Genomic DNA, 57,671 nt, shown 5'->3' on the forward strand with positions numbered 1-57,671 from the left:
ACGATTACCGGCGTTGTCGCAGGTGATGCCTTCGAAGTCCAGGTCGCCGCCGCGCACGAACGATGCCGCCCAACTGCGCGAGCTCAAGCTCCAGGGCAAACCGCTGGCCGGTGCCACGGGCACATCGATGTGCACGGCTTCGGCCTGCCAGGGATCCTGCCGGGTATCGAGACGGTAGATCTGGTCATCGTCGCGATCGGACACCGTCCACAGCTCGTCGCCGCACTGTGCCAGCCCTGACAGGTTGCCGCCCTGCATGCCGGCCACGGCATGCCCGGACACCAGGCGCAACTCCGGGACCGGGTCGGCCAACGCCGCCGTGCTCAGAAGTAACGCACATGCCAGGGCCAAGCCAACCCGCATCAGCCAAGAACCTCGGCCAGGTTGCCTTTGGACTCCAGCCAGGACTTGCGATCGCCAGCGCGTTTTTTCGCCAGCAGCATGTCCATCATTTCAGCGGTGGCTTCGTAATCTTCCAGCGTCAGCTGCACCAGGCGCCGGGTGTTCGGGTCCATGGTGGTTTCGCGCAGTTGCGGCGGGTTCATTTCACCCAGGCCTTTGAATCGGGTGACCTGTGGCTTGCCGCGCTTCTTCTCGGCCACCAGGCGATCGAGAATGCCATCACGCTCGGCCTCGTCCAGGGCGTAGAAGATCTCCTTGCCGAGGTCGATACGGTACAGCGGCGGCATCGCGACATAGACGTGACCGGCATCCACCAACGGGCGGAAATGCTGCACGAACAACGCGCACAGCAGGGTCGCGATGTGCAGCCCGTCGGAGTCGGCGTCGGCGAGGATGCAGATCTTGCCGTAACGCAGCTGGCTCATGTCCGCAGCACCGGGATCGACGCCAATCGCCACGGCGATGTTGTGCACTTCCTGGCTCGCCAGGACTTCACTGCCGTCGACTTCCCAGGTGTTGAGGATCTTCCCGCGCAGCGGCAGGATGGCCTGAAACTCCTTGTCCCGCGCCTGCTTGGCCGAACCGCCCGCGGAATCACCTTCCACGAGGAACAGCTCGGAACGCATCGGGTCCTGCCCGGCGCAGTCGGCGAGTTTGCCCGGCAATGCCGGGCCTTGGGTGATGCGCTTGCGCTCGACCTTCTTGCTGGCCTTCAGGCGACGCCCGGCGTTGTTGATCGCCAGCTCAGCCAGGAGCATGCCGGTTTCCGGATTGGCGTTGAGCCACAGGCTGAACGCATCCTTGACCACCCCGGAGACAAACGCCGCCGCCTCACGGGACGACAGGCGCTCCTTGGTCTGGCCGGAGAATTGCGGCTCCTGCATCTTCATCGACAGCACGAAGGCAATGCGTTCCCAGACGTCTTCCGGCGCCAGCTTCACACCGCGCGGCAGCAGGCTGCGGAATTCGCAGAATTCGCGCATGGCGTCGAGCAAGCCCTGACGCAAACCGTTGACGTGGGTGCCGCCCTGCGCCGTCGGGATCAGGTTGACGTAGCTTTCCTGCACGCTGTCGCCGCCTTCCGGCAACCACAGCAGCGCCCAATCGACCGCTTCCTTGTTACCGGCCAGGCTGCCGCAGAACGGCTCGTCCGGCAGGCGTTCGAACTCGGTGACCGCATCGACCAGGTAGGAACGCAGGCCGTCTTCGTAATGCCATTCGACTTTCTCGCCGGAGGCCTTGTCTTCAAAACTGACCAGCAAGCCGGGGCACAGCACGGCCTTGGCTTTGAGTACGTGCTTGAGGCGGCTGACGGAAAATTTCGGCGAATCAAAGTATTTCGGATCCGGGGCGAAGAAAACACTGGTGCCTGTGTTGCGCTTGCCGACGGTACCCACGACTTCCAGCTCGGTTTTCTTGTAGCCATCGGCGAAAGTCATCTGGTATTCGTTGCCGTCACGCTTGACGCGCACCCGGACTTCGGTCGACAGGGCGTTGACCACGGAGATACCCACGCCGTGCAGACCGCCGGAAAACTGGTAGTTCTTGTTGGAGAACTTGCCACCCGCATGGAGCTTGGTGAGGATCAGCTCGACGCCTGAAACGCCCTCTTCCGGATGGATGTCCACCGGCATGCCACGGCCGTCATCGCTGACTTCCAGGGAGTGATCGGCGTGCAGGATGACCTGCACCGAGGTCGCGTGACCGGCCAGGGCTTCGTCGACGCTGTTGTCGATGACTTCCTGGGCGAGGTGGTTCGGCCGACTGGTGTCAGTGTACATGCCAGGGCGTTTGCGCACCGGGTCGAGGCCCGAGAGGACTTCGATGGCGTCTGCGTTATAAGAGCTAGCGCCGGGAGTGGCCATGGGGTCTCGTCGTCCTTTGAAAAAAGTGTTCTGTAGAAAAGGGACCGGTCACAGTGCTTTGAAATCAATCGCTTGATACAAATCTGCGCCAATGCCGGCAAAACTCAACATGGCCGGCAGGTGCGCGGCAAAGCCCTGAAAGCTGTGATCGCCGCCGGCCTGGATGCGCAAGGCACAGGCCCGGTAGTAGTGCTGGGCGTGGCGATAGTCCAGGGTTTCATCACCGGTCTGCAACCACACCTGATAACGCTGGGGGTCCTGCGGTGCCGGCACTTCCAGCTCGGCCAGGGCCGTTACATGGTCGTGGGTCAGTTCCCAGGCCTCATCGGTGTACAGGTTTTTCTGCGTCCCCAGGTGCCCGTCGAACATCCGGTGCGGGCTTACGGCCGGGTTGACCAGCAGGGCCTTCAGGCCATGGCGCTCGGCCAGGTGAGTCGCATAGTAGCCGCCGAGTGAGCTGCCGACCAGCAGTGGCCGCCCCAGCTCGGCAATCGCCTGTTCAAGCTGACCGATGGCTTCGCGCGGATGATGATGAAGGGCGGGTACCCGCAGCTGATCGCTCAAACCCAGGCGGCCCATCACCGTCATCAGCTGCGTGGCCTTTTTCGAGGAGGGCGCGCTGTTGAAACCGTGGATATAGAGGATCGAGCCGGACATTTGAGCTCCCTGTTCGTCGGGTAAAGAAGGCGGAGTTTACAGGGTGTCGGGGGAAGCGGGGATATCCGTGGAATTTGGAGCGTCTGTGCCCACGAAGGCCATCACGCGGTCCTCAGGAATGACTAATAACCGTCAGCGTCGTAATCGACCTTGAATTCGAACCCCTTAACCCGCTCCACGCCCGTCTCAATCCGCCCATCCGGCAGCAACCGCAACCATCGATACCCCGGCGCTTGATCCCCCACCTTGAAATCATCGCTCCCCGGTTCAAACTGGATGCAGGTCGAAGGCGAAGCGATCAACCGAACACCGTTGCGCTCACGGTCAATTTCCTGATGCACATGCCCCCAGAGCACCGCCCGCACTTGGGGAAAGCGATCCAGCACGGCAAACAGCGCCTCTGGATTGCGCAAGCCGATCGGCTCCATCCAGGCACACCCGATAGATACCGGATGATGATGGAAACACACCAGGTGATGGCGCTCCGGCGCTTCGCTCAGCGAACACGCAAGCAATTGCAGCTGTTCATCCTGCAAATAACCGGGCACCGAGCCCGGCACCGCCGAATCCAGCAGCGTCACTCGCCAGTTGCCGATATCCACCACCGGCTCCAGCAAAGCGCTTTGCACCGCCGCCTCGGCCATGATCTGCGGCTCATCGTGGTTACCGGGAATCCAGCGCGCCGGGGCATCGAGCTGGCGGGTCAGGTCGCGAAACAGCTGGTAAGACTCCAGTGTTCCGTCCTGGGACAGATCTCCAGTGGCAATCACCAGGTCAATCCGGGGCTGCTGCAGGCGCACCAGCTCGAGGACTTTCACGAGGCTGTCCCGGGTATTCATGCCCAGCAACGTGCCATCCGCGGCAGCGAACAAGTGGCTGTCAGACAGCTGCACCAGCAACGCCGAATCGGCGGTGGTCAATGTGGATACGCTCGGCAAGGCGTTCTCCCAGGGCGAAAGCACGGGTATTGATGAGTGCCGCAATTATGCTGGGGGACAAGCGAAAGAGGAAAGTGGTGAACGCACAACGCAGTTCACAACTAACGAACGACTTCGTATTCATGCCCCAACGCCAGGCAATGGCTCAACCACTCTCCCAGGAACATGTTCAGCTGGGCTTTTTCATCCGGTTGATGCATCGAGGCATTCGGATAAGGATAAATGCCGCGAAAGCGTCGTGCATGTTCGGCACTGACGACTTCAGCCATGCAGGCGTCGTGATACACCTGGACTTCCAATTGCGGCACCGGCAGCCATGGCAGGCTGTGCTCCTGGCGCACTTGCAGGGTAGTGGTGTACGGGCAGACCTGCAGCACCTCGAGCGCCAGTACGCCGAGCATCTGGTCGCCATGAGTCACGGCAATGCGTCGCGCCGCCGGCTCGCTGCGCATGTCCGGCAACAGTCGCATAAGGCGCGCATAGTTGGCCTCACAGGAAGCTTGCAGCCCCGCAAGGTCGACTCGATAGCGATCGCGCAACTTGTTTACGACCATAACCCCCTCACTTCAGCGCGGTTTAAAGCTAGCCATTGCAAGGCAATGATGCTGGCCGCGTTGGCAATTCGTCCGTCGCGCACGGCTTGCAGGGCATCTTCGAACGCCCAGACCGTAACGCGGATATCTTCTGCTTCTTCTTCCAGCCCATGCAGGCCACCGGCCCCGGTGGTCTCGCAACGTCCCAGGTACAAATGCACAAACTCATTGCTGCCGCCCGGCGATGGAAAATACTTGGTCATCGGCCAGAGCGCCCCAAACACAAGCCCAGCTTCCTCCTGCGCTTCGCGGTGAGCAACTTCTTCCGGCACTTCATCCTTGTCGATCAGACCGGCGACCAGTTCAATCAGCCACGGGTTGTCGGTCTTGCCCATGGCGCCGACGCGAAACTGCTCGATCAGTACCACTTCGTCACGCTGCGGGTCGTACGGCAGGACGCAGACGGCATCATGGCGAACGAACAGTTCTCGATTGATTTCGCGACTCATGCCGCCGGCGAACAATTCGTGGCGCAGGTGCACACGATCAAGCTTGTAAAAGCCCTCGTAGCACTTTTCGCGCCGAACGATCTCAACGGCGGTCGGAATGGCGTTGGCAAAATCAGTCATGACAATCCTCGTAGTTGCTCCGAGGCTCCAGCCTCGACTTCGCGCCATCCTAACGCGCCCGCGACCTTTGATGCAGCCCCTTTCCAGACAGCGGGATAGACGGTGAGGGCGAAACCAACTCTAATTAGCTTAGTGGCGAACTGATTACCGCGCTGGCAGTCGAAGCGGGTAATTTTCGCCTTTCCCTGTTTCATGAAGGACGCCCATGTCGCTTTTCAAAATCGCCTCCGTGGCCGCAATCGCGTTGACCCTGGCCGCTTGCCAGAGTCTGTTCCAGCCCAACTACCGGACGCCGCTGGAAACCACCCGTGACGCCTCCGAACAGCTGAAGCCGGGCTGCACGACGCCTGATTGCCCGCTGGTCAATATCGACACCCTGCACTTCCCTGCCGAGCCTGCGCTCGACGGCATCATCGAAAAGCGCTTGCTGCAAATGACCCGCACCTCGCCCGACGCCCCGGTGGCGCCGACGCTGGCGGCCTATCGCGATGAGTTTTTGCGCACCGCCGGCCCGCGCTACAGCAGCTACTTGCAGGCCAAGGTACGGGAGCAGCATGACGGCTTGGTGATCATCGAGTTTTCCAGTTACCTGGACACTGGCGGCGCCCATGGCACGCCGGGCCGCAGCTTCATCAACTATTCCCGCCAGCAACACAAGGTACTGACGTTGTCTGACATGTTGCTGCCAGGCCAGGAAGACGCATTCTGGAAAGCCGCGCAGGTGGCCCACAACAGCTGGCTGATCAGCACCAAGCTCGATCAGGAGGCGGAGTTCGTGAAGAGCTGGCCCTTCCAGAAGACCCAGAACGTGGCGCTGACCTATGGCGGGGTGATCCTCAAGTACGAAACCAGCACCATCGCCCCCTACGCGCTGGGCCATGTCGAACTGAAGATCCCCTACCCACGCCTGAACGGCATTCTCAGACCCGAGCTGTTTCCTGGCCGTAACTGAAGGCTCGGCCCAGCACCAACTGCAGCAACCCTGCCAGAATCAGTGACGGCAGGGTTGCGCCGATGTCCGGGTACAGATTGGCCAGCAAATGATAAGTGCTCACCCCGCCCAACCAGGCGAGCAACGCCGGCCAGCGCAATGCGGCTGATGCGACTCGGGCACTGCGCTTGCGCAGGATGAAGTGATCCACCAGCACCACGCCGAACAGCGGCGCAAACACCGAGCCGATCAACAGCAGGAAGTTCTGGTACTGCGCCAAAGGCGCCAGCAAGGCGATCAGCGTGCAGACCAGGCCGATGGCCAACGCCAGGTACTCGACTTTGAAGCGCACCAGCACCGCGCTGGACACTGCCGCCGAGTGAATGTCGGCAAAGGCGTTCTCTGACTCGTCCAGCAGGATCAGCAGCAGCGGAATCCCCAGGCCGGCGCCAGCCAGTGCCAACAGCAGGGCATTGACTTCACCACTCGGGGCGAACGCCAGGGTGTAGGCCACGCCAAGGCTCATCAGCCAGAAGTTACCGATAAAAAAGCCCAGCGCGGTTCCGCCGAAGACGTTTTTCGCACGCTTGCCGAATCGCGAGTAGTCGGCGATCAGCGGCAGCCAGGACAATGGCATCGCAATGGCGATGTCGAAGCCCACGGCGAACGGCATCGAACCGTCGCCCGCCTGCGCCCACAGTGCGGCCAGGTCGGCTTTGGCGAACAGGTTCCAGGTCAGCCAGATGCACGCGGCCAGCAATAGCCAGATACCCCACTTGCGCAGGATCTGGCGCACGAACGTCAGTGGGCCGCTGACCGCCAGCAAAGTGGCCAGGCCACCGAAGAACAGGGTCCATAGCAGTGGGCTCGACAGCAGACTGCCTTCGCTGAAGGCGCGTGCGCCCAGCAGACTGGCGGCGTCGCGCATGACGATGATTTCGAACGAGCCCCAACCGATCAGTTGCAGCAGGTTCAGCACCGCCGGCAGGCTTGCGCCCTTGATGCCCAGGCTCAACTTGAGTGCAGCCATCGACGACAGGCCGGTGTCGCTGCCGATCACCCCGACGGCTGCCAGCAGCAGGACGCCGACCAAGGTGCCGAGGAAGATTGCCAGCAGTGAACCGGACAGGCCGAGGCCAGGCGCGAGCAAAGCGCCGGTCTGCAGCACCATCAGGCCGATGCCGAGGGAGAACCATAGGGAAAACAGATCGCGACCACCGAAGACACGCTTTTCAGCGGGCACCGCAATGTCGGGGGAGTAAGTGCTGGGTTGAATGCTCACGGGTGTTATCTCAGAGGGACATTTGTTGTTGTATTGATCGCTATCGCCAGCAGGCTGGCTCCCACAGGGGACTTGTGAACGCTACAGATCCAATGTGGGAGCCAGCCTGCTGGCGATGGGGCCTGTGCAGGCCCCACCTTTTCAGGTCAGATCAAACCTTCTTGTACAGCTGACTGCCTTCCTGCTTGAACCGCTCAGCCTGCTCCGCCAGTCCCTGGGCCACTTCGGCATCAATGGTTTCGATCCTCTGGTTGGCCGCATATTCACGGACTTCCTGAGTGATCTTCATCGAGCAGAATTTCGGTCCGCACATGGAGCAGAAATGCGCGACCTTGGCCGAATCCTTCGGCAACGTCTCATCGTGATACGAACGGGCGGTGTCCGGGTCAAGGCCCAGGTTAAACTGGTCTTCCCAACGGAATTCAAAACGCGCCTTGCTCAGGGCATTGTCGCGAATCTGTGCACCCGGATGGCCTTTCGCGAGATCGGCAGCATGCGCGGCGATCTTGTAAGTGATGATCCCGGTTTTCACGTCATCCTTGTTCGGCAGGCCCAGGTGCTCCTTGGGCGTCACGTAGCAGAGCATGGCGCAACCGAACCAGCCGATCATCGCCGCACCGATACCGGAAGTGATGTGATCGTAGCCCGGCGCAATGTCGGTGGTCAGCGGGCCGAGGGTGTAGAACGGCGCCTCGTCGCAGCACTCGAGCTGCTTGTCCATGTTCTCCTTGATCAGCTGCATCGGCACATGGCCCGGGCCTTCGATCATGCACTGCACGTCGTGCTTCCAGGCAATTTTGGTCAGCTCGCCAAGGGTTTCCAGTTCGCCGAACTGCGCGGCGTCGTTGGCGTCGGCAATCGAACCTGGGCGCAGGCCGTCACCCAGCGAGAAGCTGACGTCGTAGGCCTTCATGATTTCGCAGATGTCTTCGAAATGCGTGTAGAGGAAGTTTTCCTTGTGATGCGCCAGGCACCACTTGGCCATGATCGAACCGCCACGGGAAACGATGCCCGTCACGCGCTTGGCGGTCAGCGGCACGTAGCGCAGCAGCACACCGGCGTGGATGGTGAAGTAGTCCACGCCCTGCTCGGCCTGTTCGATCAGGGTGTCGCGGAACAGCTCCCAGGTCAGGTCCTCGGCCGCACCGCCGACTTTTTCCAGGGCCTGATAAATCGGCACTGTACCGATCGGCACTGGCGAGTTGCGGATGATCCACTCACGGGTTTCGTGAATGTGCTTGCCGGTGGACAGGTCCATGACCGTGTCCGAACCCCAGCGAATGCCCCAGGTCAGTTTCGCCACTTCTTCTTCGATGGACGAACCCAGGGCGCTGTTGCCGATGTTGCCGTTGATCTTCACCAGGAAGTTACGGCCGATGATCATCGGTTCCAGTTCGGTGTGGTTGATGTTGGCCGGAATGATCGCGCGGCCACGGGCGATCTCGTCACGGACGAATTCAGGGGTGATGATCTTCGGCACGCTGGCGCCGAAGCTGTGGCCGGCGTGTTGCTGGTCCAGCAGGCCGGCGGCACGGGCCACTTCGAGCTTCATGTTCTCGCGGATGGCAACGTATTCCATCTCGGCGGTGATGATGCCTTTGCGCGCGTAGTGCATCTGGCTGACGTTGGCCCCGGCCTTGGCGCGGCGCGGGTTGTTCACGTGGGCGAAGCGCAGCTTGGTCAGTTCGGCATCGGCCAGGCGTTCCTGGCCGAAATTGGAGCTCAGGCCGCTCAGGCGCTCGGTGTCGCCACGGGCTTCGATCCACGGCGAACGCACATCGCCCAGGCCTTTGCGCACGTCGATGATGACGTTGGGGTCGGTGTACGGGCCCGAGGTGTCGTATACAACGACAGGCGCGTTGATCTCACCGCCGAAATCGGTCGGGGTCACGTCTAGGCTGATTTCACGCATCGGCACGAGGATGTCCGGGCGAGAACCCTGGACGTAGACTTTTTGCGAGCGGGTAAAGGGCTGAACCGACTGTTGATCGACTTGGGCCGAATCACTCAGGTTCGTCGTATTTTTTAGTTTTATCGTCATCACGGGCTCTCCAGACAGCATCCAGGCAGTGGATTTTTGTCGGAGCGAACCTGTAACGAATGGACGCGACCAATCAGCGATGACACTGCTGCTGGTGCTGTGCTCAGTGCTCGAGGGGTGTTCGATTGTCGAACAACATCCCGGACGAAGCACAAGAGGACTCGCCGGGTGACGAGAAATCTTGTTCCCTACGCAGGCGCTAACCTGATCAGGTTCAACGGGATCCGAAATTATTCGATCTCAGCCTCATAGCAAGGCACCCCGACAAGAACCCGGCCAGTCTAGACACAACTGACACGGAACGCCAACCCCGCAGTAAACACCTTGATGAATGGCGTAATTACAGGATTGTTGCCGAACGTGTGCGCAACTACACTCGCTACGCCGCATCGCGTCATGACGTTGTGCGTTGACGATCTACAACATCGCGCCGTACCTTGGCGCAAATTATCAGCGTAATTTTTAGGGATGGCCGCATGCTGCGCAAACTTTCACTGGCCCTTGCCGTGTCTTGTGCTTCGAATGGAATGGCCTGGGCAGCGGAAGCGCCCTTATCGACCAGGACTGACCTGGTGAGCGTCTATCAGGAAGCCGTGGATAACAACGCCGACCTGGCTGCTGCTCGCGCCCAATATGGCGCGCAGAAAGAGGTAGTGCCCCAGGCACGGGCCGGGTTGTTGCCGAATCTGTCCGGCGGAGCCCAGGTCGCCAATGTGCGCACCGACATCAATCAGCCGTCCGCCGTGGCCTCCCGCAGCGCCAACTCCTACCAGGCGACACTGGCCCAGCCACTGTTCCGCGCCGATCGCTGGTTCCAGTACCAGGCGGCCAAGGACGTCAACGAACAGGCGGCGCTGCAACTGTCCGCGACAGAGCAGAACCTGATCCTGCAGACCGCCGAAAACTATTTCAATGTGCTGCGCAGCCAGGACAACCTGGCCTCGACCAAGGCTGAGGAAGCGGCATTCAAACGCCAGCTGGACCAGTCCAACGAACGCTTCGATGTCGGCCTCTCGGACAAGACCGACGTGCTGCAATCGCAAGCCAGCTACGACACTGCACGGGCCAACCGCATCGTTGCGCAGCGCCAGGTGGATGATGCGTTCGAAGCGCTGATCACCCTGACCAACCGTCAGTACAACTCGATCCAGGGCATCGTCCATACCCTGCCCATCCTCCCGCCGGCACCGAATGACGCGAAGTCCTGGGTCGACACGGCCGCCCGGCAGAACCTCAATCTGCTGGCCAGCAACTACGCGGTCAGCGCGGCTGAAGAAACGCTCAAACAGCGCAAGGCCGGCCACGCTCCGACGGTGGATGCGGTGGCGAAGTATGAAAAAGGTGACAACGACGCTTTTGGCTTCAGTAATCCGAATGCTTTCAACCAGGCCTATGGCGGGCCGGTCGAACAACGCACCCTGGCCCTGCAGTTGAACATCCCGATCTACAGCGGCGGGCTGACCAGTTCCCAGGTCAGGGAGTCCTACTCGCGCCTGGACCAGACCGAACAACAGCGTGAAGGCCTGCGCCGGCAAGTCGTGGAGAACACGCGCAATCTGCACCGTGCGGTGAATACCGACGTCGAGCAGGTGCAGGCGCGCAAGCAGTCGATCATTTCCAACCAGAGCGCGGTGGAAGCGACTGAAATCGGCTATCAGGTTGGAACGCGCAACATCGTCGACGTGCTCGATGCCCAGCGCCAGCTGTACACCTCGGTGCGCAACTACAACAACACCCGGTACGACTACATCCTCGACAACCTGCGCCTGAAACAGGCAGCGGGCACGTTGAACCCGGGCGACCTGGAAGACCTCAAGCGCTACCTCAAGCCCGACTACAACCCCGACAAGGACTTCCTGCCGCCGGATTTGGCCAAGGCTGCGGCTGAGCAATTGAAAGCCCGGCCGTAAAAGCAAAAGATCGTCCGAAGGCTCGGGCCGCGTTCGGGCGATCTTTTATTTCAGGCGACGCAGTCTAACGGTCGATCAACCGCCCCAACCCATCCAGCAATCGTTGCAACGCGCCCTGATTGGCGCGCATCACGTTCAATCCGGCCTGGGCCATGCGCTGTGCGTCCCGGGGCAATTCGAACAATCGTCGCACCTCTACCGCCAACCCTTCGGCATCTTCCACTTCCTGCAGCGCGCCGGCATTGCGCAGTTGCGCGGCTATCTCGAGGAAGTTGAACAAGTGCGGGCCGCTCAGTACCGGCTTGGCCAGTGCTGCCGGCTCCAGCAGGTTGTGCCCGCCGTTCGGTACAAGGCTGCCACCGACGAATGCGGTATCCGCCAGGGCGTAAAGGAACAGCAATTCGCCCATGGTGTCGCCCAGCAGTACTGAAGTACCGGCGCTGACCGTTTCGCCGGTGGAGCGTCGAACCGTGGCGAAGTCCTGCCGGGCGCACAGTTCGAACACCGAATTGAACCGTTCCGGATGGCGCGGTACCAGGATCAGCAGCGCATCGGGATGATTGGCGAGCAACTGACGGTGAGCCGCCAGCACCACCTCGTCTTCGCCTTCATGGGTACTGGCGGCAATCCACACCGGACGCTCCTGTGCTTGCCATTGGCCGCGTAACTCGGTGGCACGCTGCAGCAGCTGCGGGTCGATGGTCAGATCGAATTTGATCGAACCGGTGACTTCGACGGTTTCCGGGCGCGCACCCAGGTCGCGAAAGCGCGAGGCCTCGGCCTCGGTCTGCACTGCAAACAGGCTCATTTCGGCGAGCATCGGCTGGGTCAGTTTGGGCAAACGGCCGTAACCCCTGGCCGAGCGCTCGGACAGTCGGGCATTGGCCAGCGCCACGGGAATACCCCGTTTTGCACACTGGTGGATATGGTTGGGCCAAAGCTCGGTTTCCATGATCACTGCCAGTTTCGGCCGCACGCGATCCAGGAATCGCTTTGCCGCACAGGGCAGGTCATAGGGCAGGTAGCAGTGTTGAATTCGCGGTTCATTGGCGAACAGGGCCCGAATGCGCTCGGATCCGGTCGGGGTCATGCAGGTCACGGTGATCGGCAACTGTGGATAACGTTGCAACAGAGCGCGGATCATTGGCGCCGCCGCGATGCTCTCGCCAACTGACACCGCGTGTACCCAGATTCCGCCGGGCTGCAACACCGGCAGGCCATAGGAAAATCGCTCGCCGATGCGTTTGGCATACGCCGGCGCCTTGCGCGCCCGCAGCCAAAGCCGAATCGCTACCAATGGCAGCCCCAGGTAAAACAGCGCGGTGTAGAGAGTTCTATTCATGGCGGCGGAGTTTATCGGCTTTTGTCGCCGATCGCCCGCAAGTGCACGGCAAAACGTTCCGCCAGCCAGCGCGCGGCCGGGCCCAGTGGCTCGTCGCGACGCCACACCAGCTCCACGACAAGGGCCGGAGGCGTCCATTCGCTGACCAGTTCGACCATCTGCCCCTGATAAGCAGGGTACTGCACCACGTGCCGGGGCAACCAGGCCCAGCCGAGGCCACGTACCAGCCATTCGGCCATTACGTAGAAACTGTCGGCCCGCCAGACCTGCGGACTGGCGGGTTCGCTACCGGGGTAGACACTGGATTGAGTGGACATGAGTAACTGGCGATGCTGCGCCAACTGCTGGCAATCAACTTCGTTTTTGCCGGCCAAGGGGTGGCCGGTGCCACACACTGTCACCATTTCGACGCTGCCCAATACCCGGCGCTCAAGGGATTCGGGAATCTGGTCGTGATAAAACAGCAGGCCGAGGTCGGCCCGGCGCTCCACCAATTTACGCGCCACATCGCCCTGGGCAGCACTGGTCAGTTGCACCTCAAGGCTGGGAAATTGTTGCGCCAGGGCTTCAAAGCTATCCACAACTGCCTGGTAGGGCATGGCCTCGTCCTGGGCCACCCGCAGACGGGCTTCCTGCCCGCGCATCATCGCCAATGCCCGGCCGTTCAAACGCTCGCACTGACGCAGGACTTCCCTTGCTTCTTCGAGCAAGGCATCGCCGGCTTCAGTCAATTTCGGCTGGCGCCCGCTACTGCGATCAAACAGGCTGACGCCGAGGTCTTCTTCCAACAGCGCAATCGAACTGCTCACGGCCGACTGGGCCCTGCGCTGAGCGCGCGCCACCGCCGAGAACGAGCGTTGTTCCGCTACGCTGACAAACAGACGAAGCTGTTCCAGACTCCATTGCATGCTCATGTGCAACCCATCTCCGTAACAGATAGGTGATGACTTTACCGCATCTGGCGAATCTCTAAAATGCAGGCTTGATAAAGCAACACATCACTTGAGGATGCACCCATGACCGCTTACTACTACCTGGCCATTGCCATCTGCGCCGAAGTGATCGCGACCGTTTCAATGAAAGCCGTCAAAGGTTTCAGCACGCCCCTGCCGTTGGTGCTGGTGATCGTTGGCTACGGCATCGCCTTCTGGATGCTGACACTGGTGGTGCGCAGCGTACCGGTAGGCGTGGCTTATGCGGTATGGGCCGGCCTGGGCATCGTGCTGGTCAGTGTAGCCGCGCTGTTTATCTATGGGCAGAAGCTGGATGTGCCGGCGATGCTGGGCATGGCGCTGATTGTGCTGGGGGTGGTGGTTATCCAGTTGTTCTCCAAAACTGCAGGCCACTAACGCCTGCAATGCTGTCTAGTGTGGGAGTGAGCCTGCTCGCGATAGCGGTGCGCCAATCGACGCGTCGGTTGCCAGGTAAACCGCTATCGCGAGCAGGCTCACTCTCTCGGGTCTGTCGGCCGCTGCAATGTTTGAGTCTGTATACTGCGCCCTCGTCTTGAACACTGAGGTCGCTGCATGCCATCCGTTATTTCCACCGACGTTTTGATTGTCGGCGCTGGTGTCGCCGGCCTCTGGCTGAACGCGCGCCTGCGCCGCCAGGGTTTTTCGACCGTGCTGGTGGAAAGCGCCACCCTCGGTGGCGGGCAGAGCCTGAAGTCCCAAGGCATCATCCACGGCGGCGCCAAGTATGCGCTGCACGGTGCACTGACCGGCGCCTCGGAAGCCATCGCCGATATGCCACGACGCTGGCGTGAAGCGCTGGCCGGCGACGGCGAACTGGATCTGAGCGGCGTACGCCTGCTGTCCGAAGCCCACTATCTCTGGTCCCCCGGCACCATCGCTGGCAACCTCACCAGTTTCTTCGCCAGCAAAGCCGTGCGGGGCCGGGTCGACCAGGTCAAGGGCGAGCAACTGCCACCTGCCCTGCAAGACAAGCGTTTCAAGGGCAAGGTCTATCGCCTGGCCGAGCTGGTGATCGATGTACCGAGCCTGATCCAGCGCCTGGCCGACCTCGCGGGCGACGGCCTGCTGGCCGGGCATGAGATCGAACCGTTTCTGGAGGCTGGCCTGCTGGTCGGCCTTAGAGTCGACGGGCGCGATATTCGGGCGCAACGCATCGTTCTCAGCGCCGGGGCGGGTACCGCAGCGCTGCTCGAAGCACTGGGGTTGAGCCAGCCGGCCATGCAACGTCGACCGCTGCACATGATCATCGCCAAGGGCCCCGGCCTGAAGCCGTTGTACGCCCACTGCCTGGGTGGCGGGACCAAGCCGCGCATCACTGTCACCACGCACCCGGCGGCCGATGGCCAGTGGGTCTGGTACCTGGGTGGCGATATTGCCGAAGCCGAAGGCGTCGCCCGCGAGCCGGCCGAGCAGATTGCCACCGCACAGAAAGAACTCGGCCAGCTCCTGCCCTGGATCGACCTCAGTACCGCCCGGTGGGCCACTTTGCGAGTGGATCGTGCAGAGCCTTTGCAGTCCGGCCTGACACGCCCGGACAATGCCTTCCTGGCTGAACAGGGCCGGCTGCTGGTCGGTTGGCCGACCAAGCTGGCACTGGCGCCGGACTTCGCTGACCGGGTCATCGCCTCTCTACAACGCGATGGCATCCAGCCCAGCCACAACGCTACGTTGCCTGAACTACCGAAACCACCCATGGGCATTCCTGCCTGGGAGCAACTGCTACCATGAGCCAACCAACCCTGCACGAACTGCACCGCCCGCTGGGCAGCACAGGCCTGATGGTTTCGCCACTTGGCCTGGGCACCGTGAAATTGGGCCGCGACCAGGGCGTCAAGTACCCGAACGGTTTCCAGATTCCGGGCGATGATGAAGCGCGCATGTTGCTCAAGCTCGCACGGGACATGGGGATCAACCTGATCGACACCGCCCCGGCGTATGGCCACAGCGAAGAGCGCCTCGGCCCGTTGCTGCGTGACCAGCGCCGGGAGTGGGTGATCGTCAGCAAGGTGGGCGAAGAGTTTGCCAATGGCCAGTCCAGTCACGACTTCAGCGCCGCCCACACCCGGTTGTCAGTGGAACGCAGCCTGAAACGTCTGGAAACTGATTTTATCGACCTGGTGCTGGTGCACTCCGACGGCAATGACCTGGCCATTCTCAACGACAGCGAGGTCTACGCAACCCTCGCCGAACTCAAGCAAGAGGGCAAGATCCGCGGATTCGGCTTCTCCGGAAAAACCGTCGAAGGTGGCTTGAAGGCTCTGGAACAGGGTGATTGCGCGATGGTCACCTACAATCTGAACGAATTGAATGAAAAAGCCGTCATTGACTATGCTGCTGCTCACGGCAAAGCCATTCTCGTCAAGAAAGCCCTGGCCAGCGGCCATGTGTGCCTGAGCCCTGGCGTCGATCCGGTGCGCGCCAGCTTCGAGTTGTTGTTTGAACATCCGGGCGTTGCCAGTGCTATTGTCGGGACCATCAATCCGCTGCACCTCGCCCACAATGTCGCGACCGTTGCCAAGGTCCTTCGTAGAAACTGACGCCGCCGACGCGGCCTTAAGCAGGAGCCGACATGCCGCGTACGCTCATAAGAAAGAACCCCAGCAACTTCAAGACCCTGCCGTTATTCGTCGAAGCGACTCCCGAAGGCCTGAGTTACCAGAGCGTCGGAATGCCGCTCAATTTCTCGCAAACCCTGCAGCGTCGCCGCCCCGTGGCCGTGGCCGATGCAGAGCGCTTCGCCGTGGAGCTGGCCAATCTCGGGGTTTCGGTGCGCCTTACATTGCACTGGCAGAACCGCGATTACTGGGTCTTGGTGCGCCAGCGCCGACAGGATCGCGGCGACGTGGTGCTCAAGCTGATCTCCGGTTATGTGCCGGCCCACGAGCTCAACCTGCCGCTGCACACGGCCATTCAGGAAATCGCCGAAGAATGCCTGCTGGAAACGCCCGAAGGCTGGCTTGGCGGACGCTTCAATGACACCTGGCTGCCTGCGCCCTACTCGTCCGCCCTGCATTATCGGGAAGCCTTGCCGTTTCGATTGACGCCCCTGTCGGGGTCGGCTCGACCGGTGCGCTGCGCGAACATGCAACTGATCGAACGTCCACGCGCTTACGTGCACCTGCCCACCGCCTCGTTGCAGCTGATCTACGACTTGCGCCTCGAGGTCCCCAAGGAAGCCAAGTCGCTCAGCCTGTTTCATGTCGACGAACGCCTGGAAGGCGACCAACTGGTGGCCAGGCTCGATCGCAAGCGGCCCGATCTGTACCTGATGCCTTTGCAGGACGGCCAGCCGATGGCTGAGCTCTACACCTTGAAGAAAGACCACCTGTATCCGGCGAGCACTCGCGGGTTGTACCTGGCAGAGAGTTTTGCCCAGCAGGAAGGCTGGCTGGTGCGCGATGAGCGGATCAAGTGGAAGGATTGGGTGAAGCAGCAGGGACTGAGCCTCCCGGGGAAGGACTCGGGTTTAGCGCGGTTGCGGGGCAAGGCCAAGCAATTGCTGAAGAGAATCGTGCCACGCAAGAAGCTCAGTTCCTGAACCAAAAGATCGCAGCGCCTACAGGGCAGGAGCTGCCGCTGGCTGCGATCTTTTCACGTTGCGATCAAAGAAATCTTCAACGATCGCAGGCCAGCTCTTACGACTTGCGGATCTTCTCCACAATCGCCGTAGTCGAGCTGTTTTCCACCAGCCCCAGGACCTTCACCGTGCCGCCGTAGGCTGCCACGATGTCAGCACCCACCACCTGCTCAATGCCGTAATCGCCACCCTTGACCAGAACGTCGGGCTTGACTTCGCGCAGCAGGTTTTCCGGGGTCCCCTCCGAGAAGCTGATAACCCAGTCCACAGCGCCCAGGCCGGCCAGGACGGCCATGCGCCGGTCAACACTGTTGATCGGACGCCCAGGACCTTTCAGTCGGCTCACTGACGCATCGTCGTTGACTGCAACGATCAGACGATCGCCTTGGGCCCGCGCCTGCTCGAGGTAAGTCACGTGACCGGCATGCAATATGTCGAAGCAGCCGTTGGTGAACACGATCTTCTCTTTGTGCGCACGGGCATCGTCAACCGCCAGCAGCAGTTGCTCGAGCCCCAGCACACCGCGCTCGGAGCCTTCTTCGCGCTGAATGGCGCGCCGCAGTTCCGGTGCACTGATGGCAGCAGTACCCAGCTTGCCGACCACGATACCCGCAGCCAGGTTGGCCAGGGCCACTGCATGGGGCAATTCTTCACCGGCAGCAATCGCTGCTGCCAGGGTCGAAATCACCGTATCACCGGCACCCGTGACGTCGAACACTTCACGCGCCCGCGCGGGAAGGTGCAGCGCGGGATGACCGGGGCGCAACAAGGTCATGCCGTGCTCACCGCGAGTCACCAGCAAGGCGCCGAGGTCGAGCTCCTGCATCAGGGTCGCGCCCTTGGTCACCAGCTCGTGCTCATCGCTGCATTTACCGACGATGGTTTCGAACTCGCTGAGGTTCGGCGTGATCAGGCTTGCACCACGATAGATGGAGAAATCCTTGCCCTTGGGATCGGCCAATACCGGAATACCACGGGCGCGGGCAGCCTGGATCAGCACCTGATGGTTCTTCAGCGCGCCTTTGCCGTAGTCGGACAACACCAGCACCTTGATGCCTTCGAGCAATTCGTCGACTTGCTCGCCCAAGGCGAGGGCATCGGTAGCGAAAGGTTCTTCGAAGTCGATACGCAGCAATTGCTGGTGACGACTCATGACCCGCAACTTGACGATGGTCGGCTGGTGCGCGATGCGCTGGAACAATGCCCGCACGCCGGCGCCCTTGAGGCTGTTGGCGAGGCTGTCGGCGGCTTCATCGTCGCCGGTGACGCCAACCAGGGAAGCCGGCGCACCCAGAGCGGCAATGTTCAACGCAACGTTGGCGGCACCGCCTGGGCGGTCCTCGATTTGCTCGACCTTGACGACTGGTACCGGCGCCTCCGGGGAGATCCGTGAGGTACCACCATGCCAATAACGGTCGAGCATGACATCGCCGACCACCAAGACAGGGGCTTGATCGAATCGCGGCATGGACAACTTCATGGAGCAACCCACATACAAAATGAACAGGGGCGCGATATTAACACAGGGTTGCCGTGGGCTTGCGCCACGGCTGCAACCGAATGAAACATCGTTCTTCGCCCCCGGGCCTGGATCAGGCGATATTTTCCGTCGGTGCGTCGAGCCCCATGGCGTGCAGGCGCGAGTAGTAGCCATTTTGCGCCAGCAACTGCGCGTGGGTGCCGCGCTCGACAATTTCACCATGGTCCATGACCAGAATGAGGTCGGCCTTTTCGATGGTCGACAAGCGGTGAGCGATCACCAGCGTGGTGCGGCCCTTCATGACCTGGTCCAGTGCCGCCTGGATATGGCGCTCGGATTCGGTGTCGAGTGCCGAAGTCGCCTCATCCAGGATCAGCAACGGAGCGTTCTTCAACAGGGCCCGGGCAATCGCCAGGCGCTGGCGTTGACCACCGGACAACAGCACGCCGTTTTCACCGACCTGGGTATCCAGGCCATCGGGCATCTGGGAAATGAAGTCCATCGCATAAGCATCGGTGGCGGCCTTCTCGATGTCGGCCCGCGGGGCGCCAGCCAGGTCGCCGTAGGCGATATTGTTGGCGATGGTGTCATTGAACAGCGTCACATGCTGGGTGACCTGTGCCACGTGCCGACGCAGGTTACGCAGGCGATAGTCTTCGATTTCGACATCATCGAGCAGGATCTCGCCGGTCTCGTGATGGTAGAAACGAGGGATCAGGCTGGCCAGGGTCGACTTGCCACTGCCGGAGCGACCCACCAGCGCGATCATCTGGCCGGGTGCCGCGGTGAAGCTGATGTTTTTCAACACTTCACGATCGGTGTCCGGGTAGGTGAAGCTCAGGTTGCGCACTTCCAGGTAACCGCTGACGCGATCACGCTCGACCGTGCCGCTATCAACCTCAGGCTCAACGTCCAGCTGTTCGAAAATGCTTTCGGCACCGGCCACGCCTTTCTGGATGGTCGAGCTGACTTCCGACAATTGACGGATTGGCTTGGGCAGCAGGCCCGCCGCCGTGATGTAGGCCACCAGGTCGCCCGCCGTAGCGTCGCCCCGCAGGAACAGTACCAGGAACATCAGCACGGCCATGGCGGTATAGATGACCAGCTGCAACATCGGCGTATACACCGCGCCGGTCTTGGTCATGCGCAGCTGCTTGTCCGTGTTGCCCTGGCTGGCTTCGGCAAAGCGGCGCTCTTCATAGCTCTCGCCGCCGAAGCTGCGCACCACGCGATAACCCTGGATGGTTTCGGAGGCGACGTGGGTCACATCCCCCATCGCCACCTGGATTTTCTTGCTCTGCTTGCGGAATTTCTTGCTGGTGTTACCCACCATGAAGGCAATCACCGGCAGAATCGCCAGCATCACGATCGTCAACTGCCAGTTCATCCACAACAGATAGGCAAACAGGAACACCACGGTCAGGCCTTCACGAATCACGACCTTGATCGCGTCCGTGGCGGCGCCGGTGACCATTGTCACGTTGAAGGTGATGCGCGAAATCAGATGCCCCGAGTTATGGGTATCGAAGTAGCGGTTGGGCAATACCAGCAGCTTGTTGAACAGCTCGACGCGCAGGTCATGCACCAGCCCCAGCGAAACCTTCGCCAGGTAGTAGTTACCCAGGAACGAGCCCAAGCCCTGCCACGCCGCGATCAGGATGATCAGCAGTGGCACCGCCATCAGCAACTGCAGGTCCTTGAGATAGGGAACATTGGGAAAGAGCACGGCTTCAGGGTTGCTCAGGCCGTCGACGAAATATTTGAGGATCCCCGCCAGCATTGGCTGGGTGGAAGCAAAGATCACGAAGCCCACGATACTCAGCAGGAAAAGGCCAACATAGGGTTTTACATACCCCAACAGCCGAAGATAGATTTTCAGGCTGGAGTCCTGTCCCGCTTTGGGCGGTGCGTCACTCATCGTAGAGCTCACTTGTTAGGAAGAACGCGAAATTTTATCACAGGCACCGGGGTTGGCCCGCGCCCATACCAAAACACTGGCCAATCCGATCGGTAGCCAGCTGATGAACCACTCAGCCCTGGGCGTGCCGGTCAGGCTGGCCGCATCAAATTGCATGGCCAGGGTGGAAAACAGCCAGATGCCGATAATGCCCCGGCCGTACAGCGACGTCCTGGCTTTCCAGGCCTCAAGCAGCACGCCAAACCAGACTGCACACCACAGCAGCAGGCCTGGCAGACCCAACTCGATTGCCACATGGCTGAACAGATTATGGGCATGGTCGAAATACATGTCTGCGGCGAACACCTTGTAGTCGCCGCCCAGCCCGAGGCCGCGCCATGGATGCTCGGCGATCATGTTGAGGCTGGCAACCAGGATCTCCGGGCGATAGGAGGCACCGCGGGCCAGCACCAGTGGTTCGAGCAACCAGAACGCCAGCAGCGCCACCGCCAGGGCACCGATTGCGACAACGCAGCTGCGCCGGTCCCGGCACCAGATGGGCATTGCGAGCAACGTGAAGAACAACGCCAGGGCCGCGCCCCGGCTTTGGCTCATCACCACGAACGCGCCAAGCAAGCCCAAGGCCACAGCCCAGAGGGCCTGCATCCAGCGCTCGCTGGGCACCCAAAGCACGAGCCACACGGCCGCGAGCCCGATGACGTAGCCGCCAAGGATCGGGTGAGACAGCTCCCCCAGGCCTTCAAGACGTGCAACCCAGGCATTGCCATTAACACCATAGAATTTTATGACAGCGGCCAGGGCTGTCAGCGCCAGGCCGAAACCTCCCCACTGCATGAGGCGAATCACGCGCTCCGGCCGACCGTTGGCCAATATCGGAAAAAACAGCAGGAACACGACTATGTACAACAGGCGCTTGGCCTCGCGAGCGGGTTCCTCGACGTTGGTCCACGACAGGCTGATCAAAGACCAGACCAGCAAACCAAGCAGCGGCAGGTAGATCCAGCGCTGTTCGTACAACAGCTCTTTGAGTCGAACCCGCGCAGGCCAGGCGAACACCAGGGCCGGGAGCCAGAGCAAAGCGACCAGGCCCTGTTGATAGGCTTTGTTGGTAGGCGCTACGGCAATGGCCAGTAAAAACCAGATCAGCCCTGCGGCCATCCATAGTTGCGCCCAGCGTGTTTCCTGCATCGATTTGCTCCTTGGATAGTTCACCCTGCCTCACCCGGCATGGTTAAAACTGAAACTTTTCGGCATCATTGCCCGCCACGGTGCTCCGCAATTCCGACAAGGCTTTCTACGATGCAATGTTCCCGACTTCCGCAAGACGCTTTAAATCAAATGATTGAAGGCGCCAGAGTATTGGAGGCTGATAGCTACGGTCCGAAAGTCTACCTGTTGCAGGATGGGAATATCCTCAAACTGTTCAGGCGCAAGCGACTATTTTCTTCCGCAATATTTCGCCCGTACTCGAAACGGTTCATCGATAACACCCTGGAGCTGCAAAAGCGCGGCGTGCCCACCCTTCAGGTGCTGCAGTTCTACTGCCTGCAAGGTCCAGGCATGACCGCCGTACTGTATGAGCCATTGCCGGGTGAAACCCTGCGCCAGGTTGCGGCAAAAGACGGCTTTGACTGGCAGCAGAACCTGCCGGCGCTCGCAGAATTGATCCGCAGCCTGCACAAATCGGGAATTTATTTTCGCTCGTTGCACCTGGGCAACATCGTGGTGACGCCAGATAACCGCATGGGTTTGATTGATGTCGCAGACATGCGCTTTGTGCGTGCCCCACTGCCGAAGCACCTGATCAAGCGCAACCTGCAACACTTCGCGCGCTATATTGCACGCGAGAACCTGAACGGCAGCTTTCCAATGCAAGCATTGGAGCAGGCCGTCATGGCGTCATGACAACAGTTCGCGGACCGCTTGGCTGAAGTCGAGCCAGGCCTGGTCAGGTGCCAGCTTGCGGTACTGGCCCGCTGCAATCGTTGATGCGCAGTCATTGAATGCACTCAGAATGGCCGCGCTCCAGGCGTTGACGTCGGCAGCGGCGACATACACACCCTTGTCATCCAGCTGTTCGCGAAACACCGGAAGTTCGCTGGACATCACCGGCACGTCCGCCATCACGGCCTCCTGCATGATCAGCCCCAGGCCCTCGCTCAACGAGGGGATCGCAACCCAGTCGAAAGCGCGGTAGAGCTGCGCGGCGTCGTTCAAATGCCCCGGCAACGAGACATTGCCGCCGAGCCCCAGGCTATCAATACGCGCCTGCAGCGCGGCACGATTCGAGCCCTCGCCGATAATGACCAGACGCAGATCTGCGCGCTGTTTCAGTGCTACCGCGAAGGCGTCGAGCAGGCACGCAAATCCTTTCTTGTCTTCCAGTCGACCGACCGCACCCAGCACCGGCGTCTCGTCGAGCGGCAGCCCCAGGCGAGCACGGGCATCCTCTCGCGAGAGCACCTCGGCGCGAAAGGCAACAGGGTCATATGCACTGCGCAGCGCCTGGATCGGGAGTTGAAGGTCCTGGCCCAGCTTGGTCGCCAGCGTGCCTGACACTGCGACCAGCGTCAGTTGGGTTGGCTTGAAGTGCTGGAACAGCACCCGGTCTTCGGGACGAAGTCGAGTGGACCCGTGGAAAATCACAATGGCACGCACGTGAGGCAGTTTCTTCAGCAGGGGCAACAAGGTGCGGGCAACGCCCAGGCCGTCGAGCAGCAAAAGATCTGCCTGGCTTTCCAGGAGCGCTTTCTTGAAACCGGCCTGCATCCAGGGCTTGGTCAGCCGCCAGAAATGCCGCCCTTTCAACTGCGCGGAGGACAGGTTCCACTCCCTGGCGCCAGCCACGTTCACGCCACAATCAGTTGCGCAGCCCTGTAACAGCCAGGTCTTGACCGGTGATGTCGAGGCCGCCTGGGACAGAATCTGTTGGTGAACCTTGTGTATCGACGCAAAAGGCGCACCGCCGGACCACATCACATTGAGAATGCTCATGGCGCCACGTGCCGCTTCAGGCATCTGCCGGGTTCTCTCCTGGTGCACTTAATTGATGAACCAGCCAATGCATACTCCCACCAGTAGAGACAATGCGAACTTGATCTGTTCGCGCCGACTGCGCCGCGCCTTGCGCTCACGCTCGACAGAAGTCTGGACGTGCAAACCAAACCCCGTATGCCGCACCGCATCACCCTCAAGCGTCACTGCAGTGAGGTTCAGCTGCGCGTAACGCTTGGACAGCGCCTTCTCCCCGTCGTGCGAGGCATAAGGGGCACACAGCCGATATTCCTTGATCCTGCGCAGCCCGGGGTTCAGCGAGAAACTCTGCCACTCGGGCTTGTCCGAGATCAGTGGATAGCAGGCCACACCACCAATGAACTCCCGAGCACCCAGGCGAATGTAAGGGCTGTGCACACTCAGATCGTAAATATAGCTGCGCATCCAGACCTGAAGGATTTCCGGACGCAATTCGAGGATTTTCAGCGAGTCTTCCACGAATCCTGGGCGATAGAATTCCCAGTCGTCTTCGCAATGAAAAATGTACGGAGTGCTGACATGTTCGTAAGCCAGGTCGATGGATGCCAACTGACCGAGCTTCGGGCGATTGACGAACACTGTGCAATGATCTTTCCAGCCCGCAGGGATGGCCGAATGCACAGCCTCGTCCCCGGCATCTTCAGTAATGAAGACTTCGCGGATGGGCGCTGTGTTGAACCGGTCAAAACTCTCGAGAGTGGTTTTGAGCAGGTCCAGGCGGCCACAGCTGGTGACCACCAAGGTGATGTTACTTTCGGTTGAAAACTGCACTTGATTCTCGTTTAAAGTCAAAGTGCCAGCAATATCAATGGCTGACCGGCCCTTGTCAAACGCCCAGTTTCAGGCGCACTTTTTCCAGCAGACTCAGTGGTGCACGGGTGCGCAGCGCCGGCTTGAGCGCCTCGACGATGCGTTCGCCGATACGCGCAAAGCTCAATTGCGCCACTACCAGTTCCCGGCCGTTATCGGCAATGCGCCGTGCCAGCTCAGGGTCGGCCCGCAGTTGCGCGAGTTTTTCCTGCAACTGGGCGATGGTCTGGTAGAACACGATGTTATGCATGTCCTGCAGACCCAACGCGCGGCTCTCGGCCTCGCCCTGGTCATACGCCAGCAACACGCAACCGCAGGCCATGGCTTCGAAGTTCTTGATCATGAACTCGCCCATGCCGACATCGGCACTGACGAAAAAACGGATACGGTTGAGGGTATCGCAGTATTCCTCGCCGGACTTGGTCCGGGTCACGACCAGCGGCTCAACGCGCCCCAGCTCATCGAGCAAGGCTTTGCGACCGCTGTAGGCAACGCTGTTGGTGCTGCCGACAAATGCCAACTCGATATCACGTTCGCGACCCTGGTCCTGCAGCAGGGTCTGGTCGTAGCCCTTGGGCACGAACACCGTATCAAACCCTTCCTCGCGCAGACGCTCGGCCACCACATATCCCGAGCTGATCACCCGCACCCACGGCAGCTTGCGGTAATGGGCGCTGAACTTGCCGGTGTACTTGCACGGGATGTAATTCTGGTAGGCATCGTGCTCCAGAAACACCAGGTTGGGCACGGTCTGGATAAAGCGAACCTGCCTGATTTCCTTCTTGAAGCGCAGGAAGAACACAATGCGGTCGTAGCGAGTTACATCGACGTGCTTGCGGAAATAGCCGCGCAGGTCGTCCTGCTCCTCGCTGGTCAACTCGCGCTTGTCGCAATCGCAATGGGCGGCGATTCCGTCGTAGAGGCGATCAAGGATCGCTCGCTGCTCTTTCTGCACCAGGAACAGAACTTTCAATTGGTTTCTCTCTTTCCAGACAGATCTTGCACCCAGAACAATTCATGGCGCCGGACGGTTTTGCGGAAAAACTCGTTTTCCCCGTAAGCCGGCCAGCGTCGAGCCGCCAGGCACCTCTGTATTGCCCGCCGCAGCAGGCGCTTCAATGGCAGCCTCGGTTGGAGGTCATGCATCATGCCCAGGGCCATTGCCTTGTGGCATTGTTGTTTGTCGGACAGGCCGAGCGCCCAGGGACGCATGGGCTCGTCGGCCGTCAGTTGCGGCGGCAACGCCACGCCAGTGCCTGCCTCACCCATGGGCCAGCGATCGTTATCGTGGAGGTGATTGGCGTAATACAACAAGGTTTCAGGCTGCCAGGCAGTGGCGCCCAGCGCCTGCATGACGGCTTGCTGCGAACACTGGTGGTCCGGATGGGGATCGAAGCGCGGATGCGGCAACACGATGACCTGGGGCTGAATGCGCTCGATCAGCTCATGCAGATCCCCCAGCAAGTTGTTCCAGGTAGGGGCACCGTCAGCATCACTGCGTAGGGCAAACGGGTTGAAGCGGCGGAAGTAGCGAGTATCGCCAAGCTGCGCTTCGCGGGAGGCCGCCGGACAGTCCGGTGCATCCTGCATCGCCGGCAATTGCAGACAGAAATACCCCAGCTGGATGCAGCGTTCCTGCGCGACACCGCCCCACAACGGCACGCCAATGCTGTCCCACGCACGCAGCGAGCCTTTGAGGCGCGCCGCCTCGACGCTATCAAGGCCCATTTGCTGGTAGTGCTCGGCTTCTATTTCACCGGCTGTCACGGTCACGATCCAGCTTTGCTCGGCGCTGCTGTACAAGCCGAACGCCGCCAGCTCGGCGTCGTCGGCGTGGGGGGCGATGACCAGCACCCGCTTGTCACGGTAGTCGGGGTATTCGAAGGCCCACAGCACGGGTTCGCCGAGCAACCGGCAGAACCGTCCGCGCAAGCGCAGTTGCCCCTGGGACAGCACCGACGCCTGCCCGGTCAGGTTGAGGTAGCGCAACCCGTCGACACCCCGCTCGAAAGCCTGACGGTCGGGATTACTGCCCCCCGTTAACTCGACCACGGGATCGAAAAAGCGCCCCAGCCAGGTGCTTTGTATGCGCAGCGCCAACACCAGCGTGGCGTCGTCGACCAGCATGACGCCCTCGTCCAGGCGCAACCGCTCGCCGTCCAGATGGACTTTGGGTTGCTGAGTGTAGGGTGGAAAGCTGTATTGGTAATCATCGCCAGGGGAATAGAACAGATGGTCAGCGAACCAGGCTTCATGGGCTACCCAGCCCAGCACCGCAATGACCAGCGGCAACCACCAGGTCACCAGCCAACCAACGACCACTAACACCAGCAACACGATAAGCAGGCTCAAACGCTTGTTGCGTCGATGGCGCTTTAGCAGCAACTGTTTACGGCTGATGGGCTGATTCATACAGTGAATACCGGGACAGGGTTACACCAGCGATCCTTGTATTCCCGATCGGCTCGCCCGAAAGAGAATCGCAAGGGCTTGTCCAGCGCCCGGGCATGCTCCCAGGCACTTTGCGTATTGAGGAAACTCAGCACGCTGCCGGGACTGAATTCGCGGGTTTCAGGATCGACGCCACCGTTGATGTACTCGACGCTGATCCATTGCGGCGCTTCAACCCGGTAGACCAGTTGAATCGCGATCGGCGCATCATTGAGGAAAATGACCGAGCCAATCAGCAACTCACGCAACAGTTCGATGACCTCTGCCATGCGTTCGGCACCTGTGGCCGGGAAACCCCATCTGCGCTGGAACAGATCGCAGTAGATCGCTGCCAGTTCGCCGCTGGAAAACTCGGTGACTGGTCGCACGACGCCGCCGGCCTCTTCCAGAAGACGCAATTCACGGCGCTGGTTATAGCGGAACTTCTTCGACAATTCTTCAGGGGTGCGGGCCATGGCCAATTGCTCGGCTTGCAGCCTGATACCGGTGAACCTTCCTTCGCTCATCGCGCACAGGTAGCGTGCACGATGGCGCAGCGGCGCCTGGGCATCGGCGGCGGCCGGCAGGATCAGTTCTGCATTGCCCAGGTCGAACAGGCCTTTTTTACCCCGTCGCTTGAGCACATCCTTGGACAGCGCCAGGTCGCGACCCCAGGTCGGGATAGCAGCCTTGATTTCACCTTGCTGTTCCCATGCCAGATAACGCACCGGGATATCGGCCATGTGTGCCAGGCGTTCAACGACCATCGGATGGGTGGCGACACTGCCGCCATAACGGTGCCAGGCATCGGCATAGGTCGCGGCATCGATTACTGCCCAGCCACGTTCGCGCCAGCCTTGAAGTCGGTTGAGCATCAGCCCCTCTTTGCCAGTTCGGTAACACGCGGCAAACGCCAGAAAGCGTCACCCACCGCGCGATCGGAGAAGCGTTCGCGCAAGCGATCAGTCATCAGTTCCGCGCATTGGCGGCGCTGGTGATCGTCCATAGCGGCCAGGTGCTGCAGCCCTTGGGCCAGATGCTCGGCATCACCCAGGGGGAACAGGATACCGACACCTTCGACCACTTCCCTGGCGCCGCCCGCTGCAGTGGCGAGCAGCGGCACGCCGGCGGCCATGGCTTCAAGCAGCACCATGCCGAACGGCTCATGATCGGAACTCAAGGCAAACACATCGAAAGCACGGAAATAACGACGAGCCTCGGGCACCTGGCCCAGGAACAGTACCCGGTCACCGACTCCCAACTCGCGGGCGAGCGCCTTGAGGTCCTGCTCCAGGCGACCGGTACCGAGGATCACCATCTGGCTGTTCACCGGCAAGCCAGGCAAAGCCTTGGCAAAACCGTGCAACAAGGTGGCCTGGTCCTTGTCGGGATGCAGGCGCCCGACGTTACCGACGATCCACGCATCCATCGCCAGGCCAAGGGTCTCCCGGGCTACCTGCCGCGACAGCTGGCTGTCTTGCAATGCCTGCACGTCGATGCGGTTGTAGAGCGTCTGGATTCGGGAATCCGGCCATTTCGGCAGGCATTTGCGCATATCGTCGCGCACGGCATCGGACACCCCGAGCAGGCTCAGGCGCTTGCGAAAAATATGCGCAAAAAGTTTGCGGGTGCCGCGCTTGTAATCGCCAAAGGCATGGTGCACGCCAATCACCGGCAACGAGGTACCGAGCAAGGCGATATAGATCGGTTTGAAGCGGTGGGCGATGCAGAAGCTGAAGTTGCGCGACGCGGCGATCTTGCGCAGATCCCGGATCGCGCCCAACTTCAGGCCACGAATGGACTTTGAACTGTACTCCATGAATAACACTTCATCGGAAGCACAGCCCGCAGCGACTTCGGCATCGGCCGCCCCGGTAAGAAACACCGTGGTCACCCGATAACCGGTCCCCGCGAACAGGCTGGCGTACTGCCGGGCGCAGTCCAGAAACGGCCCGTCATAGCCGTGACAGAACTGCAGCACATGGCGTTCAGCCGAGCGTGTCATATGCGTCAGCGCCCTCTTTGACCACCAGAATGTCTTCCATGATCAGATACTGCAGGTCGGAACCGAAGAACATGTTCAAGGCGTCGGTCGGTGAGCAAATCATCGGCTCGCCACGACGGTTGAGCGAGGTGTTGAGCGAAACACCGTTGCCGGTCAGCACTTCCAGCGCCTTCATCATGTCGTAGTAACGCGGGTTGTATTCGCGCTTGAGCACTTGGGCCCGGGAAGTGCCGTCTTCGTGGACGACTTCCGGCACGCGGGTCTTCCACTCTTCAGCCACTTCAAAGGTGAAGGTCATGAACGGCGCCGGGTGATCGATCTTGATCATCTGCGGTGCAACGGTGTCGAGCATCGACGGGCAGAAAGGCCTCCAGCGCTCGCGGAACTTGATCTGGTGGTTGATGCGGTCAGCAACGCCAGTGGCACTCGGGCAGCCAATGATCGAACGACCGCCCAACGCACGCGGGCCGAATTCCATCCGCCCCTGGAACCAGGCAACCGGATTGCCATCGACCATGATCCTGGCGATATTTTCCGGCATGTTCTCGAGCTTGCGCCACACCGGCTTGCTCGGGTGACGGGCGCATGCTGCCAGCACGTCTTCGTTGGTGTAGGACGGGCCGAGGTAGACGTGTTCCATCTTCTCGACTGGCACACCACGGGCGTGCGACACATAAGCCGCGGCACCGACTGCGGTACCGGCGTCGCCCGATGCAGGCTGGACGAACAGTTCCTTGACGTCGTCGCGGGCGATAATCTTCTGGTTCAGCTTGACGTTCAACGCACAGCCGCCAGCAAAGGCCAGCTTGCCGGTTTCCTTGAGCACGTCGCCCAGATAATGGTCGATCATCTGCAGCGCCAGCTTCTCGAACAGCGCCTGCATGCTCGCGGCGTAGTGGATGTAAGGCTCGTCGGCAATGTCGCCTTCGCGCTTTGGACCCAGCCACTCGATGAGTTTCGGCGAGAAGTAGAAACCTTTGCCTTTCTCTTTGTAGCGGCGCAGGCCAATCACGTTGGCGTAATCGGTGTTGATCACCAACTCACCGTTCTCGAAGGACGCCAGGCGGGAAAAGTCATATTTGCTGGCATCGCCATAAGGCGCCATGCCCATGACCTTGAACTCACCGTCGAGCATCTCGAACCCGAGGAACTCGGTGATCGCGCCATACAGGCCGCCCAGGGAGTCAGGATCGAAGAACTCCTTGATCTTGTGGATCTTGCCGTTCTCGCCATAACCGAAGAAGGTCGTAGCGTACTCACCCTTGCCGTCGATCCCCAGGATCGCGGTTTTCTCCTTGAAACCGGAGCAGTGGTAGGCGCTGGAGGCGTGGGCCAGGTGATGCTCGACCGGCTCGATCTTGATTTTCTTCGGATCGAAGCCCAGTTGCTCGAGGCACCAGACAATTTTGTTGCGATAACGCTTGTAGCGACGGTTGCCCATCAGGATCGCATCAAGTGCACGATCCGGGGCGTACCAGTAACGCTTGGCGTAGTGCCAGCGAGCCTCGCCGAACAGGCTGATCGGGGCGAACGGAATCGCGACTACATCGACGTCGGACGGCTTGATGCCCGCCTGTTCGAGGCAGAACTTCGCCGATTCGTAGGGCATGCGGTTCTTTGCATGTTTATCGCGCACAAAGCGCTCTTCCTCAGCCGCCGCGACCAGCTTGCCGTCGATGTATAAGGCTGCGGAAGGATCATGGCTAAGGGCGCCGGACAGGCCAAGAATCGTCAATGCCACAGGGGTCTAGCCTCTTTAGTCTGCATGCAGGCGCAATGCGCCTCAAAAAATTGATGTGCCCTCGCAAGCGGCGAGAGACAGCTAAAGGGCGGGATTATAGCGTAAACAAGGCGGGAATGACCCAGCGCTTATTTGACTTGGACGATCAAGATCAAAAGATCGCAGCCTTCGGCAGCTCCTACCTCTGGGCGCGAAGGCGAGACCGGCACAATCCCCGTAGGAGCTGCCGCAGGCTTCGATCTTCGCGCCCCATCAGACGCGGGAGATGTCTTTGGGCAAACGCTGATCGATGATTTGGTAGAGGGCGCTGCTCTCTGGCCAATTGCGCATGAATCGCGCCCGATCCCGCGCATAGGCCGGGGCGAAGCTGCCTGGCGAGCCGTGCTGGCACATGGAGTCCAGGTCGATCAATGCCCAGCGATCATGATGCCAGAACAGGTTATGGCCTTTGAAATCGCCATGACTGATGCGCTCGCTGATCAGTTCGGCGAACAGATGATCCAGCGCCAGCAGCTCGGCCTCGGGGGCGTCCCCGCTATCTACATAGGGGGCAAAACGTTCGATGATATCCGGACCTGGAAGGTACTCGGTGACCAGATACGCCCGACTGCGCAGCCAGAAAAAACGCTTCTCCAGCAAGGCCAGCGGCTTGGGCGTAGCAATGCCCAGGAAGGCCAGGCGATTGCCTTCGCGCCACGAATGCCAGGCACGACTTGGGCGCCAGAAACGCTTCAACCAATGGGCGAACCCCTTGATGTTGTAGCGCTTGATAACCAGCGTCCTACCTTCTACCTGCACTTTTCCTACACTCGCCGCGCCACCGGTCTTGTACAGATGGCCTCGATCAAGTAACTCGTCCGCCTGCTCCAGCACTGGCAGCATCGCCGCCTCTTCCTCGCGCCGAATAGCCCTCAAGGCAAACGCCCCGCGCTGGACGCTGAAGAGCGTGCACTCGCGCCCAACCTTGATCAGGAAGTCCTTGAGGCGCCAGGCGCGAACCTTGTTGATCTGCTTCTGCAATGCCTCCATGGGTAAGGCATGCTCGCCATTGCTCAACAGGTAATACACCAGGAGCTCTTCGGTGAAAGGCTCGAGGGATTTGGGCAGTTGGGCGAAAAAAACCCCGAGATTTTCCAGTACTTTCTGCCGCGACAGTGGCTGCCCCGGCGTTTCAGCGCAGATTCCCGCGCCATCAATCAAATACAGACGGCCGCGCTGGCGCAACAGGTTGTCCAGGTGCAGATCTTCCTGCCACAAGCCTTTGCGGTGCATCTGGCCGATCGCCCCCAGCGCAGCTGCCAGGACGGCCGACTGCTCGTCCGCGAGCATTGGCAAACTCTCGACCTGCTTCCACGCATCGCCCAGGCTCTCGGCGCCCTCGAGAAAATCGAACAGCAGCCAGCCGCCCTCGCCTTCCTTCAAGCCATCGGCCAGCAGCAACGGGGTGGTCAAGCCTTGATCGGCGAGCAAGCGCACGCCATTGAGTTCGCGCTGGAAGTGCCGCGACGCTTTAGCGCCGACCAGTAACTTGGCCAGCACCGGACGGCCGCGCCAAACGCCAGCACCGACGTATCGCTGCCCAGGCAGCACGCGCAGCAAGCTCAGCAACTGCAAGTTGGCAGGACCGGCGGCATCGGCCAGTGAAATGCTCAATGGCAGGCCCGGGTTACGCCCTGCATGCTTCAGTTCGGACAAACGCATCAGCGCGCCTCCTTGTAACCGCGCCGCGCACCCAGGCGCTGCAGCCAGCTGTCGATCAGTGAACTGGCCACTGGCTGATCCAGGTAAACCGCCAGCAACTCACGCACTTGTGCGTCGTTCCACTGCGGCGCACGACGCAGCAGAGGCTCGAGATCCTTCACCCGGTCGCGCTGCCCCAGCAGCAATGGCCGGGTCTTTTCCAGGTCAATAAGCTGGGCTTGATAGCCGCTGGCGGTGGCTTGCAGGAAAATGTGCTTGGGATAAAAACAGCCGTGAACCTGGCGTGCACCGTGCAGGCGCCGAGCCAGTTGACCACAGGCTGTAATGATCGCCGAATGTTCCACCTCGCCGAGTTGCGACCAGCGCTGCAACAGCGAGTCGAGGTCATCCCAACCATCCAGCGCACGAGTCAGCAGAATCGCCCGCACTTCGCCCTTGACCTTGCGCTCACCAAAGAACGCCGCTTTCAACGCCGGAATGCCCAGGCTTTCATAGCGACTGATATTGCGAAACTCCCGGGCGAAACTCGGTTCGCCAAAAGGCGCATGCAACGTACGCATTTGGTAATTGCACTGCCGCTTGAGGTAGTAGCCATGACCTTCCAGGTCCAGGCGAAACACGCTGCTCCAGCCACCGCGTGCGGTGTTCGGTTCGTCCACCGCTTCCAGCTGCCTGGCCCACAGCGCTTCGAAGGTGCCCAGACCATGGCGTTCAAGTAAAGCGCGGTCCTCAGCAGCGAGATAATCAGTCATTCGCGACCCTCGAAAAATCTGACAACGTGACGAATGCGCTTCTTGTCCGCCTCATTCAGGCGATCACGTTGGCGGTACTGCAAGTAGAACCGCAGGCGCTGAGTGGCCGACAGCTGGTACTTGGCGACCTTGTCCAGGCACGCCAGGTCTTTGGTGATTCGATACTTGAGCCAAAAGCCGCGCCAGAAGTCGCCGTTCGGGCAATCGATCAGGAACAGCCGGGCCTGATCGTCAATCAACAGGTTTCGCCACTTCAGGTCGTTGTGGGTGAACCGATGGTCGTGCATGGTCCGGGTATAGCCGGCCAACTGCCGGCTCACAACATCGACCCAGGCACGGTCATGGAGTTTCGGATCATGGCGCTCGGCCAGTGCCGACAAGTCTTCGGTGCGCGGCAGTTCCCGGGTGATCATTGCACCTCGATCATAGGCTGCCCCCCGCCGCTCCAGGCCCCACGCCACGACTTCGGCGGTGGGAATACCCCATTTGGCGAACCGTTTAAGGTTCTGCCATTCGGCCTTGACCCGTGGTTTGCCCAGGTAACGACGCAGGCCCTTGCCGGCGCCAACGTAACGCTTGACGTAGTAATTGACGCCGTTGCGTTCGACGCGGATGACTTCGGACAGCGGATCGCGGGTCAGGCGCTCGCCCTGAAGCGCAAACACTGCATCAAGAGTTCCGAAATCTTCTGCCAGCTCGCTGTACGCAGGCTCCAGCTTCCAACCCGACATCAGAGCGCATCTCCGTACCGCTGTTTACGATCGTAGAGTTTGTTCGCCTTGCCTTCGAGCCAGGCGAGCAAGGTTGCTTCCTGGCCCAGGACCTGCCGCAGCGGCTGCTGGAAGTAACCTTTGAGGAAGCGCAACTTGTCGCGACGGGTCAGGCCAATGTCCAGCGCCGAAAAGTACAGCGCGGCCAGGTCCTTGTTGCGCCAGCGCTGAGTGATTGCCGGGCGGGTCTGGGCCCGGTGCAGATCGATCACCGAAAGCTTGAAATCGTCAGCCTTTACCGGCTTGTCGGTGTGCAGCAGGAAATGGCAAATGTAGCAGTCGCGGTGGTTGACGCCGGCGCGGTGCATCATGCCGGTCATGCGCGCCACTTCGGCGATCAGCGCCCGCTTGAGTGTCGGTTCCGGTGGGTTCTTGACCCAATCGATACTGTAGTCTTCGAGGCTGACGGTAGGCGCCAGCTCTTCGGTGACAATGAACGAGTGCTGGTCGGCCGGGTTGCTGCCTTTTTCCCCGTAAGCCACCGCCGTCATGCTCGGCACCCCCACTTCCTTGAGGCGATGGATGGCCTTCCACTCCTGGCCGGCGCCGAGCACCGGCAGCTTGGCGGTGAGCAGGTTCTTGAAGATCTCGCCCCAGCCAATGCCACGGTGGATTTTCACGAAAAAACCGTGGCCGTCCACTTCAGTGCGCAAGGTGCGGCGCGCCTCAAGCTCGCGATAAACCTCGCCCTCGAGGCGCTCGACTTCGGTAAACGGGTCGCGTCCAGCCCAAAGGCTCTTGAACGGTTCAGCCAACATCAATTTCATTTCGCCTGCTCCGCCAGAATCACGTCGGCCGCGTGCTGCGGCATGCTGTAGAGGTCGGCCGTGTCGGCGAAGGCCAAACCGTTGCGACTCCAGGCCGCACGCGCCTGAGCGTCGTTCAGCATGTCGGCCAGGTAGTGGGTCAGTTGCGCCTGATCGAAAGGTTCGTCCAGCACCCGCCCTGCGTCCGCCTCGGCGATGTAATGGGCGTAACCGCAGACCGCGCTCACCAGCACCGGCAGGCCAGCGACCAGGGCTTCAAGCAGAACGGTCCCGGTATTTTCGTTATAGGCCGGGTGGATCAACAGGTCAGCACCCAGCAGGAACCGCGGAATATCGCTGCGCCCCTTGAGGAAGGTCACGTTATCGCCGAGGCCCAATGTCGCACTCTGCATCTGGAATATCTTGGGGTCGTCCTGGCCAATTACAAACAGCCGGGTACGTTTTTTCAGATCGACAGGCAGTCCGGCCAGCGCCTTGAGGCTACGATCGACGCCCTTGGTCTTGAACCCGGAGCCGATCTGCACCAACAGCAGCTCATCGTCCTGCAAGTTGAACTCACGGCGGAATTCAGCCCGGATCTCGTCGGCATTTGCCGGTGCGCGACGATCCTGGGAAATGCCCGGCGGTAGCAGATGAAAGCGCTCCAGCGGGGTGCCATAATGCTTGATGAACAGCGGTTGCTGGACTTCGGAAATCATCAGGACTTCGGTCTTGGCGTCCTTGGCGAACACGGCGCGCTCGTACTCGGCGAAGTGGCGGTAGCGACCCCAGCGACGGTAGAGCGAGTTGCGCAGGTTCTGCGCCTTGTCTTCAAAGCAACCATCGGCGGCGTAGTAGACGTCCAGGCCGGGCATCTTGTTGAAGCCGATCAGACGATCCACAGGACGCCTGGCCAGATCTGCGGCCATCCACTCGCTGAGTTTTTCGTTGCGACGATGATTGAAGAACGCCTTGACCGGTGCTACCAGCACCTCAAAGCCCGGCGGAATATCGCCTTCCCAGATCAGCGTATAGACGCGGATCTGGTGGCCACGCTGCTGGCATTCCAGGGCGATGCGCATGAAGTCGCGCTGCAGGCCCCCGAATGGAAAATATTTGTACAAGACGAATGCCAATTGCATCAGCGCAGCTCCTCAGCCAGTAACAACGTGCTCAGTCGGATCGCGACACGCTCGGGATTCAAACGCGTGAAGCACAGCGGCCACTCGCGTTTCAGGTCAAACCGGCTGGCATCTTCGGCCGTCGGTTGATAGGTGCATTTCTTTTGCAGGCAGGGTGCGCAGGGGAAGTCGCTGGCGATGTGAATCTGCGACTTTCCGTAAGCGCCAGTCAGGCCCGGGTTGGTCGGGCCGAACAGAGACAATGTCGGGACGTCCAGTGCTGCTGCCAGATGGCCAAGACCGGTATCCACCGCCACACAGGCCTGCGCCCCGGCCAACACTTTGCCAACGCCCGCCAGGTTCAGCTTGGGCAGGACTTCAACGTGGCGCATGTCCTTGGCGATGCGCTCGGCGCGCGCTTTTTCGGCCGGGTTGCCCCAAGCCAGCTTCACGCCGACACCCAGGTAGCCAACGCGCTCGGCCAGCTCTCGCCAATAGGCCTCGGGCCAGTGCTTGGTGTCCCAGGTGGTGCCGTGCAGGAACAAAACGTAGGGATTCTTGCGCGGCAGCTCGACCAGACGTTCGACGTTCAGGCCATAGTCACCCAGACCCTTGGGCAAGTCGTAGCCCAGGGCGATGGCGAACAATTGGCGTACTCGCTCCACGGCATGCTGGCCGCGGGCAACTGCCAGGCGCCGATCATAGAAACGTGCCGCGATCGGCTCTCGTGCCGAACCTTTATCGAGGCCTGCCACCGGCGCCTTGACATAACGAGTCAGCAAGGCACTTTTCAACAGGCCCTGGGCATCGATCACCAGATCATATTTTGTCGCGCGAATGCTTTGCTTGAAGCGCTTCCACTCGCCGCTCCTGATGGTCTGCCAGATGTTTTTGCGCCAGCGACGAATCGCGACCGGAATCACCTTGCCCACCGCCGGATGCCAGGTCGGGATCTCCGCGAAGCCCTCTTCCACCACCCAGTCGAATTGAATGCCGGGAATCGCCCGGGCCGCGTCCGTCAGCGCCGGCAACGCATGGATCACGTCACCGAGCGAAGACGTCTTGATCAACAGGACCCGCAAATTATTTGACCTCGACTACAGTGCCCTGCAACCGCTGCAAGGCTTCGTTCACCGCTTGCGGCATAAGCTGGCGCAGGCAGTTGTAATGACCGAAACGGCACGTACGGTCAAAGCAGGGGCTGCATTCGATGCCCAGGCGGACAATTTCGACGTGCTCGGCCAGGGGTGGCGTGAACCCTGGCGAGGTGGAGCCATACACGGCCACCAGCGGTCGGTTCAACGCAGCGGCCACGTGCATCAAGCCGGAATCGTTGGACACCACCGAGTCGGCACAGGACAGCAAATCGATGGCCTCGGCCAGGGACGTCCCGCCGCTGAGGTTCACCGACTCTTCACGCAAGCCCGGGATCAGCCGGGCGCGGATGTCCTCGCCAACGGAGTGATCGTTTTTCGAACCGAACAGCCACACCTGCCAACCCTCGCGAATCCTGGCTTCGGCAACCTGGGCGTAATGCTCGGACGGCCAGCGCTTGGATTCGCCGAACTCGGCACCCGGGCACAGCGCCAGCACCGGACGGTCCAGGGTCAGGCCGAACTTGGCCAGCGCCGCTTCCCGGGACACCGGGTCGATCTGCAGCGTCGGGCGTGGATAAGGTTTTGGCAGCTCGACGCCAGGCTCGAAGGCCAGGGCCATGAACCGCTCGATCATCAGCGGATAACGTTCCTTATCCAGCGTGCGTACGTCATTGAGCAAGCCGTAGCGGAATTCGCCGCGCCAGCCGGTGCGTTTCGCGATGCCGGCAAAGAACGGCACCAGCGCCGACTTCAACGAGTTGGGCAGCAGGATCGCCTGGTCGTACTGGCCAGCCAGGGATTTTCCGATGCGCCGCCGTGTAGCCAATTCCAAGGCGCCGTGGCCGAGCGGAAAGCTCAAGGCCTGACGGACTTCGGGCATGCGCTCCAGGATCGGCCGGCTCCACTCGGGGGCCAGGACGTCGATTTCGCATTGCGGGTGGCGTTGCTTGAGACACTGAAAGAGTGTCTGCGCCATCACCATGTCACCGACCCAACTGGGCCCAACGATCAGAATTTTCATGTAGTTTCCAAAAACGAACCGGGGAGGCCTACGCCTCCCCGCCTCGTGAATCAGCTTAGCCCCAGGTCACGCCAGATCCGCGATACCTGCCGTCGTTCGTCCACGAACTGATCGCCCGGTATTACTCCTGCATCCTTCTGCAAAGCCTGCCGGTGGGCGGCGGAGCGGTAGGCTTTATAGGCCTCGCGCAACAGGCTGGCATCTGCGGCAGGCATCAAGCCTTCCTCTTCCAGCCCTTCCAGAATACGGATGTTGTCGGTCCAGCGTAGCAATGACGGGTGCGTCTGCGACCACGCCAGGGCCGCGTATTGCACCATAAATTCAATATCGACGATACCTCCGGCGTCCTGCTTGAGATCGAACGGCGCCGTGGCCTCGAAGGCATTTGCCGCCGTGCCGGCCGCCGTACTCTTGCTGCCAAGATTATCGCGCATCTTCGCACGCATCTCGCTGACCTCCTGGCGCAAGGTTGGCAAGTCCCTGGCCTTGCCCAGCACCGTGGCTCGCACCTTCTCAAATGCCTGACCGACGTCCTGGCTACCTACCAGCACCCGCGCCCGCACCAATGCCTGGTGTTCCCAGGTCCAGGCTTCGTTTTCCTGATAGCGCGAAAACGCGCCAAGCGAACTCACCAGCAACCCCGAGGCACCGGACGGTCGCAGGCGCATATCCACTTCATAGAGCTGGCCGGAGTTGGTCTGGGTCGTAAGCAAGTGAATGATGCGCTGCCCCAGCCGGGTGAAAAATTGCGCGCCATCGATGGATTTCGCCCCGTCGGTTTCCGCCTGCGGGTCGCCGTCATGAATAAACACCAGGTCCAGGTCCGAACCATGCCCGAGTTCCAGCCCGCCGACTTTGCCATAACCGACAATGATGAACCCGGGATCGCACAAGGTACCGTCGGTGCGCAGCGGAGTGCCATATTTGGCCACCGTCTGCCGCCAGGCCAGGGCCAGCACTTGCTCCAGAATGGCCTCGGCCAGCCAGGTCAGGTAGTCGCTGACCTTCATCAGCGGCAGGCTGCCGGCAATTTCCGATGCAGCCACCCGCAACCGGTGAGCCAGTTTGAAATGCCGCAGGGCTTCCATCTGCTGCTCAAGATCGTCCTCGGGAATGCGCGTCAGGCGCTCGCGCAATTCCGCCGCCAGCTCTGGCGCCAGGGGTGGTTTGAACAAGCGACCTTCATTGAGCAGCTCGTCGAGCAGCAGCGGAAACCGCGTGATCTGCTCGGCAATCCAAGGGCTCGCGGCACACAAAGTCAACAGCCGACGCAGCGCCCCGGGGTTTTCGGTCAACAACACCAGGTAGGCCGAACGACGGGCGACAGCCTCCACCAAGGGCAGCACCCGCTCCAGGACCAGGTCCGGGTTGGCATGCTCCACCGCCTGGGCCAGCAACCGTGGAATAAAGGCATCAAGCCGCTCCCGACCGAGACGCTGCATGGCACGCAACTGCGGGCTGCCGCGCAAACTGGCGAGTGCCTTCAGGGCCTTGGTCGCATCAGCAAACCCGCCCTCCTCCAGCTGCCGACAGGCGGCCTCTTCATCCTGGGCTTCCTCCCACAGCGGCAACCATTCCCCGCCGACCACCACTTCGCTTTCGGTGCCTTCCTCTTCGTCCGGGTCGGCAATGACCTGGCCGAAGTGCCAGGCCACCCGATTGCGCCAGTACATCAGTTGTTCATGGAACGCGGGCCAGTCGGCAAAACCCAGCATAAAGGCAATACGCGCCTGATCCTGCGCGCCATCGGGCAACATCTGGGTCTGGCGGTCGGCAATCGCCTGTATCGCATGTTCGGTGTAACGCAGGAACTCGTAACCTTCACGCAGTTCGCTGACCACGGCCGGCGGCAGGTAGCCCTGGCCTTCAAGAGTGCTCAGCACCTTCAACAGGGGACGCTGCTGCAGGCTCAAGTCCCGGCCGCCGTGGATCAGCTGGAAGGCCTGGGCGATAAACTCCACTTCACGGATCCCACCGGAGCCGAGCTTGATATTGTCAGCCATGCCCTTGCGCCGCACTTCCTGCTGGATCAGCTGCTTCATCGTGCGCAGCGCTTCGATAGCCGAAAAGTCCAGGTAGCGCCGGTAGACGAACGGGCGCAGCATCTCCTGCAGTTGCGCACCGGCGACTTGATCACCCGCCACCACCCGCGACTTGATCATGGCGTAGCGCTCCCAGTCGCGGCCCTGATCCTGGTAATACTGCTCCAGCGCGTTGAAGCTCAGCACCAATGCACCCGCCGAACCGTATGGCCGCAGGCGCATGTCGACGCGGAAGACAAAACCGTCGACCGTCATCGGGTCCAGCGCCTTGATCAGGCGCTGACCCAACCGAATGAAGAACTCCTGGTTATCCAGCGAGCGTTTGACGCCCACTGTTTCGCCGCCCTCGGGATAGGCGAAGATCAGGTCGATGTCCGAAGACAGGTTCAGCTCCACCGCACCGAGCTTTCCCATGCCAAGGATGACCATCTGCTGCGGCTCTCCACTGCGCCGCCCCGTGGGCACGCCGAACTGCTGGCAATGGCGTGCGTACAGCCATTGATAAGCCTGGTCGATGCTGGCGTCGGCCATGTCCGAAAGATCGCGACAGGTCTGCACCAGATCGGCCTGGCGCGTCAGGTCACGCCAGATGATTCGTACCTGATGCCGGGTGCGCTGGCGGCGCAAGGCTCGCCCGAGTTCGTCGTCGGTCTCGGCCTGGTTCACCGCTGCGGCAATCTGCGCGCACAACTCACCCGGGGCAAAGTTACGGTCCAGCTCCCCGGACCGCACCAGCTCCAGCAGCATCGACGGGTCACGCACCGACTGTTCAATCACAAAGTCGCTGGCGGCGCTCACCCGGGCAAATTGTGCCCATCGCTCGGGAGGCCATGCCGACAGACCATGATCATCCTCCAGCGCCTCGACGCCAGCACGGAACGACTGCTCGGCACGGGTGACCAATGGCAGGAGAATGGCGGGCAGTTCAGCAAGCGAAGGGAGGCTCATGGTCTATCCTTGATCGGCGTGGAACGGGCTGCATGTAGTGATTTTCGAAAAGGCACTACCTGATCGACTGTCGAACAAAGGTTAGAAATAGCTAAAATTGTTTTAATGTTGGCAGCGATCATCAAGCTTTCACCTTTTTCGGTTGGCAAAAGACCAACCTTAACGATTATTCTCACAACGCAGCCAGAGGCCACAAGCCGCTCATCTGTAGTTTTACTACTCGTATATACATGCGGAATGCTGAAATGCTCGATGATTTGTAGTAAAACTACACGCCGCCGGAACCTACCTCTCGGCAATCCAAGAATTTATATCGTCTGCCCACAAGGCCAGTCGCAAACTCAGGCAACCGATTCTGGAAGCCTTTCCGCCCTGGAGCAAGCCATGCAAGACCTCGATCCCGTCGAAACCCAGGAATGGCTGGACGCCCTGGAATCGGTTCTCGACAAAGAAGGCGAAGACCGTGCCCACTATCTGATGACCCGTATGGGCGAACTTGCAACCCGCAGCGGTTCGCAGTTGCCTTACGCCATCACCACGCCATACCGCAACACCATTCCCGTCACCCACGAAGCACGCATGCCTGGCGACCTGTTCATGGAACGCCGCATTCGCTCGTTGGTACGCTGGAACGCGATGGCAATGGTAATGCGTACGAATTTGAAAGATTCGGACCTGGGCGGACACATCTCCAGCTTCGCTTCCAGTGCGACTCTGTACGACATCGGCTTCAACTACTTTTTCCAGGCCCCGACCGACGAACACGGCGGCGACCTGATCTACTTCCAGGGCCACACCTCGCCAGGCGTTTACGCCCGTGCGTTCATGGAAGGCCGCATCACCGAAGACCAGATGAACAATTTCCGCCAGGAAGTGGACGGCCAGGGCCTGTCGTCCTACCCGCACCCTTGGCTGATGCCTGATTTCTGGCAGTTCCCGACTGTATCCATGGGTCTGGGCCCGATCCAGGCGATCTACCAGGCGCGTTTCATGAAGTACCTGGAAGCTCGTGGCTTTATTCCGGAAGGCAAGCAGAAAGTCTGGTGCTTCCTGGGCGACGGCGAGTGCGACGAGCCGGAATCCCTGGGCGCGATCTCGCTGGCTGGCCGCGAGAAGCTCGACAACCTGATCTTCGTCATCAACTGCAACCTGCAGCGCCTCGACGGCCCGGTTCGCGGCAACGGCAAGATCATCCAGGAACTCGAAGGCGTGTTCCGTGGTGCCCAGTGGAACGTGACCAAAGTCATTTGGGGCCGTTTCTGGGACCCGCTGCTGGCCAAGGACGTCGACGGTATCCTGCAACGTCGCATGGACGAAGTCATCGACGGCGAGTACCAGAACTACAAAGCCAAAGACGGCGCGTTCGTACGTGAACACTTCTTCAACTCGCCAGAACTCAAGGCGATGGTTGCTGATCTGTCCGACGACGAGATCTGGAAACTCAACCGTGGCGGCCACGACCCGTACAAGGTCTACGCGGCGTACCACGAAGCGGTCAACCACAAAGAACAGCCTACCGTCATCCTGGCCAAGACCATCAAGGGTTACGGCACCGGTGCTGGCGAAGCGAAGAACACTGCGCACAACACCAAGAAAGTCGATGTCGACAGCCTGAAGTTGTTCCGCGACCGCTTCGACATCCCGGTCAAGGACGAAGAACTGGAAAACCTGCCGTTCTTCAAGCCGGAGCCGAACAGCGCCGAAGCCCGCTACCTCAGCGAGCGTCGCACTGCACTGGGCGGTTTCGTGCCACAGCGCCGCGCACAGAGCTTCGGCATACCGACGCCGGACCTCAGCACCCTCAAGGCCATCCTCGACGGCTCGGGCGACCGTGAAATCTCCACCACCATGGCCTTCGTGCGGATCCTCGCGCAACTGGTCAAGGACAAGGAAATCGGCCCGCGCATCGTTCCGATCATCCCGGACGAAGCCCGTACCTTCGGTATGGAAGGCATGTTCCGCCAATTGGGCATCTACTCCTCCGTCGGCCAGCTCTACGAGCCAGTCGATAAAGACCAGGTGATGTTCTACAAGGAAGACAAGAAGGGCCAGATCCTCGAAGAAGGCATCAACGAAGCGGGCGCCATGAGCTCCTTCATCGCTGCCGGTACTTCGTACTCCAGCCACAACCAGCCAATGTTGCCGTTCTACATCTTCTACTCGATGTTCGGCTTCCAGCGTATCGGCGACCTGGCCTGGGCTGCCGGCGACAGCCGTACCCGTGGCTTCCTGATCGGCGGCACCGCCGGGCGGACCACGCTGAACGGCGAAGGCCTGCAACACGAAGACGGTCACAGCCACATCCTGGCTGCCACCATCCCGAACTGCCGCACCTTTGATCCAACCTACGGCTACGAGCTGGCGGTGATCATCCAGGACGGCATGAAGAAGATGACCGAAGAGCAGCAGGACGTTTTCTACTACATCACCGTGATGAACGAGTCCTACCAGCAACCAGCCATGCCGGCTGGTGTCGAGGAAGGCATCATCAAGGGCATGTACCTGCTCGAAGAAGATACCCGCGAAGCGGCGCACCACGTTCAGCTGATGGGCTCCGGCACCATCCTGCGTGAAGTCCGTGAAGCAGCGAAGATCCTGCGTGAAGAGTTCAACATCGGCGCTGACGTCTGGAGCGTTACCAGCTTCAACGAACTGCGTCGCGATGGTCTGGCCGTAGAGCGCAGCAACCGCCTGCACCCGGGCCAGAAGCCGCAACTGAGCTACGTCGAGGAATGCCTGAACGGCCGTAAAGGTCCGGTCATCGCCTCTACCGACTACATGAAGCTGTTCGCTGAGCAAATCCGCCAATGGGTCCCGTCCAAGGAATTCAAAGTCCTGGGCACCGACGGTTTCGGCCGCAGTGACAGCCGCAAGAAGCTGCGTCACTTCTTCGAAGTCGATCGTCAATTCGTGGTGTTGGCAGCCCTGGAAGCATTGGCTGACCGTGGTGATATCGAACCTAAAGTGGTGGCTGAAGCCATCGCCAAGTTCGGCATCAACCCGGAAAAACGCAACCCACTGGACTGCTGAGGAGACACTCTGTGAGCGAACTCATTCGCGTACCTGACATCGGCAGCGGTGAAGGTGAAGTAATCGAACTATTTGTGAAGGTCGGCGACCGTATCGAAGCCGAACAGAGCATCCTGACGCTTGAGTCGGACAAGGCGAGCATGGAAGTTCCTGCTCCCAAGACCGGCATCGTCAAAAGCCTCAAGGTGAAGCTGGGCGACCGCCTGAAAGAAGGCGACGAACTGCTTGAGCTGGAAGTCGAGGGTGACGCTGCTGCGGCACCTGCGGCTGCCGCAGCGCCGGCGGCCAAGGCTGAAGAGAAACCGGCGGCAGCTCCTGCTGCAGCCGCTCCTGCTGCGGCGCCTGCTGCTGCCTCCGTACAGCAAGTGCATGTGCCGGACATCGGTTCGTCGGGCAAGGCCCAGATCATCGAGATCCAGGTCAAAGTCGGCGACACCGTCGAGGCTGATCAGTCGCTGATCACCCTGGAGTCCGACAAGGCGAGCATGGAAATCCCTTCGCCTGCCGCTGGCGTGGTCAAGAGCATCAGCGTCAAGCTCAATGACGAAGTGGGCACCGGCGACCTGATCCTGGATCTGGAAGTGGCAGGTGCTGCGGCGCCTGCTGCTGCCGCTCCGGCCCAGGCTGCTGCGCCTGCCGCCGCTGCTGCACCTGCTGCTGCCCCGGCCGCACCGGTTGCCGACAGTGTCCAGGACATTCATGTGCCGGACATTGGTTCGTCGGGCAAAGCCAAGATCATCGAAGTACTGGTCAAGGCCGGCGACACCGTCACCGCCGACCAGTCGCTGATCACCCTGGAATCCGACAAGGCAAGCATGGAAATCCCATCGCCTGCCGCCGGAGTGGTGGAAAGCATTTCCATCAAGCTGGATGACGAGGTTGGTACCGGCGACCTGATCCTCAAGCTCAAGGTCAAAGGCGCTGCGCCTGCTGCTGCCCCGGCAACCGCCGCTGCCGCACCGGCTCCTGCACCTGCGGCCGCCAAGGCTGACGCTGCTCCGGCTGCCACTGCGCCTGCCGCACCGGCTGCTGCCCCGGCCAAGCCGGGCGCCAAGGTTCACGCAGGCCCGGCTGTTCGCCAACTGGCCCGTGAATTCGGTGTCGAGCTGAACGCGGTCGGCGCCAGCGGTCCACACGGTCGCATCCTGAAAGAAGACGTTCAGGTTTACGTCAAAGCCATGATGCAGAAGGCCAAGGAAGCACCGGCCGCTGCTGGCGGCGCAACCGGTGGCGCGGGCATTCCACCGATTCCGGTCGTGGACTTCAGCCGCTTCGGTGAAACCGAAGAAGTGCCGATGACTCGCCTGATGCAGATCGGCGCTTCCAGCCTGCACCGCAGCTGGCTGAACATCCCGCACGTGACTCAGTTCGATTCGGCTGATATCACCGACCTGGAAGCGTTCCGTATCGCCCAGAAAGCCGTTGCAGAGAAAGCCGGCGTCAAGCTGACCATCCTGCCGCTGCTGCTCAAATCCTGCGCGCATCTGCTCAAGGAGCTGCCGGACTTCAACAGCTCGCTGGCGCCAAGCGGCAAGGCAATCATCCGCAAGAAGTACGTGAACATCGGCTTCGCGGTCGACACCCCTGAAGGCCTGCTGGTACCGGTCATCAAGAACGTTGACCAGAAGAGCCTGCTGCAGCTTGCCGCTGAAGCGGCTGCGCTGGCTGCCAAAGCCCGCGACAAGAAGCTCACCGCTGACGACATGCAAGGTGCCTGCTTCACCATTTCCAGCCTCGGGCACATTGGCGGTACCGGCTTCACGCCGATCGTCAACGCGCCGGAAGTGGCGATCCTCGGTGTCTCGAAGGCAACCATCCAGCCGGTCTGGGATGGCAAAGCCTTCCAGCCGAAACTGATGCTGCCACTGTCGCTGTCCTACGATCACCGTGTGATCAACGGCGCCGCTGCTGCACGCTTCACCAAGCGCCTGAGCGACCTGCTGGCCGATATCCGCACCATCCTGCTGTAACACCAACTGGCCCTCCCTCCCGGGAGGGCCAGTTGCGTTTCGCGTTTTCCGAGCGCCACGCTCGTACCTCAACCCCGCCAATTTGGCGGGGCTTTTTTTTGCCTGAATGTTTTAACCGAATTCCTGCAGCAGGGCAGAACAGGCAACCTGTTGCAGAGAATCGATATTCCGTTGCGCTGCCCCCCGGATCGCAGCCCTGGGTGCTGCGATTCTTTAGGGCCAAAATAATACTTTCGACCCGCAACTGCAGAATTCCCAATCCCTGCCGACATATTCTTATAGCACTTGGCCTCCATCTCTCTTGTCAGTCGGTGTCGCAATGATGCAACCTTGCGACACGCAACAGAAAAGAGGGCGCGAGCCCGGCGCGACCAGTACTTTCGCAGCGAGTCTCCCTTCATGAAAAGCCAACCCGATGCCGCCAGCCGTATGGCGGCCGAGGTAGTGACGCAATTGCCTGTGCCCTCGCGGCTCGGCATGCTGCGTTTCGAGCGGCTGAATGAAGCCAGCTGGGCGATGCTGTTTCTCGACCCCAACTGCGAACGACAATTTGGCCTGGCGGCGGTTGAGCTCTGCTCCCTGATCAGTTCGCCCTATGCCAGCCTGATGGAGCCGCAAGCGCGCCATCAGCTGCATGATGCGATTCAGCAGCAGCTCACCGAAGCCTCCAGTTACCTGATCCGCTATACCCTGCACACCCCCGCCGGCGCCTTGAAGCTGCTGGAGCTGGGCGAAGCATTCAAACAGCACAACCGACAGCTGTTGCGCGGCTACCTGCTGGTGGTGGACGAACTGTTCGAAGGCAACCCTCTACTGGCCGCATTGGACCTGGAAACCCAGAACTCGCGCCTGCAAATCGCCCTTGAACTCAACCAGCGCACCCAGCAGGAACAGCTGATGCACCTGGAACGAGTGCGTGCGCAGCAAGACTTGATCCTTCTGCTGACGCGTCAGCGCTACACCAGCATCAACTCCCTGCTGGAAGCCGCCGAGCTGATCACCCGCAGCGCCTGTGATATGTACGAGGTCGATTGCGCTAGCCTGTGGAACCTTGAGGGGGCGATGCTGGTACCGATCTCGGCCTATCACCGCGCGAGCCAGAAGCATCAACTGCCAGACCCGATCGATGTCAGTGGTTTCCCTGACTATCTGGAAGCCCTGCACACCGGCCGCGCCATCGACGCCCACAATGTCATGCGCGACCCGCGCACCCGCGAGCTGGTCGAATGCCTGCAACCACGGGATGTCATCGCCATGCTCGATGCCAGCGTTCGGGTCGACGGCCAAGTGGTCGGGGTGCTATGCCTAGAGCAGAATGCCACCGCCCGCGCCTGGCAGTCGGACGAAATAGCTTTTGCCGGCGAGCTGGCGGACCAGTTTGCCCAAGTGATCAGCAATCACAACCGCCGCACCGCCACCAGTGCCCTGCACCTGTTCCAGCGGGCAGTCGAGCAGAGCGCGAACGCCTTTCTGCTGGTCAATTGCGATGGCATCGTGGAGTACGTCAACCCCAGCTTTACCGCGATCACCCAGTACAGCACCGAGGAGGTTCACGGCCAGCAACTGTCCCAACTGCCGGCCCTGGAAAACCTCAGTGAATTGCTGTTTGACGCGACTTCAGCGCTGGCCAAGAGCAACAGCTGGCAGGGCGAATTCAAAAGCCGACGCAAGAACCTCGAACCCTACTGGGGCCAGTTGTCGATCTCCAAGGTGTACGGCGACAACCGCGAGCTGACGCATTACATTGGCATTTACGAAGACATCACCCAGAGCAAACTCGCCCAGCAGCGAATCGAACGTCTCGCCTACACCGACAACCTGACCAACCTGGGCAATCGACCCGCCTTCATCCGCAACCTCGACGAACGCTTCGCCCGGGATACCGATACGCCCATCAGCCTGCTGCTGGTGGACATCGACAACTTCAAGCGGATCAACGACAGCCTCGGCCACCAGACCGGCGACAAGCTGCTGATCAGCCTCGCCCGCCGCCTGCGCAACAGCCTGAGCCCCAGCGGCAGCCTGGCGCGCTTTGCCAGCAACGAATTCGCCGTGTTGCTGGACAACACCGACCTCTGCACCGGCCAACAGGTCGCCAACCAGCTGCTGGCGACGCTCGACAAGCCAATGTTCGTCGACAACCAGCTGATCAGCGTCACCGGCTCCGTGGGCCTGGCGTGCGCGCCACTGCATGGCCGCGACCCGCAGACGCTGATGCGCAACGCTGGCCTGGCGCTGCACAAGGCCAAGGCCAACGGCAAGCATCAGGTTCAGGTGTTCACCGAGGCATTGAATGCCGAGGCCAGCTACAAACTGTTCGTCGAGAACAACCTGCGTCGCGCCCTGACCCAGAATGAACTGGACGTGTTCTACCAGCCCAAGCTGTGCCTGCGCAGTGGGCGCCTGCTGGGCATGGAAGCGCTGCTGCGCTGGAACCATCCAGACAAGGGCATGATCCGCCCCGACCAGTTCATCAGCGTCGCCGAGGAAACCGGCCTGATCATCCCGATCGGCAAATGGATCGCACGCCAGGCCTGCCGCATGAGCAAAGACCTGACTGCCGCCGGCCTGGGCAATTTGCAGGTGGCGATCAACCTGTCGCCCAAACAGTTCTCCGACCCGGACCTGGTGGCATCCATCGCCAATATCCTCAAGGAAGAAGCGCTACCGCCCAACCTGCTGGAGCTGGAACTGACGGAAGGCCTGCTGCTCGAAGCGACCGAAGACACGCACTTGCAACTCGACCAGCTCAAGCGCCTGGGCCTGACCCTGGCCATGGATGACTTCGGCACCGGCTATTCGTCGCTCAGCTACCTGAAAAAATTCCCGATCGATATTATCAAGATCGATCGAAGCTTCATCCACGAAATCCCGGACAACCAGGACGACATGGAAATCACCTCCGCAGTGATCGCCATGGCCCACAACCTGAAGCTCAAAGTAGTAGCCGAAGGCATAGAGACCGCCGAGCAGCTGGCCTTCCTGCGCCGCCACCGCTGCGACGTCGGCCAGGGCTACCTGTTCGACCGGCCAATCCCGGGCAGCGAGCTGATCGAGAAGCTCAAACGCTATCCGCGCGGCCCGATTGCCTGAGACGCCCATGCGGGAGCCAGCCTGCTGGCGATAGCGTCGTGTCAGCCAGCATCCACGTCATTGACGTACCGTACTGCGAGCAGGCTCACTCCTACAGGGGTAGTGCGTTAACGGGCATCATTGGGCACACTGGTGGTCTACCTATTTACATCCAACCTGACTGAGAGGACTGATCATGGTTCTGCGCTCGGAAATACTGGTGAATAAAAACGTGCTCCCAACTAAAGAACAAGCTCTGCCTGGCCGCGAAACCCCTATGTCCCTGCCGGAGAAACATTTCGTCCACGACGCGCCGCTGCTGGGCCCGTTCGTCACCGACGTGGATTTCGCGATCTTCGGCCTGGGCTGCTTCTGGGGTGCGGAACGCAAATTCTGGCAGCGCGAAGGCGTGGTCAGTACGGTGGTCGGTTACGCCGGCGGCTTCACACCCAATCCGACGTACGAAGAGGTCTGCTCAGGCCTGACTGGCCACAGCGAAGTGGTTTTGGTGGTCTACGAGCCGGCGAAGGTCAGCTACGAAGCGCTGCTGAAAATGTTCTGGGAGCTGCACAACCCGACTCAAGGCATGCGCCAGGGCAACGACATCGGCACGCAGTATCGCTCGGTGATCTATGCGACCAACCCGACTCAACTGGAAGCGGCCAAGGCCAGCGCAAAAGTGTTCCAGGCTGAGCTGACCAAAGCCGGTAAAGGCACCATTACCACCGAAATCGAAGAAGCACCGACGGTCTATTTCGCCGAGGCGTATCACCAGCAGTACCTGGCGAAAAACCCTGAAGGGTATTGCGGGATCGGCGGCACTGGCGTGACTTGCCCGATCTGATCGGACACCGCTTCCCCCTGCAGGAGCCAGCTTGCTGGCGATGGTCGTCAACGATAACGCGGGAAACCTGATACCCCGCAGTGCTCACTGGCTTCTCGCGAGCAAGCTCGCTCCTACACGGGTGTTTGATCGCCGCTATTATTCGGCGATCAACCAATCCATCTGCCACCCGCCCTGGGTCTGCCCAAGCTTTTGCGACAACCACGGCAGTAACTCGCGCAACTCCTCCTCAAGCCCCCACGGCGGATTGGCAATCGCCAGCCCGGAGCCGTTCAAGCTGTTCGGCGTATCCAGTGGATGCACCAGCAACTCTACCCGTAACAACTTCGGCGCGCCGGTGCCTGCAAGGTCTTGATAGAAGCGCCGCAACATGCGCTGGTCCTTGACCGGATACCAGATCGCCGCCACCGTCTGGCGCATTCGGCCGATAGCCTCTTTCAGCGACGCCGCACAGCGCTGCATCTCATCCAGCTGCTCGAACGGCGGGTCGATCAACATCACCGCACGCTTCTCCTGCACCGGCAACATCGCCCTAGGCACATGCCAGCCCTCGCCCAGGTGCACTTTGACCCGTCGATCGCCGGCCATGTTGTCCTTAAGCAACAGGCCATCCTCGGGGTGCTTCTCGTTGAGCATCACCCGATCCTGCGGTCGCGTAAGACGCCGCGCCAGTTCCGGCGATCCCGGGTAATAGCGCAACTGGCCATCCGGGTTCATGTCATGCAACACCTTCATGTAATCGGCGGTCAATGCCGGCAAGTCCGGTTGATCCCAAAGACGCGCAATGCCTTCAAGGTACTCGCCGGTTCGGCTGGCCTGATCACCCTGCAGGTCATACAGGCCGATACCGGCGTGGGTATCGAGATAGGCAAACGGCTGCTCCTTGCGCGACATCAGGGCGATGAGGCGGGTCAAGGTCAGGTGTTTGAACACGTCGGCGTGATTGCCGGCATGGAAGGCGTGACGATAATTCATGATTGCTCCTGCGCAGGCCGGCAAGTTTACCCTGTACCGAGCGTAACGTCAGGGCTTCGCGGCCGAGCGGGCTGAGCGCGACCATTTCGCGCCTCGGGGGCATAAAAAAACGGCCCACCTCCAGAGGAAGCGGGCCGTTTTCGTGTTCGGCAAAGGCTCAGAGCATCAGCTCATCGCATTACTTGTTCAGGCGGAAATCTGCCTCGGCTGCGGCGAAGCGCTGCAGCATGCCTGCCGTCGGTGCGCCGAGCTTGCTGACGATGTAGATCGCCAGGCTGGCGAAGATAAAGCCCGGGATGATTTCGTACAGGCCCAGCAGTTCGAAGTGCTTCCACACGATCACAGTGATCGCGCCAACCAGGATACCGGCCAGCGCGCCGTTGCGGGTCATGTCTTTCCAGATCACGGAAATCAGCACAACCGGACCGAACGCAGCTCCAAAACCTGCCCAGGCGTAGCTCACCAGGCCCAGTACGCGGTTTTCCGGGTTGGCGGCCATCGCGATGGCGATCAGGGCAACCAGCAGCACCATGGCGCGGCCGACCCAGACCAGCTCGACCTGGGAAGCGGATTTACGCAGGAAGGTCTTGTAGAAGTCTTCGGTCAGGGCGCTCGAGCACACCAGCAGCTGGCAGCTCAGGGTGCTCATCACAGCCGCGAGAATGGCCGACAGCAGTACACCGGCGACCCATGGGTTGAAGAGGATTTTCGCCAGCTCGATGAACACGCGCTCTGGGTTTTCGGTCACGGGACCGGCCACTTCAGGGTGCGCAGCGAAGTACGCAATGCCGAAGAAACCGACAGCCACGGTGCCACCCAGGCACAGGATCATCCAGGCCATGGAGATGCGACGCGCCTTGGCGATCGACTTGACCGAATCCGCCGCCATGAAACGCGCGAGGATGTGCGGCTGGCCGAAGTAGCCCAGGCCCCAGCCCATCAGCGAGATGATGCCGATGAAGGTGGTGTTTTTCAGCATGTCGAAGTTGCTTGGATCTTGCGCTTCGATAGCCAGGAACGTGGTGTCGACGCCGCCGGTGGCCAGCAGCACGATGATTGGCGTCAGCAACAGGGCAAAGATCATCAACGTGGCTTGCACGGTGTCGGTCCAGCTCACTGCCAGGAAACCACCCACGAAAGTGTAGGCAATAGTCGCCGCAGCACCGGCCCACAGCGCAGTCTCGTAGGACATGCCGAAGGTGCTTTCGAACAGACGGGCGCCAGCCACGATGCCGGACGCGCAATAGATAGTGAAGAACACCAGGATCACAACCGCCGAGATAATCCGCAGCAGGCCGCTTTTGTCTTCAAAACGGCTGGAGAAGTAATCCGGCAGGGTCAGCGCATCGCCGTTGTGCTCGGTCTGCACACGCAGACGGCCGGCGACGAACAGCCAGTTCAGGTAGGCACCGATGATCAGCCCGATGGCGATCCAGCTTTCGGAGAGACCGGACATGTAGATAGCGCCCGGCAGGCCCATCAGCAACCAACCGCTCATATCGGAGGCGCCGGCGGACAATGCGGTTACCACGCTGCCCAGGCTACGACCGCCCAGAATGTAGTCGGAAAGGTTGTTGGTGGAGCGATAGGCCATTAAGCCGATCAGCACCATTGCTGCGATGTAGATCACGAACGTGATCAGGGTTGGATTGCTAACGCTCATTAAGTTACGCCCTGGCTTTGTTTTTATGTAGCGGCGGTTTTGGCTAACCGCTCGCAAACGACGACGTTTGACAGACGATTGTGTATCCCGCGCATTTATGACTGATGTTTCCCCAGGAAAGCCATCAGCCGGCACACCTGACTTTGGAGCCGGTTGCACCTTCGCCGCGAATGCTATTCAACAAAGCAAATAAGGTGCAACCTGTTTCTAGCGAATAAGTTGCACCTAGTCGGAATTATTTGCCAAATGCCGTTTCTTGCTCCCTTTTAGGGCGGTTTTCAACGATTGCTATAAGTAAAAGCACCAAGCAGGAGCGGTACCTTCGTACCGGAATTTATTTCCTGACGAACTGCCTGTAATTCCGACAAAAAAAGGGTTGCACCCGGTTGCACCTCGATCAGCGCAGGGCTAATCTTGCCGCCAGCTGATGCCACGCAGTTGTGGCAAACATGAGGATAAAAATATGGCTACCACCACTCTTGGGGTCAAACTTGACGACCCGACCCGCGATCGCCTGAAGGCTGCCGCGACCTCGATTGATCGCACGCCGCACTGGCTGATCAAGCAGGCCATCTTCAATTACCTGGAGAAACTCGAGGGTGGTGCAACCCTGACCGAACTGAACGGCTTGACCAAGGATTCCGACGACTCTGTCGATGCGCCTCTGGATCATGCTCATCAGTGCTTCCTGGAATTTGCTGAAAGCATCCTGCCGCAATCGGTACTGCGCGCCTCGATCACTGCCGCCTACCGCCGCCCTGAGCCAGAAGTCGTGCCGATGCTGATCGAGCAGGCTCGCCTGCCAGCGAGCATGGCCGAAGCCACCAACAAACTCGCCGCCTCGATTGCGGAAAAACTGCGCAACCAGAAGAGCGCCGGCGGCCGGGCCGGGATTGTCCAGGGCCTGCTGCAGGAATTTTCCCTGTCTTCCCAGGAAGGCGTGGCACTGATGTGCCTGGCCGAAGCGCTACTGCGTATCCCGGACAAAGGCACACGCGACGCACTGATCCGCGACAAGATCAGCACTGGCAACTGGCACCCGCACCTTGGCAACAGCCCTTCGCTGTTCGTTAACGCTGCCACCTGGGGCTTGCTGCTGACCGGCAAACTGGTCTCCACCCATAATGAAGCCGGCCTGACTTCGTCCCTGAGCCGCATCATCGGCAAGAGCGGCGAGCCGATGATCCGCAAGGGCGTCGACATGGCCATGCGCCTGATGGGCGAGCAGTTCGTCACCGGCGAAACCATTGCTGAAGCCCTGGCCAATGCGAGCAAGTTCGAAGCCAAGGGCTTCCGCTACTCCTACGACATGCTCGGTGAAGCCGCGCTCACCGAGCACGACGCGCAGAAATACCTGGCGTCGTACGAACAAGCCATCCACTCGATCGGCAAAGCATCCCACGGTCGTGGGATTTATGAAGGTCCGGGCATCTCCATCAAGCTGTCGGCACTGCACCCGCGTTACAGCCGTGCACAGTACGAGCGCGTAATGGAAGAGCTGTACCCGCGCCTGCTTTCGCTGACCTTGCTGGCCAAGCAGTACGACATCGGCCTGAACATCGATGCCGAAGAAGCCGACCGCCTCGAGCTGTCGCTGGACCTGCTGGAGCGCCTGTGCTTCGAGCCGCAACTGACCGGCTGGAACGGCATCGGCTTCGTGATCCAGGCTTACCAGAAACGTTGCCCTTACGTGATCGACTACGTGATCGACCTGGCTCGTCGCAGCCGTCATCGCCTGATGATCCGCCTGGTGAAAGGCGCGTACTGGGACAGCGAAATCAAGCGCGCACAGGTCGAAGGCCTGGAAGGCTACCCGGTCTACACCCGCAAGGTGTACACCGACGTGTCCTACATCGCTTGCGCCCGCAAATTGCTGTCGGTGCCGGAAGTCATCTACCCGCAATTCGCCACGCACAACGCCCACACCTTGTCGGCCATTTACCACATCGCCGGGCAGAACTATTACCCGGGTCAATACGAATTCCAGTGCCTGCACGGCATGGGCGAACCGCTGTATGAGCAGGTTGTGGGCAAGGTTTCCGAAGGCAAGCTGAACCGTCCGTGCCGTGTGTATGCACCGGTCGGCACCCACGAAACACTGTTGGCGTACCTGGTACGTCGCCTGCTGGAAAACGGCGCGAACACCTCGTTCGTCAACCGCATCGCCGACCAGTCAATCTCGATCCAGGAGCTGGTGGCCGATCCGGTAGCCAGCATCGAGCAGATGGCTACGCTGGAAGGCGGTTTCGGCCTGCCACACCCGCGTATCCCGCTGCCGCGTGACCTGTATGGTGCCGAGCGCGCCAACTCCAGCGGCATCGACATGGCCAACGAACATCGCCTGGCCTCGCTGTCCTGTGCCCTGCTGGCCACCGCTCACAACAACTGGAAAGCCGCGCCGATGCTCGGTTGCGCGTCCAGCACTGAAACCCCTGCGCCTGTCCTGAACCCTTCGGATCTGCGTGACGTGGTCGGCCATGTGCAGGAAGCGACGGTCGAAGACGTCGATAACGCGATCCAGTGCGCCCTGAACGCCGCACCGATCTGGCAGGCCACCCCGCCCGCCGAACGTGCGGCCATTCTGGAACGTGCCGCCGACTTGATGGAAGGCGAGATCCAGCCGCTGATGGGCCTGCTGGCCCGCGAAGCGGGCAAGACTTTCGCCAACGCCATCGCCGAAGTGCGTGAAGCCGTGGACTTCCTGCGTTACTACGCGGTACAGGCGCGCAACGATTTCACCAACGACGCACATCGCCCACTGGGTCCTGTGGTCTGCATCAGCCCCTGGAACTTCCCGCTGGCGATCTTCAGCGGCCAGGTCGCTGCAGCACTGGCGGCCGGCAACCCGGTGTTGGCCAAGCCTGCAGAGCAAACTCCGCTGGTGGCCGCCCAGGCCGTGCGCCTGATGTTGGAGGCCGGCATTCCTGAAGGCGTTCTGCAGTTGCTGCCAGGCCGTGGCGAAACCGTGGGTGCCCGCCTGGTCGGCGACGATCGGGTCAAAGGCGTGATGTTCACCGGTTCCACCGAAGTCGCACGCTTGCTGCAGCGCAACGTCGCGGGTCGCCTGGATGCCCAGGGCCGTCCGATCCCGCTGATCGCCGAAACCGGCGGCCAGAACGCGATGATCGTCGACTCCTCGGCACTGACCGAACAGGTGGTCATAGACGTCGTTTCCTCGGCCTTCGACAGCGCCGGTCAACGTTGCTCTGCTCTGCGCGTGCTGTGCCTGCAGGAAGATTCCGCCGACCGCGTGATCGAAATGCTCAAGGGCGCCATGGCGGAATGCCGTCTTGGTAACCCGGAGCGCCTGTCCGTGGACATCGGCCCGGTGATCGACGCCGAAGCCAAGGCTGGCATCGAGAAGCACATCCAGGGCATGCGCGACAAAGGGCGCAATGTTTACCAGGTGGCGATCGCCAACAGCGAAGAAGTCAAACGCGGCACCTTCGTGATGCCGACCCTGATCGAGCTGGAAAGCTTCGACGAGCTGCAACGGGAGATCTTCGGCCCGGTATTGCATGTGGTCCGTTACAAGCGCAAGGACATCGACCAGTTGATCGGGCAGATCAATGCGTCCGGCTACGGCCTGACCCTGGGCGTGCACACGCGCATCGACGAGACCATCGCCAAAGTGATCGACAACGTCAACGCCGGTAACGTCTACGTCAACCGCAACATTGTCGGCGCAGTAGTGGGTGTTCAACCGTTCGGCGGCGAAGGCCTGTCGGGCACTGGCCCGAAAGCCGGTGGTCCGCTGTACCTGTACCGCCTGCTGTCGACTCGTCCTACCGACGCGATTGAACAATCCTTCGCTCGGGGCGATGCTCTCGCAGCACCGGACGTTCGTCTGCGTGACGCCATGAGCAAGCCGCTGACAGCCCTGAAAGCCTGGGCCGACAGCAACAAGTTCGCCGACCTGGCAACCTTGTGCGTGCAGTTCGCGAAGCAATCGCAGAGCGGTATTACCCGTGTTCTGGCGGGCCCGACCGGCGAACGCAACAGCTACGCCATCCTGCCGCGCGAACACGTACTGTGCCTGGCGGAAGTCGAAGGCGACCTGCTGACTCAACTGGCTGCCGTGCTGGCAGTCGGTGGTTCGGCCGTGTGGCCGGAAGCCGAATTGACCAAGGCGGTGTTCGCACGTCTGCCGAAGGACGTACAGGCTCGCATCAAACTGGTTTCCGACTGGAGCAAGGACGAGGTGGTGTTTGATGCGGTTCTGCATCACGGCCATTCCGACCAGCTGCGTGCGGTCTGCCAGCAGGTGGCCAAGCGTGCAGGTGCGATTGTCGGCGTTCATGGGTTGTCCCAGGGCGAAACCAGCATTGCCCTGGAGCGCCTGGTGATCGAGCGGGCGTTGAGCGTCAACACCGCTGCGGCAGGTGGTAACGCCAGCCTGATGACGATCGGTTAAACCGAGAAGCCGGGCACCCTTTGGGGGTGCCTGGTGTTTAGAAGCAAGATCAAAAGATCGCAGCCTTCGGCAGCTCCTGCAGAGAAATTCGATCCCCTGTAGGAGCTGCCGAAGGCTGCGATCTTTTACTTGTCCATCACCAGAATCAATCTTCCTGTTCACCCCGCCCTCCCCACGTCTAGACTCGGCCCATTCCAAAAAAGGTAGGCCGCCATGTCCGAGACGTTGCTCAGTTCCCGCAATCTGGCTTTCGAGCTGTACGAAGTCCTCGATGCCGAAGGCCTGACCCAGCGCGAGCGATTCGCCGAGCACAATCGTGAGACCTTCGATGCCGCCCTGGGCACCGCTCGCAGTATTGCCGAAAAATTCTTCGCGCCGCACAACCGCAAGGGCGACGAGAACGAACCCCGTTACGAGGACGGCCAGGCGATTCTGATCCCGGAAGTGAAGCCCGCAGTGGACGCTTTTCTCGAAGCCGGTTTCCTCAATGCCGCGCGCAGTTTCGAAGCCGGTGGCATGCAATTGCCCACGCTGTTGTCCCAGGCCTGCTTCGCGCACTTCCAGTCGGCCAACGCGGCCTCAACCTCTTACCCGTTCCTGACCATGGGCGCAGCCAACCTGATCGAAAGCTTCGGCACCGAGGAGCAAAAGCGGCGTTTCCTGCAGCCGATGATCGACGGCCGTTTCTTCGGCACCATGGCGTTGACCGAACCCCATGCCGGTTCCTCGCTGTCGGATATTCGCACCCGCGCCGAACCTGCATCCGATGGCACTTATCGGCTCAAGGGCAACAAGATCTTCATTTCCGGCGGCGATCACCCGCTATCGGAAAACATCGTGCACATGGTGTTGGCCAAACTGCCGGACGCGCCGGCCGGGGTGAAGGGTATTTCGCTGTTCATCGTCCCCAAATTCATGGTCAACGACGACGGCAGCCTGGGCAAGCGCAACGATGTATTGCTGGCCGGTCTCTTCCACAAGATGGGCTGGCGCGGCACTACGTCGAC

Annotated in this window: 43 protein-coding genes and 1 riboswitch (2 of these 44 cut by a window edge); of the genes, 13 read left to right on the forward strand and 30 right to left on the reverse strand. The window is 60.8% G+C overall.

The window, feature by feature from the left end:
• The 6 genes from UB23_RS24645 to UB23_RS24670 form a co-directional block, all read right to left on the reverse strand.
• Positions 1–363 carry the start of an esterase-like activity of phytase family protein gene (locus tag UB23_RS24645; protein ID WP_045061859.1) on the reverse strand. The gene continues 624 nt to the left of window position 1, outside the view, so only the first 363 of its 987 coding nucleotides appear in the window; its start codon is at positions 361–363; the stop codon falls past the left edge of the window.
• A complete protein-coding gene (gene parE, locus UB23_RS24650; protein ID WP_045061860.1) occupies positions 363–2,267 on the reverse strand; it encodes a DNA topoisomerase IV subunit B in 1,905 nt (634 codons plus the stop codon). The genes UB23_RS24645 and parE overlap by 1 nt, the downstream gene beginning before the upstream one ends.
• A 48-nt stretch (positions 2,268–2,315) precedes the next feature.
• Positions 2,316–2,924, reverse strand: a complete 609-nt coding sequence (locus tag UB23_RS24655) for a YqiA/YcfP family alpha/beta fold hydrolase (RefSeq protein ID WP_045061861.1) — start codon at positions 2,922–2,924, stop codon at positions 2,316–2,318.
• Between the two features lie 122 nt (positions 2,925–3,046).
• Positions 3,047–3,862 carry a 3',5'-cyclic-AMP phosphodiesterase gene (gene cpdA / locus UB23_RS24660; protein ID WP_045061862.1) on the reverse strand — a complete coding sequence of 272 codons (816 nt, stop codon included), beginning with the start codon at positions 3,860–3,862 and terminating at the stop codon, positions 3,047–3,049.
• A gap of 101 nt (positions 3,863–3,963) precedes the next feature.
• Complete coding sequence (locus UB23_RS24665) at positions 3,964–4,416, reverse strand: DUF1249 domain-containing protein (protein ID WP_045061863.1); 453 nt, start codon at positions 4,414–4,416, stop codon at positions 3,964–3,966.
• Positions 4,407–5,024 (reverse strand): NUDIX domain-containing protein, encoded by a 618-nt coding sequence (locus UB23_RS24670; protein WP_045061864.1) that lies wholly within the window; start codon positions 5,022–5,024, stop codon positions 4,407–4,409. Before UB23_RS24670 ends, UB23_RS24665 begins: the two co-directional genes overlap by 10 nt.
• A 205-nt stretch (positions 5,025–5,229) precedes the next feature.
• Here UB23_RS24670 and UB23_RS24680 point away from each other — a divergent pair, with 205 nt between their 5' ends.
• The gene (locus UB23_RS24680) at positions 5,230–5,976 is read left to right on the forward strand and encodes an RsiV family protein (protein WP_045061866.1); all 747 of its coding nucleotides are present in this window, start codon (positions 5,230–5,232) and stop codon (positions 5,974–5,976) included.
• Here the strand turns inward: UB23_RS24680 and cytX are convergent.
• Together cytX and thiC are read right to left on the reverse strand one after the other, a co-directional pair.
• On the reverse strand, positions 5,945–7,237 hold the full coding sequence (gene cytX, locus UB23_RS24685; protein WP_045061867.1) for a putative hydroxymethylpyrimidine transporter CytX: 1,293 nt from the start codon (positions 7,235–7,237) through the stop codon (positions 5,945–5,947). The genes UB23_RS24680 and cytX overlap by 32 nt on opposite strands.
• Positions 7,238–7,388: 151 nt before the next feature.
• Positions 7,389–9,278: a phosphomethylpyrimidine synthase ThiC gene (gene thiC / locus UB23_RS24690; RefSeq protein ID WP_045061868.1), complete on the reverse strand. Its 1,890-nt coding sequence runs from the start codon at positions 9,276–9,278 to the stop codon at positions 7,389–7,391.
• A 168-nt stretch (positions 9,279–9,446) separates the two neighbouring features.
• Positions 9,447–9,552, reverse strand: a riboswitch (TPP riboswitch).
• A gap of 202 nt (positions 9,553–9,754) precedes the next feature.
• On the opposite strand from thiC, the gene UB23_RS24695 reads away from it, so the two are divergent.
• Positions 9,755–11,188 carry a TolC family outer membrane protein gene (locus UB23_RS24695; protein ID WP_045061869.1) on the forward strand — a complete coding sequence of 478 codons (1,434 nt, stop codon included), beginning with the start codon at positions 9,755–9,757 and terminating at the stop codon, positions 11,186–11,188.
• 64 nt (positions 11,189–11,252) lie between these two features.
• On the opposite strand, the gene waaA is transcribed toward UB23_RS24695, so the two are convergent.
• Positions 11,253–12,530 (reverse strand): lipid IV(A) 3-deoxy-D-manno-octulosonic acid transferase, encoded by a 1,278-nt coding sequence (waaA, locus tag UB23_RS24700; protein WP_045061870.1) that lies wholly within the window; start codon positions 12,528–12,530, stop codon positions 11,253–11,255.
• An 11-nt stretch (positions 12,531–12,541) separates the two neighbouring features.
• Positions 12,542–13,444, reverse strand: coding sequence for a LysR family transcriptional regulator (locus UB23_RS24705; protein WP_045061871.1), 903 nt, complete (start codon positions 13,442–13,444; stop codon positions 12,542–12,544).
• Positions 13,445–13,546: 102 nt separating this feature from the next.
• Here UB23_RS24705 and UB23_RS24710 point away from each other — a divergent pair, with 102 nt between their 5' ends.
• From UB23_RS24710 to UB23_RS24725, 4 genes are all read left to right on the forward strand, one after another.
• Positions 13,547–13,879: a DMT family transporter gene (locus tag UB23_RS24710; RefSeq protein WP_045061872.1), complete on the forward strand. Its 333-nt coding sequence runs from the start codon at positions 13,547–13,549 to the stop codon at positions 13,877–13,879.
• Between the two features lie 177 nt (positions 13,880–14,056).
• Positions 14,057–15,232 carry an NAD(P)/FAD-dependent oxidoreductase gene (locus UB23_RS24715; protein WP_045061873.1) on the forward strand — a complete coding sequence of 392 codons (1,176 nt, stop codon included), beginning with the start codon at positions 14,057–14,059 and terminating at the stop codon, positions 15,230–15,232.
• On the forward strand, positions 15,229–16,041 hold the full coding sequence (locus tag UB23_RS24720; RefSeq protein WP_045061874.1) for an aldo/keto reductase: 813 nt from the start codon (positions 15,229–15,231) through the stop codon (positions 16,039–16,041). Before UB23_RS24715 ends, UB23_RS24720 begins: the two co-directional genes overlap by 4 nt.
• Positions 16,042–16,073: 32 nt before the next feature.
• Complete coding sequence (locus tag UB23_RS24725; protein ID WP_045061875.1) at positions 16,074–17,042, forward strand: hypothetical protein; 969 nt, start codon at positions 16,074–16,076, stop codon at positions 17,040–17,042.
• Positions 17,043–17,139: 97 nt separating this feature from the next.
• Here the strand turns inward: UB23_RS24725 and hldE are convergent, their stop codons facing one another.
• From hldE to UB23_RS24740, 3 genes are all read right to left on the reverse strand, one after another.
• The gene (gene hldE / locus UB23_RS24730) at positions 17,140–18,561 is read right to left on the reverse strand and encodes a bifunctional D-glycero-beta-D-manno-heptose-7-phosphate kinase/D-glycero-beta-D-manno-heptose 1-phosphate adenylyltransferase HldE (protein WP_045061876.1); all 1,422 of its coding nucleotides are present in this window, start codon (positions 18,559–18,561) and stop codon (positions 17,140–17,142) included.
• A gap of 112 nt (positions 18,562–18,673) precedes the next feature.
• On the reverse strand, positions 18,674–20,479 hold the full coding sequence (msbA, locus tag UB23_RS24735) for a lipid A export permease/ATP-binding protein MsbA (protein ID WP_045061877.1): 1,806 nt from the start codon (positions 20,477–20,479) through the stop codon (positions 18,674–18,676).
• Between the two features lie 15 nt (positions 20,480–20,494).
• Positions 20,495–21,667, reverse strand: a complete 1,173-nt coding sequence (locus UB23_RS24740) for an O-antigen ligase family protein (RefSeq protein WP_045061878.1) — start codon at positions 21,665–21,667, stop codon at positions 20,495–20,497.
• 111 nt (positions 21,668–21,778) lie between these two features.
• Between UB23_RS24740 and UB23_RS24745 the strand changes: the two genes are divergently transcribed.
• Complete coding sequence (locus tag UB23_RS24745) at positions 21,779–22,384, forward strand: lipopolysaccharide kinase InaA family protein (protein WP_045061879.1); 606 nt, start codon at positions 21,779–21,781, stop codon at positions 22,382–22,384.
• Here UB23_RS24745 and UB23_RS24750 read toward each other — a convergent pair.
• The 15 genes from UB23_RS24750 to glnE form a co-directional block, all read right to left on the reverse strand.
• On the reverse strand, positions 22,379–23,473 hold the full coding sequence (locus tag UB23_RS24750) for a glycosyltransferase (RefSeq protein WP_045062025.1): 1,095 nt from the start codon (positions 23,471–23,473) through the stop codon (positions 22,379–22,381). The genes UB23_RS24745 and UB23_RS24750 overlap by 6 nt on opposite strands.
• 48 nt (positions 23,474–23,521) lie before the next feature.
• The gene (locus UB23_RS24755) at positions 23,522–24,283 is read right to left on the reverse strand and encodes a hypothetical protein (protein WP_045061880.1); all 762 of its coding nucleotides are present in this window, start codon (positions 24,281–24,283) and stop codon (positions 23,522–23,524) included.
• A 55-nt stretch (positions 24,284–24,338) separates the two neighbouring features.
• A complete protein-coding gene (locus tag UB23_RS24760; protein WP_045061881.1) occupies positions 24,339–25,295 on the reverse strand; it encodes a glycosyltransferase family protein in 957 nt (318 codons plus the stop codon).
• Positions 25,292–26,722, reverse strand: a complete 1,431-nt coding sequence (locus tag UB23_RS24765) for a PIG-L deacetylase family protein (protein ID WP_045062026.1) — start codon at positions 26,720–26,722, stop codon at positions 25,292–25,294. The genes UB23_RS24760 and UB23_RS24765 overlap by 4 nt, the downstream gene beginning before the upstream one ends.
• Before the next feature lie 8 nt (positions 26,723–26,730).
• Positions 26,731–27,627, reverse strand: coding sequence for an antimicrobial resistance protein Mig-14 (locus UB23_RS24770; RefSeq protein ID WP_045061882.1), 897 nt, complete (start codon positions 27,625–27,627; stop codon positions 26,731–26,733).
• Positions 27,627–28,757 (reverse strand): glycosyltransferase, encoded by a 1,131-nt coding sequence (locus UB23_RS24775; protein ID WP_045061883.1) that lies wholly within the window; start codon positions 28,755–28,757, stop codon positions 27,627–27,629. The genes UB23_RS24770 and UB23_RS24775 overlap by 1 nt, the downstream gene beginning before the upstream one ends.
• Positions 28,741–30,498 (reverse strand): carbamoyltransferase family protein, encoded by a 1,758-nt coding sequence (locus UB23_RS24780; RefSeq protein ID WP_045061884.1) that lies wholly within the window; start codon positions 30,496–30,498, stop codon positions 28,741–28,743. The genes UB23_RS24775 and UB23_RS24780 overlap by 17 nt, the downstream gene beginning before the upstream one ends.
• 252 nt (positions 30,499–30,750) lie before the next feature.
• Positions 30,751–32,199, reverse strand: a complete 1,449-nt coding sequence (locus UB23_RS24785; RefSeq protein WP_045061885.1) for a lipopolysaccharide kinase InaA family protein — start codon at positions 32,197–32,199, stop codon at positions 30,751–30,753.
• The gene (locus tag UB23_RS24790) at positions 32,199–32,951 is read right to left on the reverse strand and encodes a lipopolysaccharide kinase InaA family protein (protein ID WP_045061886.1); all 753 of its coding nucleotides are present in this window, start codon (positions 32,949–32,951) and stop codon (positions 32,199–32,201) included. Before UB23_RS24790 ends, UB23_RS24785 begins: the two co-directional genes overlap by 1 nt.
• Entirely contained in the window at positions 32,948–33,682 is a 735-nt protein-coding gene (locus UB23_RS24795; RefSeq protein WP_045061887.1) for a lipopolysaccharide kinase InaA family protein, read from the reverse strand. Before UB23_RS24795 ends, UB23_RS24790 begins: the two co-directional genes overlap by 4 nt.
• A complete protein-coding gene (gene rfaP, locus UB23_RS24800; RefSeq protein ID WP_045061888.1) occupies positions 33,682–34,488 on the reverse strand; it encodes a lipopolysaccharide core heptose(I) kinase RfaP in 807 nt (268 codons plus the stop codon). The genes UB23_RS24795 and rfaP overlap by 1 nt, the downstream gene beginning before the upstream one ends.
• The gene (locus UB23_RS24805; protein WP_045061889.1) at positions 34,485–35,609 is read right to left on the reverse strand and encodes a glycosyltransferase family 4 protein; all 1,125 of its coding nucleotides are present in this window, start codon (positions 35,607–35,609) and stop codon (positions 34,485–34,487) included. The genes rfaP and UB23_RS24805 overlap by 4 nt, the downstream gene beginning before the upstream one ends.
• Complete coding sequence (gene waaC, locus UB23_RS24810; RefSeq protein ID WP_045061890.1) at positions 35,609–36,670, reverse strand: lipopolysaccharide heptosyltransferase I; 1,062 nt, start codon at positions 36,668–36,670, stop codon at positions 35,609–35,611. Before waaC ends, UB23_RS24805 begins: the two co-directional genes overlap by 1 nt.
• A gap of 1 nt (position 36,671) precedes the next feature.
• A complete protein-coding gene (gene waaF / locus UB23_RS24815) occupies positions 36,672–37,706 on the reverse strand; it encodes a lipopolysaccharide heptosyltransferase II (protein WP_045061891.1) in 1,035 nt (344 codons plus the stop codon).
• A 50-nt stretch (positions 37,707–37,756) separates the two neighbouring features.
• Complete coding sequence (glnE, locus tag UB23_RS24820; RefSeq protein WP_045061892.1) at positions 37,757–40,696, reverse strand: bifunctional [glutamate--ammonia ligase]-adenylyl-L-tyrosine phosphorylase/[glutamate--ammonia-ligase] adenylyltransferase; 2,940 nt, start codon at positions 40,694–40,696, stop codon at positions 37,757–37,759.
• A gap of 384 nt (positions 40,697–41,080) precedes the next feature.
• Between glnE and aceE the strand changes: the two genes are divergently transcribed.
• The 4 genes from aceE (at position 41,081) to msrA (ending at position 49,612) form a co-directional block, all read left to right on the forward strand.
• The gene (gene aceE / locus UB23_RS24825; RefSeq protein WP_045061893.1) at positions 41,081–43,726 is read left to right on the forward strand and encodes a pyruvate dehydrogenase (acetyl-transferring), homodimeric type; all 2,646 of its coding nucleotides are present in this window, start codon (positions 41,081–41,083) and stop codon (positions 43,724–43,726) included.
• Positions 43,727–43,737: 11 nt separating this feature from the next.
• A complete protein-coding gene (gene aceF / locus UB23_RS24830; RefSeq protein ID WP_045061894.1) occupies positions 43,738–45,696 on the forward strand; it encodes a dihydrolipoyllysine-residue acetyltransferase in 1,959 nt (652 codons plus the stop codon).
• A 399-nt stretch (positions 45,697–46,095) separates the two neighbouring features.
• Positions 46,096–48,789, forward strand: coding sequence for a sensor domain-containing phosphodiesterase (locus tag UB23_RS24835; protein WP_045061895.1), 2,694 nt, complete (start codon positions 46,096–46,098; stop codon positions 48,787–48,789).
• A gap of 175 nt (positions 48,790–48,964) precedes the next feature.
• On the forward strand, positions 48,965–49,612 hold the full coding sequence (gene msrA / locus UB23_RS24840; protein ID WP_045061896.1) for a peptide-methionine (S)-S-oxide reductase MsrA: 648 nt from the start codon (positions 48,965–48,967) through the stop codon (positions 49,610–49,612).
• Between the two features lie 138 nt (positions 49,613–49,750).
• On the opposite strand, the gene UB23_RS24845 is transcribed toward msrA, so the two are convergent.
• Positions 49,751–50,587 (reverse strand): 23S rRNA (adenine(2030)-N(6))-methyltransferase RlmJ, encoded by an 837-nt coding sequence (locus tag UB23_RS24845; RefSeq protein ID WP_045061897.1) that lies wholly within the window; start codon positions 50,585–50,587, stop codon positions 49,751–49,753.
• A gap of 178 nt (positions 50,588–50,765) precedes the next feature.
• Positions 50,766–52,250 (reverse strand): sodium/proline symporter PutP, encoded by a 1,485-nt coding sequence (gene putP / locus UB23_RS24850; protein WP_045061898.1) that lies wholly within the window; start codon positions 52,248–52,250, stop codon positions 50,766–50,768.
• Positions 52,251–52,713: 463 nt separating this feature from the next.
• Between putP and putA the strand changes: the two genes are divergently transcribed.
• Both putA and UB23_RS24860 read left to right on the forward strand, forming a co-directional pair.
• Complete coding sequence (gene putA / locus UB23_RS24855) at positions 52,714–56,664, forward strand: trifunctional transcriptional regulator/proline dehydrogenase/L-glutamate gamma-semialdehyde dehydrogenase (protein ID WP_045061899.1); 3,951 nt, start codon at positions 52,714–52,716, stop codon at positions 56,662–56,664.
• Positions 56,665–56,877: 213 nt separating this feature from the next.
• On the forward strand, positions 56,878–57,671 hold the 5' end (the start) of the coding sequence (locus UB23_RS24860; protein WP_045061900.1) for an acyl-CoA dehydrogenase. Its footprint extends 1,009 nt past the window's final position; 794 of the gene's 1,803 nt are visible here — the first part of the coding sequence; it begins with the start codon at positions 56,878–56,880; its stop codon lies off the right edge, out of view.

It is taken from the genome of Pseudomonas sp. ES3-33, from assembly GCF_000952175.1.
GTDB classification, from domain to species: Bacteria; Pseudomonadota; Gammaproteobacteria; order Pseudomonadales; family Pseudomonadaceae; genus Aquipseudomonas; species Aquipseudomonas gregormendelii.

Bases quoted from the DNA above. Each gene is read 5' to 3' on its own strand.
- UB23_RS24745 (WP_045061879.1), top strand. From the start codon at position 21,779: ATGCAATGTTCCCGACTTCCGCAAGACGCTTTAAATCAAATGATTGAA.
- msbA (WP_045061877.1), bottom strand. From the start codon at position 20,479: ATGAGTGACGCACCGCCCAAAGCGGGACAGGACTCCAGCCTGAAAATC.
- UB23_RS24775 (WP_045061883.1), bottom strand. From the start codon at position 28,757: ATGACACGCTCGGCTGAACGCCATGTGCTGCAGTTCTGTCACGGCTAT.
- thiC (WP_045061868.1), bottom strand. From the start codon at position 9,278: ATGACGATAAAACTAAAAAATACGACGAACCTGAGTGATTCGGCCCAA.
- putP (WP_045061898.1), bottom strand. From the start codon at position 52,250: ATGAGCGTTAGCAATCCAACCCTGATCACGTTCGTGATCTACATCGCA.
- msrA (WP_045061896.1), top strand. From the start codon at position 48,965: ATGGTTCTGCGCTCGGAAATACTGGTGAATAAAAACGTGCTCCCAACT.
- waaF (WP_045061891.1), bottom strand. From the start codon at position 37,706: ATGAAAATTCTGATCGTTGGGCCCAGTTGGGTCGGTGACATGGTGATG.
- UB23_RS24790 (WP_045061886.1), bottom strand. From the start codon at position 32,951: ATGACTGATTATCTCGCTGCTGAGGACCGCGCTTTACTTGAACGCCAT.
- parE (WP_045061860.1), bottom strand. From the start codon at position 2,267: ATGGCCACTCCCGGCGCTAGCTCTTATAACGCAGACGCCATCGAAGTC.
- UB23_RS24750 (WP_045062025.1), bottom strand. From the start codon at position 23,473: ATGAGCATTCTCAATGTGATGTGGTCCGGCGGTGCGCCTTTTGCGTCG.
- UB23_RS24720 (WP_045061874.1), top strand. From the start codon at position 15,229: ATGAGCCAACCAACCCTGCACGAACTGCACCGCCCGCTGGGCAGCACA.
- UB23_RS24710 (WP_045061872.1), top strand. From the start codon at position 13,547: ATGACCGCTTACTACTACCTGGCCATTGCCATCTGCGCCGAAGTGATC.
- UB23_RS24835 (WP_045061895.1), top strand. From the start codon at position 46,096: ATGAAAAGCCAACCCGATGCCGCCAGCCGTATGGCGGCCGAGGTAGTG.
- UB23_RS24845 (WP_045061897.1), bottom strand. From the start codon at position 50,587: ATGAATTATCGTCACGCCTTCCATGCCGGCAATCACGCCGACGTGTTC.
- rfaP (WP_045061888.1), bottom strand. From the start codon at position 34,488: ATGAAATTGATGTTGGCTGAACCGTTCAAGAGCCTTTGGGCTGGACGC.
- hldE (WP_045061876.1), bottom strand. From the start codon at position 18,561: ATGAAGTTGTCCATGCCGCGATTCGATCAAGCCCCTGTCTTGGTGGTC.
- UB23_RS24785 (WP_045061885.1), bottom strand. From the start codon at position 32,199: ATGCGTTTGTCCGAACTGAAGCATGCAGGGCGTAACCCGGGCCTGCCA.
- UB23_RS24655 (WP_045061861.1), bottom strand. From the start codon at position 2,924: ATGTCCGGCTCGATCCTCTATATCCACGGTTTCAACAGCGCGCCCTCC.
- UB23_RS24665 (WP_045061863.1), bottom strand. From the start codon at position 4,416: ATGGTCGTAAACAAGTTGCGCGATCGCTATCGAGTCGACCTTGCGGGG.
- glnE (WP_045061892.1), bottom strand. From the start codon at position 40,696: ATGAGCCTCCCTTCGCTTGCTGAACTGCCCGCCATTCTCCTGCCATTG.
- UB23_RS24740 (WP_045061878.1), bottom strand. From the start codon at position 21,667: ATGCAGGAAACACGCTGGGCGCAACTATGGATGGCCGCAGGGCTGATC.
- UB23_RS24680 (WP_045061866.1), top strand. From the start codon at position 5,230: ATGTCGCTTTTCAAAATCGCCTCCGTGGCCGCAATCGCGTTGACCCTG.
- UB23_RS24725 (WP_045061875.1), top strand. From the start codon at position 16,074: ATGCCGCGTACGCTCATAAGAAAGAACCCCAGCAACTTCAAGACCCTG.
- UB23_RS24805 (WP_045061889.1), bottom strand. From the start codon at position 35,609: ATGCAATTGGCATTCGTCTTGTACAAATATTTTCCATTCGGGGGCCTG.
- UB23_RS24695 (WP_045061869.1), top strand. From the start codon at position 9,755: ATGCTGCGCAAACTTTCACTGGCCCTTGCCGTGTCTTGTGCTTCGAAT.
- UB23_RS24715 (WP_045061873.1), top strand. From the start codon at position 14,057: ATGCCATCCGTTATTTCCACCGACGTTTTGATTGTCGGCGCTGGTGTC.
- waaA (WP_045061870.1), bottom strand. From the start codon at position 12,530: ATGAATAGAACTCTCTACACCGCGCTGTTTTACCTGGGGCTGCCATTG.
- putA (WP_045061899.1), top strand. From the start codon at position 52,714: ATGGCTACCACCACTCTTGGGGTCAAACTTGACGACCCGACCCGCGAT.
- UB23_RS24795 (WP_045061887.1), bottom strand. From the start codon at position 33,682: ATGTCGGGTTGGAAGCTGGAGCCTGCGTACAGCGAGCTGGCAGAAGAT.
- UB23_RS24670 (WP_045061864.1), bottom strand. From the start codon at position 5,024: ATGACTGATTTTGCCAACGCCATTCCGACCGCCGTTGAGATCGTTCGG.
- UB23_RS24770 (WP_045061882.1), bottom strand. From the start codon at position 27,627: ATGCTCAACCGACTTCAAGGCTGGCGCGAACGTGGCTGGGCAGTAATC.
- aceE (WP_045061893.1), top strand. From the start codon at position 41,081: ATGCAAGACCTCGATCCCGTCGAAACCCAGGAATGGCTGGACGCCCTG.
- UB23_RS24705 (WP_045061871.1), bottom strand. From the start codon at position 13,444: ATGAGCATGCAATGGAGTCTGGAACAGCTTCGTCTGTTTGTCAGCGTA.